Here is a 56,171-nt window from a genome sequence, read left to right on the forward strand (position 1 = left end):
ACCGCGACGTGCTCTACGTCGACGAGGGCACCGTGCTCACTTCGGCCGGTGTGTGCTGCGGCATCGACCTGTGCCTGCACCTCGTCCGCCGCGACCTCGGCGCGGTGGTGGCCAACCAGATCGCCCGGGGCCTGGTCGCCGCCCCGCATCGGGACGGCGGGCAGGCCCAGTTCGTACCGGCCCCCGTCGCGGTGGCCGGGGGCTCGGCACTCTCCGAAACCCGGGAATGGGCTCTGCAGCGGCTCGGCGAACCGCTCACGCTGCGGGTGCTCGCCCGGCACGCGGGCTCGTCGCAGCGTACGTTCATGCGCCGGTTCACCGAGGAGACGGGCACGACCCCGTTGCAGTGGTTGCTGGGTGCCCGTCTCGGCAGAGCGCGGGAACTACTGGAAACCACGGACTACTCGGTGGACCGGGTGGCGCAGGACTGCGGGCTCGGCACCGCGGGCAATCTGCGGCTGCACTTCCGGCGTGCGCTGGACACCACGCCCACCGCCTACCGCCGCGCTTTCGAGCGCACGACGCCTCCTGGCGCGTGACTCGGCGGTTACCGAAGTGCCGGCCGCCAGAAGATCGCCCGCGGCCTGACCGGAATGCGGGCCAGGCAAGCAGCCCGGCTTCCCGCACTGTCTCGACCGCCACCGCCTGTACCTCCGGTACGGCACCTCTGGACGGCCACTCACCCCGTGGTGCGCCCGAATACGCCTGTCGACCGCGCTCGTTGAAACGACCATGAGTGAAGATCCCGAGGTGGACGGTCTCATCCCGGGCCGGAGCCGGGCAGCGTGCCGCTTGGAGAATTTCACGAGACTGTCCGATGGCGCAGGGCAAGTCGTAGTCCGGCCAGCCACCTGCACCGACCACTGCGGAGTCGGTGATCAGGGACGTCGCACTCGGCGTAGCAGCCGGAGAGTCGAGCAGCCCGAAATCCTGGAGCTCAGAGACGTGTGCATCGTCCGTGACGGCCCCGCAACCCTTTGACGGTGGCGCCGTGTTAACCGGCTGGGCGTCCGCGTAACGCCGCGGGAACAAATGATCAAAGCCGCAGAAACAGGTGCTGCCTAGCGTCGCCGGCATGGACGCACCCGTGCATACACAGATGTCGACACAGCCGCAGGCGGTCAAGACCGCGGTGCCGAGCCGCACCGCTCGCAACCGGCGCGAGGAGACCTACGCCGCGCTGCGCGACCTGCTGCTGCGGGGCGAGTTCGGGATGCGCACGCGGCTGATCGAACTGCATCTGGCGCAGCGCCTCGGGGTGTCCCGCACACCCGTGCGTGAGGCCCTGGTCCGGCTGGTCGCCGACGGGCTGGTACAGCGCCTGCCGGACGGCTTCTACACCGCCCGCCTCAACCTCGCCGAGCTCCGCGATCTGTACGAGCTCAGGATCACCGTGGAACTGCGGGGCATCGCCCGCGCCCTGGAGTCCGACACCGTGCTGCACGACGCCGCACTGCTGGAGCCGCTGCGCGACCACTGGCGCGAACTGCGCTCCGACATGCCGGTACCCGACCCCGGGTTCGTGCTGCAGGACGAGGAGTTCCACCGCACGCTGCTACGCGCATCGGGCAACCGGCAGCTCTCCGAGACACTGGAATCCGTCATCACCCGGATCCGCCCGGTGCGCATGTACGACTACCTCACCGAGGACCGCATCCGGCTGACCGTCACCGAGCACCTCGACATCGTCGAGCACGTCCTGGCCCGCCGGTTGCCCGAAGCGCTGACTGCCTTGCGCCGCCATGTCGGCGAATCCCTCGATGTGGTGGAGAAGCGGGCCGCTCACGCCATCGCGCAGATGGCCCTCCATCAGAGCTGACCGCCTGCCACGCCCCGCGCTCTCCTCTTTCCCTCAGGAGCTCCGTATGCCCTCCTCGCCAGAGTCCGTCCCGATACCTCAGGCCGGCACTTCCGTGACAGAACTGACCGATACGCCTTCCGCCCCGCGGACGACACGACTCGATGACGAGTTCGAGAACCGCCCCGTCCCGCCCGGGAACCGCCGCTCGCTGCTGTCGGTCTCCTCCGTGTGGTTCGGCTTTCCCATGGTGCTGACCAACGCCGTCTTCGGCGGTGTCATCGTCTTCAACCTGGGCTTCGCCCGCGGCATCCTCGCGATCCTCGTCGGCTGTCTCGTCCTGGGCGGTTACGTCGGGGCGCTGAGCTACCTCGCCGGCCGCACCGGGAACACCTTCGTGCGGATCGCCGCCGTCACCTTCGGGCCCCGCGGCGCCACCGTCGTGTGCGGGTTTTTGGCCACCGTGGTCATCGGCTGGTTCGCCTTCCAGGTCGGCCTCACCGGCTCCACGCTGCACGCGGCGCTGGGCTGGCCGACCCGGGCCACGGTGCTGCTCGCCGGCCTGCTCTACGTCGCCCTCGCCTACGCCGGCATCCGCGCGCTGGCGGCCATCGGCTGGATCGCGGCGCCGATGTACGTGGTGCTCGGTGGCGTGGCCATCTGGCTGGCCCTGCGCGAAACCAGCATGTCGCAGGTGCTCTCCTACGACGGGCAGGCGCCGGGCGGCGGGGCGCTGGCGTTCGGCGCCTGCGTCACGATGGTCATCGCCGGGTTCATCGACTCGGGCACCATGACCGCGGACTTCACCCGCTGGTCGAAGAACGGCCGCGAGGCCGTCCTCGCGTCGCTCACCGCCTTCCCGCTGGCCAACCTCGTAGCCCTGGTGGTCGGCGCCGTGGTGGTCGGCGCGGGCGCGGCGGCGGCGCCCGGCACAGCCGGCGGTGACTTCCTGGCCCTGCTGAGCGGCCACGGCGGTGTACTCACGGCCGCGGCCGTCGTCTTCGTCTTCGTGAACCTCGGCTCCGTCTCCGCGCACTGCCTCTACAACGCGGCCGTCGGCTGGGGCCAGTTGACCGGCGTCCCCATGCGGCGTCTGGTCCTGGTCATCGGCACGCTCGGCCTGGCCGTGGCCCTCGCCGGCGTCTGGGAGCACTTCGAGACCTGGCTCACCCTGCTGGGTGTCCTCGTACCGCCCATCGGCGCAGTGATCATCACCGACCAGCTGCTGCGGCGGCGCCGAGACCCGCTCCCCGGCCCGGCCCGGGCCCTGCGGACGGCCCCCTTGAGCGCATGGGCGGGCGGCGCCGCTCTGGCCCTGCTCGTCCACTACCAGGGGCCCCAGTACTGCTCCGCCCTCACCGGCCTGGTCGCCGCCGCTCTCCTGTACCGCGCCCTGGACCGTGCGCCCCGACGCGCGGCCGCCGTCGCGTCCCGCGCGTCCGTCTCCGCATCCGAACCCGCCCCTGAGAGGACCTGACATGGCATCCGTCGACGCGAACCCCTACACCTGGCCCTACGACGGCGACCTGGTCGTCGCCCGCACCGCCCTGGTCTGCATCGACTGGCAGAACGACTTCTGCGGACCCGGCGGCTACGTCGACACGATGGGGTACGACCTCTCCCTCACCCGCGCCGGACTCGAACCCACCGCACGAGTGCTGGCAGCCGCCCGGGAGAGCGGCATGACCGTGATCCACACCCGTGAAGGACACCGCCCCGACCTGTCGGACCTGCCGGCCAACAAGCGCTGGCGCTCGCAGCGCATGCGTGCAGAGATCGGCTCCGACGGCCCCTGCGGCCGGATCCTGGTGCGCGGGGAGGAGGGCTGGCAGATCGTGCCCGAAGTAGCCCCCGAACCCGGCGAGTTGATCATCGACAAGCCGGGCAAGGGCTCCTTCTACGCAACCGACCTCGACCTCCTGCTGCGTACCCGTGGCATCACCCACCTGGTACTGACCGGGATCACCACGGACGTCTGCGTCCACACCACCATGCGCGAAGCCAACGACCGCGGCTATGAATGCCTGCTGCTGTCCGACTGCACGGGCGCCACCGACCGCGGAAACTACGAGGCCGCGCTGAACATGATCAGCATGCAGGGCGGCATCTTCGGCGCCGTCGCCACCAGCGACCAGTGGCTCGCGGCCCTGAAGGAGACCCCCTGATGGCCACGGCCACCGCACGGATGAACAAGGCTCTGGCGCGGCTCGCCGAAGACGAGCGGCCCGAGGCGTGGATCACGCTGCGGCCCGCGGCGGAACTGCTGGCCGAGGCAGCGCTTGTGGACGCCCGGATCACCGCCGGTGCACACCTGCCACTGGCCGGACAGGTCTTCGCCGTCAAGGACAACATCGATGTCGCGGGCCTGCCGACGACCGCCGGCTGTCCCGGCTACGCCTACCGGCCCGACTCCTCGGCCCCCGCCGTCGAGCGGCTGACCCAAGCGGGGGCCATCGCCCTGGGCAAGACCAACCTCGACCAGTTCGCCACCGGCCTTGTCGGCACCCGCAGCCCCTACGGAGCGGTACGTGCGGCGCACGACCCCAAGCGGATCAGCGGCGGCTCCAGCTCCGGTTCCGCAGTCGTCGTCGCGCTGGGCATCGTCGACTTCGCGCTGGGCACCGACACCGCGGGATCCGGACGGATACCGGCCGCGTTCCAAGGAATCGTCGGACTCAAGCCCACCCTCGGGCTCGTCCCGACCGAGGGCGTGGTCCCCGCGGCCCGGCCCTTCGACTGTGTCACTGTCTTCGCCCCCGATCTGCCGACTGCGGAGAGCGCCGCCGCCGTTATGGCCGGACACGGGCCCTCCACCCCTTCCACCCGCGACTGGCCCGCCGACGCGCCGCTGGCCGCCCCGCCGTGCCCCCGCGTCGCCGTCCCCGACCCCAGGGCCCTGACCGGCATGAGCCCCGCCTGGCGGGCCGCGTTCGCCGCCACCACCGAACGGCTGCGCTCCGCCGGCGCGACGCTGCGCACCATCGACATCACCCCCTTCCTCCAGGCCGCCGAGCTGCTGTACGGGGGAGGACTGGCCGCCGAACGACACGCCGCCGTCGGCGAGTTCATCACCCGCTGCCCGGAGGGCCTCGACCCCAGTGTGCGCCGCATCGTCGAGGACGCAGGCCGGATACCCGCCCACCGCTATGCCGCCGACCTCGCCCGGCTCCAGCAGCTCACGCACCAGGCGATGGCGTTGCTCGACGGGTGCGAGGCGCTGCTGCTGCCCACCGCCCCGCACCACCCGACACTCGCCGAAGTGGCGGCCGACCCGATCGGCGTGAACAGCAGACTCGGCACCTTCACCAACTTCGTCAACCTGATGGACCTTTCGGCGGTCGCGGTGCCTGCGGGCACGGCAGACGGCGGGCCGTTCGGTGTCACCGTCGTCGCGCGGGCGTTCGCCGACCGGGTCGCCGCGGACATCGCGACGCTGATCGCTCCCGCCGGCGACGTCAGTGACGTCGGTGAACTGCCCGGCTCGAAGGCGGCGCCCACCTCGCCATGGGGCCCGACCGGACTGCCCTTGGCCGTCTTCGGCGCCCACCTGACCGGCCAGCCCCTCAATCCTCAACTAGCCGACGTTGGAGGCAAGTTGCTCGGCGCGGTGCGCACCGCACCGTGCTACCGCATGCTCGCCCTGCCGGGCAGCCCGGCGCGCCCCGGACTCCTGCGGGTCACCGAGCGCGAGGCCGGCCGGGCCGTGACCGGCGAACTGTGGGCGCTCCCCGCGGCCGCGCTCGGCCGCTTTCTCGCCGCCCTGCCGGAGCCCATGGTCCTGGGCCGTATCCGGCTCGACGACGGTTGTAGCGTCACCGGCTTCCTGTGCGAGCCCCACGCCGCACGAAACGCCCCGGACATCACCGCCCACGGAGACTGGCGCACCTATCTCAGACGGGCCGGCCTCGACATCCGCCCCACCGAGTCCGTGGCCGGGGCATCGGCGATGAGCGACGCGGCGACCGCCGGGCAGACAGGCGGAGCCGTATGAGCACCGGCACCACTGACACCCACGATGCGAACAGTGCTGCCGACAGCGCGCACGGCGAGACCCGGACCGCGGCTCCGCACCCCGTTGACGCGCGCCCCACGGCACTGCGGCTGGGGGCGTTCGGCGCCCAGCACGTAGCCGTCATGTACACCGGATGTGTCGCCGTCCCCCTCGTGTTCGGGGCCGCCGCCCACCTCGACACCGCCACCATCGGCCTGCTCATCGCCGCCGACCTGCTGGTCGCCGGGCTGATCACCATGGTGCAGAGCCTCGGCGCGGGCCGATTCCTCGGTGCCCGACTGCCGGTCGTGGCCGGGGCTTCCTTCACCGCCGTCACCCCGATGATCGCCATCCAGGGCCAGTACGGACTGCCCGCCGTCTACGGTGCGATGCTGGCCGCCGGCCTGTTCGGACTGCTCGTCGCCCGGCCGTTCGCCCGCCTCGTGCGCTACTTCCCGCCCCTCGTGCGCGGCACCGCAGTCACCATCATCGGGCTGTCTCTCGTCGGCAACGCCATCGGCCTCATCGCCGGTGACGACCCGAGCGCACCCGGATACGCCTCCATGGACAAACTGGCGCTGGCCGCCGGGATCATCGCCCTCATCGTCATCCTGACCCGCTTCGCCCGCGGCCTGCTTGCCCAGATCGTCGTACTCGTGGGAGTCCTGGCCGGGACCGGCGCAGCGGCACTGATGGGCCTGACCGACTTCGGATCCGTCTCCGGCGCCGACTGGTTCGGGCTGCCCCATCCCTTCCGCTTCGGCCCGCCCACCTTCCCTTTGGCAGCCGTCCTCTCGATGTGCGTGGTCATGCTGGTGATCTTCGCCGAGTCCACCGCGTACCTCATGGCCGTGGGCGACATGACCGGCCGTCCGGTGCGGCGCGCGGAGTTGGCACGAGGGCTCGCCGCGGACGGCCTGGCCGCAGCGGTCGGCGCGGCAGCCACCTCGTTCCCCGACACCGTGTTCGCCCAGAACGTCAGCCTGGTCCGGATGACCGGCGTACGCAGCCGCTTCACCACGGCGGCGGCCGGTGCGCTGCTCGTCGCCCTGGGGCTGACACCCAAGCTCGGCGAGATCGTCGCCTCGCTGCCGGGCCCGGTGATCGGAGCGGTGAGCCTGGTGATGTTCACGATGGTCACCGTCACCGGCATCCGCACCCTCGGCGACGTCGTCTACGACGGCACACACAACGCCATGATCGTGGCGCTCGCTCTGGGCACCGGCATGATCCCGGTCGTTGCCCCCACCTTGTACGACGGCTTCCCGGCGTGGTTCCGCATCATCGCCGGCGGAGCCATCTCCAGCGCGGTCATCGTCGCGTTCGTGCTCAACCTCTTCTTCAACCACCTCGCCGGCCCCCGAACGAAGGAGCGCGCGTGACCCCCTCCACCCCCGCGACCATTGACCTGCTGCGCCTGCCGACTGCCGACCCGGGCGACCTCACCCCGGCCCGCGCACTGGCCGCAGCCGGGCGCACGCTCGACGACGTACTCGCCGTCGTCGGCAAGACGGAGGGCAACGGCTGCGTCAACGACTTCTCGCGGACCCTCGCCGCCACCCGGTGGGAATCGCTCGTGCCCGATGAGACCGTCACCGTCTTCTCCGGCGGCACCGAAGGAGTCCTGAGCCCGCACGTGAACCTCCTCGTCGCCGACCCGGGCCCCCATCCGGGTCACGACCGGGGCCTGGTCGCCGCGGCCGGGCGCACCCGCGACCTGCAACCGGCCGAAGTCGGCAGGGGCTCCCAGCTCAGCGCGGTGCGCGAGACGGTCGACGCGCTCGTCAAGCAACTCGGCCTCACCCCCGACGAGGTCGACATGGTGCTGGTCAAGTGCCCGCTTCTGACCTCTGATCGCATCGCCGCCTGCCGGGCTACCGGAGTGGAACCGGTCACCGAGGACACCTACGAGTCGATGGCGCGTTCCCGCGCCGCCGCGGCCCTGGGGATCGCGCTGGCCCTGGGGGAGTGCACCGAGGACGCCGCCTTTGAAGCCCTCGAGGCGAAGGGCGCGGCCGGGGTGTGGTCCTCGCGGGCCTCCGCAAGCGCCGGCGCCGAGCTGACGGACTGCCACATCCTGGTCCTGGGCACCAGCGGCGCGGCAAGCAGCCCCTTGCGGGCCCTCCACGGCGTCATGCGGGACGCCATCGATCTGGAATCCCTGCAGCAGCTGTTCGCCCAAGTCGCCGCCGAGGGCGGCACGGTGGTGCAGGTGTTCGCCAAAGCGGAGGCCGACCCGTCCGGCACGGTGCGGGGTGAGCGGCACACCATGCTCACCGACTCCGACCTGAACTCCACCCGGCATGCCCGGGCCGCCGTCGGCGGCCTGCTCTCCGCCCTTGCCGGTACGACAGCGGTCTACGTATCCGGCGGCGCCGAGCACCAGGGGCCGCCCGGTGGCGGCAGCGTCACCGTCGTCTACCGGATGCCCGTCGCATGACCACGCCCCGGCTGGTCCTGATCCACGGCGCAGCCACCACGTCGCGCATCTGGGAGAGGGTGCTGCCGTATCTCGACGGGGCGGGCTTCGAGGTGCACTGCCCCGACCGGCTCTGCTCCGGCGACCTGGACACCGAGATCGCCGCGCTCTCCGACGTGTGCTCCGGTGCCGTAGTGGCAGGCGTGAGCGGAGGCGCCACCCTGGGCCTGGAACTGGCGGCACGGGGCGTCGCGCTGAAGGCGGCCGTCCTGCACGAACCGGCAGCCGGAACCCTGGCCCCGGGCCTGCTGGCCCATGTGGCCGCGGGCCTGGCCGCCGACGGCGTCACCGGATTCGGGCGCGCGCTGTACGGACCGGAGTGGAAGTCTGCCGACGCCCCGATGCAACGTGAGGTCGTCGAGCGCGAGTTCGCGATGTTCGCATCCTTCCAGCCGCGTCCTCCGGCAGCGGAGTGCGGGCCGCTCCTGCTGACCACCGGTGCGCAGTCACCGCCCGCACGACACGCCTCCGTACGAGCCGTCGGCGACCACTGCCGCGTCCCGTGGCGGCGGGTCCCCGGTGCCCGTCATGCCGCACACCTCGAAGCGCCGAGCACCTTGGCCGCCATCATCATCGCCCACGCCCGGAGGGCGGCCGCCGTGCGGTGAACGCTCCGGCAGCGCTGTGCGAGCAGCGGCGAGACCGGGCGGACAGAAAATGCCCTGCCGCTCGCGTCAGCTCCGCGCCTCAAGGGCCCCGCCGTGGCAGACCGTTGACGCGCGGAGCGGCGTCGGTGCCGCTACTGACACTGCCCTTGAGGGTGCTGCGGAGAAGGCGCGACACGGAATCGGCCTTCGCCGCGCTCCCGGCCGGCGGTCCCTCCTGGTTCAAGGCCGGTCGGCTCCGGCCGCAGCAGTCTGCGGATACAGCACCGCGAAGATCCGCTCGAAGCGTGCGGTCATCTCCTGGGCGCTCTGCTCGGGGTGGTGCCGCCACCAGACGACCGCCGCGCTCACCGTCCCGTACCACAAGTGGGTGGCGAGGTCGGTGTCGAGCGGTTCCGGGGCCGGGGAGGAGCCGAAGAACTCGCTCACGCCGACCGCGCCGGTGCGGTTGAGCTCGCCCGTCGACGCCGTGGACCGTGGACGCGGGCGACTCACTGTCGGCGCAGGAGTACACGCCGTTGCAGGGGCTCGAGATCGGCGCACGCGTGGAATCGACGTTCCTGCGCGGCACGCAGGTCTTCGGCGACGGCAAGGTCATGGGCGCTCCCCAGGGCCACTACCTGTCGCGTCCCACCACGCGCTGAGGCCCGGCGCGGCGGCGTGTGTGTCGGCGGGGGACGAGGGCGTCGGGTTCGGCGGCGGCGTGCGCCAGAGACGTGACGATGGAGTGGTCGGGAGCCAGCCGGCATGCCGGGTCGGTGCGGGAGGCGTCGCCGGTCAGGGCGTAGGCCTGGCAGCGGCAGCCGCCGAAGTCCTCGTTCTTGCGGTCGCAGGTGCGGCAGGGGGCCGGCATCCAGTCGGTGCCCCGGTAGCGGTTGAAGGCGGGGGACCGTTCCCAGATCCAGCGCAACGGGTGCTCGCGCACGGTGGGTGGGTCGAGGTCGGGGATGGAGGACGCGGCGGGGCACGGCAGCACGGTGCCGTCCGGTGTGACCGTGAGGGAGACCGCGCCCCAGCCGCCCATGCACGGCTTCGGGGTCCCGGTGAAGTGGTCGGGTTCCACCCACGTGATGTCGAGCGTGGTGTCTCGTCGGTCGCGCCAGCGCGTGACCGTGGCGGAGGCGTGGGCCAGCTGGGCATGCGTCGGCATGAGTGCGGAGCGGTTGAGGAGGCCCCAGCCGTAGAACTGGGTGTTGGCGAGTTCGATCCTGTCCGCTTCCCAGTCCAGGGCGAGTCGCAGGATGTCGTCCAGGGCGTCGAGGTTGTGGCGGTGGAGGACGACGTTGAGGCCCAGGGGGAGCCCCCGCCGTTTCACTAGGTGGGCGGCCTCTCGCTTGTTCCGGAACGAAGTGCGGCCGGCGATGGTGTCGGACAGGACCGGGTCCGCGTGCTGGACGGACAGCTGCACACTGTGCAGGCCCGCCGCGGTCAAGGCGTCCAAACGGTCGGCCGAAAGACCCTCGCCGCTCGTGACCAGCTGCGTGTACAGGCCGGCGGTCACGGCCTCCCGCGTCAGGTCCACGATGTCGTCGCGCAGGAGCGGCTCACCGCCGGAGAGGTGGGTGTGCAGGACGCCCATGTCCGCTGCCTGGCCGAAGACGTCCGCCCAGTGTTCGGTGGTGAGCTCCGTTGAACGGCGTTGCAGCTCAAGGGGGTTGGAGCAGTAACCGCAGTGCAGGGGGCAGGCGTGAGTGAGTTCGGCGAGCAGGGCCCAGGGCGGGGGAGGGGTGGTGATGGTCATTGCAGGCATCCCTGTGCGTGGAGGCGACGGAGGAACTGTGAGATGTCCGCGATGCGGGCCTGCTCGGGGTGTCGCTGGACGAGGAGTTGGGCGATGTCGTCGACGGAGCGCTGCCCGTCGCACAGGTCCAGCACGGATCGGGCCGAGCCGTGCAGCACGACCACACGCTCGGGCAGGAGCAGCACGTCCGTGCCCCGTGCCCGGTCGTGCCGTAGCAGCGCGCCCGGTGGCAGGGACGGGTGCCAGGTGCCGCCGGTCATGAACGGGCCGCGCGGGCCGCGTGTTGGACGCTGTCGAGCAGGCTCCACAGCACGTCGCACTTGAACGCCAGCGCCGCCATGGCTTGGTCCTGCTGATCGCGGGTGCGCGCCCAGTCCTTCACCCACGCCAGTGCCTCGCTTCCGTCTCTGCGCCCTTGCGGGACACGGCTCTTGAAGTACGACAGCCCTTCGGCGGCGATCCACGGGTAGTGCTGGGGGAAGGTGTCCAGGCGGGTCAGCATGATCGACGGGGCGCACAGCTCGGTGAGCGAGGAGGCCACGGCCTCGAGGGCGCTTTTGTTGCGGCAGAAGTTGACGTAACCGTCGACAGCCAGGCGTACCCCCGGCAACAGGTGTCGGTGGTCGGACAGTTCGCGGCGGCCGAGGCCGACCGCCTCGCCGAGCCGGAGCCAGCGCTCGATGCCGCCCTCCGCGTCCGAGGCGCCGTCGTGGTCCTGGATGCGCCGGATCCAGGAGCGGCGATGGGCGGCCGACTCCAGCTTGCTGAGGATGAGGGCGTCCTTGATGGGGATGTTGACCTGGTAGTAGAAGCGGTTGGCCACCCATGTGCGCAACTCGTCGCGGCTCAACTCTCCTTGATGCATGCGCTGGTTGAAGGGGTGGCGGTCGTGGTAGCGGCTGGTGGCGAGGTGTCGCAGTCGCTGCTCCAGCTCCTCGGGAGGCCAGAGGGTGCGTGCCGGTTGGAGATCGGTGGTTGTCACAGCTCCCTCACCATCCTGTCGTGGGCCACGTTCAGCTCGGCTTCGGCCAGCCGCGTGTGCTCCGGGGCGTCCGGGTCCACCAGGGGGTTGGTGTTGTTCAGGTGTGTGTAGTAGATGTGCGCGCCCGTCCCGCGCAGCCGGTGTGCGGTGCCGGCCGGTCCCAGGATGGGCAGATGGCCCATGCCCGTGGCTGTGCGCGAGGAGATGCCCGTGCGGCGGGGCTCGTCCTCGTCGAGGAACGTGCCGTCGAGCAGGGCGCAGTCGGTGCCGGCCAGTGCCTGCTCGAGCGCATCGCTCCACGTGGCCACGGCGGGCGCGTACAGGAGACGGCGTCCGCTCCTCGTGTCGTGCACGCGCAGCCCCACGCTCCATGCGGGGTGCGCGTCGTCGTCCGCGGCGTAGCGCGGTCGCTTGGCGGACAACTCGACGCCGCTGACGTCGAGCCCGGCGATTCGGGCCGGCTGTCGCGCGTCGCCGGAGGGCAGCTCGTTCCAGACCAGGCCGGTGTAGGGGGCGAGTACGTCGGTGAGGTTCAGGCGGTGTTCCAGTGCGGCGCGGACCGGCCGGGTGCACCACACTTCGATGCGGGCGGCCTCGCGCAGCCGCAGCAGGCCGAGTGTGTGGTCGAGTTCGGCGTCGGTGAGGACGGCCCGGACGACGGGTGTGCGCGCGTGCTCGTCGGCCGGGCGCAGGTCGGAGTGGGACTCCAGTTGTTCGGCGATGTCCGGGGTGGCGTTGACGAGGAACCATTCGTCGGGGCGGGCGCCGTGGAGGGCGAGCCCGTCGTGCAGGCGTCGGCGGGAGGGGAAGCGGCGTGCCCCGCTGCAGCCGGGGCACGCGCAGTTCCACTGCGGGACACCGCCGCCTGCTGCTGTTCCGAGGATCCGCAGCAGCACGGCGGGTGCCTACTTGGTGCTGAGGGCGTAGGCGGTGATTTCCATCGCGGTGTCGACGACGGTGAAGTCGGGCGTCTGCCAGCCGGTGCTTTCCTGCGCCCTGACCTGCGACTCGGGCGTGGCGTGGGTGACTGTCTGGTCCTGCATGATTGACCGCCTTTCACGGTGGTGTCTGCGGCACGGCTCTCACCATGCTGCCTGTGCCGGGCTACTTGCAGAAGGGGGCCTTGCCCATGGCGGACTCGATGCCCCCCAGGATGAGCTTCTGGAACTCGGCGGCGCCGGGGAAGGATCCGTCGGTGCTGAAGTCCTTGGCGTCGTGGCCGAGCGTGGTGAGCCACGCGCGCCCGCCGTCGTAGTACTGGCACCAGGCGACCGGGTGGTTGTCGCCGTGGCCGGGGTGGTTGTAGTTCCCGGTCACCCCCTTGGTCAGGGTGCTCTCGTCGACCTTGGCCAGGACGCGCACCTTCGTCGGGGCGGGCACCAGGTTGTACCACTCGTCGGAGAAGTCCCACCGGGGTGGCAGCTTCTTGGTGGAGACGTCGGTGTGGTTGACCGTGCGGACCGTGCCGGGCTGCTCGGGGCCGTGGTCGTAGAAGTTGGCGTTGCCCAACAGGCCTTCGTACCAGGGCCAGTTGTACTCGGTGCCGAACGCGTTGTGGATGCCGACGAAACCGCCGCCGCCGCGAATGTACTGGCGCAGGGAGGTCTGCGCGGAGTCGTCGAGGGTGTCCCGGCTGGTGGAGTAGAAAATCACCGCGTTGTACTTGAAGAGGGTTGCGGGGGAAGAGAGTTGGGACACGTCCTCGGTGTAGTCGACCTGGAATCCGTTGTCGGAGCCCATCTTCAGCAGGGACTTCTGGACCACGTTGGCGTCGGTGACGGGCGGGTTCATACCCGAGCCCAGTGCGGGGCCGAGGTTGGCGTGGCGCGGTCCCGCGGTGCGGGTGTAGAGCAGGACCTTGTAGCCCTTGGAGGCGTCGAAGTTGCCCCAGTCGTGGTAGCAGCGGGCGTCGGTGCCGCGGCACACTCCGTAGTCGGGGTCGCCGAGTTCTCTGGCCCCTTGTCCGACGCGGCCCTGGGCCACGCTGAGGGTGCCGGTGGCGAGCAGCGCGACGGTCAGCGCGAGGGTGCCGGTGGCGCCGGCCAGGGCGGTGGTCAGTGGGCGGACGCGGCGTCTTGGGCGTGCGGATGTCGTCATGAGGGTGTCCTTGCCGTCGGGTGGGAGGCGCTGGTGGTTACTTGACGACGACCTTGCCGGTGCTCTGCGGGGCGACCGGGTCGTTGTAGAAGTACTCGCCCGGGGTGTCGAACGTGTACGTGGCGGACTGGCCCGGCATGAGCAGGCCGGTGTCGAACTCGGCCTCGAAGAACGACACGGCGCCGTGCGCGGACTTGTTGTCGGAGGGGTTCGCGAAGGTGACCTTCGTTCCCTTCGCGATGCTCAGGTGCTGGGGCGACATGGCGTTCTGGGCGACGAGGTTCTCGGTCGCGCCGGGGGCGTTCTTGGCGCTGTCCCAGATACGGCCCAGCGTGATGGTGTTCTTCGCGGTGTCACCGCCGACGGCGGCGGCGCGGATCTGATTGCGCTTGGAGGGCGGGGTCGGTGCGGCGGCGGGGCCGACCTTCCCTCCGAGCTTGAAGGCCCACAGGTGGTCGCCCTTGGGGATGTCGGGGTAGGGCAGCCCGTTGCCGCCGGCGAGCACGGCGATGTACTGCTCGCCGTCCACTTCGTACGTGAGTGGGCTGGTGTTGACTCCGGCGCCGCACTGCCAACTCCACAGCTGGCTGCCGTCCTTGTCGTCGAGCGCGGTGAGTACCCCGTCGGGCCGGCCCTGGAAGAGGACGCCGCCGGCGGTGCTGAGGATGCCGTTGCCGTGGGCCAGGGACCAGTCGCCTTCCTGGCGCCAGGCGACGGTGTTGGTGCGCGGGTCGACGGCGGCGAGGCCTCCCGCGAAGTACTCGCCCAGCGGTCTGGCGGTGTTGACGCGGCCGCCGTGCGTGTTGGAGTACGCGGAGTTGATCAGCCCGTATCCGACGTAGACGAGTCCGGTGCGGTGGCTGAAGGAGGGGAAGGACCAGTCGGCGCCGCCGCCCGCGCCGGGGAAGAGGATGGTGGCGCGGTCCCAGTGCACCTCGAAAAGGCCGCCGGTGGGATAGAAGGGCACTGGCCGGGTGGCCTTGTCCAGGCGCGGTTCGGTCTCGACGAAGGGCTCGCCGCCGGGGAAGGGCTGGGTCGGGGAGGTCTTCTGCGCGGCGTGCTGGGGGACCTTGCGCTCCTCCATGCCGTGGATCGGTTTCCCGTCGGCGCGGTCCAGGATGTAGTACATGCCGGTCTTGCTGCCGTAGACGACGACGCGCTTCTTCTTCCCTTTGACCAGCAGGTCGGCGAGGACCGGTGACATGACACCGTCGTAGTCCCAGATGTCGTGGTGGACGGACTGGAAGTGCCAGCGCCGCTTACCGGTCTTGGCGTCGATGGCGACGAGGCAGTTGGCGAACAGGTTGTCGCCGCCGCGGGTGGAACCGTCGGTGCGCGGATACGGGTTGCCGAACGTCCAGTAGACCAGGCCGAGTTCGGGGTCCACGGCCGGGTGGATCCAGCACACGGCGCCACCGGTCTTCCAGGTGTCGCCCTCCCAGGTGTCATGGCCGTACTCGCCCGGGCCAGGGGTTCCCCAGAACGTCCAGGCGACCTCGCCGGTGGCGGCCTTGAGGGCGTAGGCGCGCCCGCGGGCACCGGCGGTGCTGCCCTGCGTGCCGATGTAGACGAGGCCGTCCCAGTAGACGGCGGCGCCGGCGAGGCCGCCCTTGCTGCCGCCGCACTGGCCACTGGCCGGATCGCAGCCCGGGTCGCCCTGGTCCTCGACGAGCAGCTCCCGGGTCCAGGCGATCTTCCCGGTCCTCTGGTCGAGGGCGACGACCGTGTTGTCGCCGGAAATGGTGAAGGCGAGACCCTGGCCGAGGGCGAGCCCACGCATGTTGGTGGTGTCGTCGGCGATGTTCGTCTTCCACTTCACCTCGCCGGTGCGGCCGTCGACGGCGAAGACGTTCTGCTGGGTGGTGGCCAGGTAGAGGACACCGTCCTGGGCGATGACGGCGCACTGCTGATGGGTCGAGGTGGAGCCGTTCTCCAGGTTGATGTGCCAGGCGCCGCCCAGCTTGCCGACGTTGCCGGTGTCGATGCGCCGGAGCGAGGAGTGGTTCTGGTTGCCCAGGTTCCCGCCGGCCTTGGGGAAGTCCTTGCCGGTGGCCGCGTGCGCCTGGGCGGGAACGGGGCGGGCGAGCGCGTCGGGTGCCGAATCAGCCTGCGCCTGCTGGGAGTTGAGCAGGGTGACGGTGCCCGCGGTCGTGGCCGCGGTCGAGGTGAGGAAGCTGCGTCTGTCCATGGTCCCTCTTTCAGGAAGGTGCCTGACGGGCCATCAAGGTGGCCGGTGGTGTCAGGTGGAGGGAGGCGAAGCAAAAACGGATCTTGGTCCACTGTGTGGTTCGGTTGACCCGTGGGGTGGTTGCCATGTGGCGGAAAGCTACGTTAGGGATGTGGCGAGGGCGTGGCAAGGGCTGTGGTGCGACTTGTTCATGGCTGGTGTCGCGTCGCTCATGCCTCGTGTCGTGGCGCGAGTCGGGCGGGGAGCACGGAGCGCGGGATGGGGCCCTTGTTGCGGCGCCCTTGACCTGTCTCTTCCCAGGCGTGGGCCAGGACGCCCACGGAGCGGCTGAGCACGAACAGGCCGCGGGCCAGCGGGGCGGCAAAGCCGAGTTCGGCGTAGATGACGGCGGTGGCGCCGTCGATGTTCATCGGCACCGGCCGTGCGCCCGCGCGGCGGCGCTTGAGGGCGGCCTCGACGGCGTGCGCGGCGTGCAGGAAGTCCCCGCCGACGACGCCGTCGCGGACGGCCTGCTCCACGAGGGTGAGCAGTGGGTCGCGGCGCGGGTCGACGGGGTGGAAGCGGTGCCCGAAGCCGGGAAGGTAGCGGGAACGGCGCTGCCAGTCGGTCATGGCGTCCTCGGCCGCCTCGTCCCAACTGCGGCCCGCCGCATGATGGTTGCGGATATCGGTGAGCAGTTCCACGCACTGTTGGCCGGCTCCGCCGTGCGAGTCCCCGAGCATGTTGATGCCGGTCGCGATGGCGTTGTTGAGGCCGATCCCGCAGGTTGCGGCCATCCGGGCGGCGGCTATGGACGGCGCCTGCGGGCCGTGGTCGACGCCCGCCACGAGGGCCGCTTCGAGCAGTGCCGACTGCCGGGGCGAGGGCAGGTCCCCGCGCAGCAGCAGCCAGATGACATCGACGAAGCCTGCCTCGCCGATGAGCTCCTGTATCGGCCGGTCGCGCAGCTCGATGCTGCCCGGCTCGATGTGGCTCACGGCCGTGGCCCACCACTGGGCCGCCTCCTCCAGGGGATCGCTCACGACGCGGTCGCCTCCTCCGCCATGGAGCTCGCCCAGGTGCGGGCGAGGTGCTCGCGCTCGGCGTTGTGCTCGCCGAGCAGTGGCGGGGGAGCGGGCGGAGCGTACGCCTCCCCGTCGAACAGCACGCCGTTGCCGACCACGTGCAGTGGTTGGTCGGTGTGGCCGGGATGGGGCAGGCTGCTGACGAACCCCCGGTGGGCCAGCTGCGGTTGGTCGAGGGCCTGCGGCACGGTCAGGACACGTGCCGCGGGCACTCCGGCCGCGTTGAACTCCCGCTCCCACTCGGCGGCGGTCCGCCCGGACAGGGCGGCGTTGAGCTCCGTATTGAGTTCATCGCGGTGGACCTTGCGCTGCTCGCGTTCGGCGAAGCGCGGGTCGTGGACGAGGTGGGGTACGCCGGCCAGGCGGCACACGGTCTCGAACTGCCGCTGCTGGTTGGCCGCGAGGTTGAGCGGTCCGTCGAGGGCCTGGAAGGTGCCGGACGGCGCGGCGGTCGGGTTCTGGTCGCCGAGCGGCTCGGGCGGGACCCCGCTCACGAGGTAATTGGACACCGCCCACCCCATGGTGGACATCGAGGCCTCCAGCATGGAGACGTCCAGTCTGGCTCCCTTGCCGGTCCGTTCGCGGCGCAGCAGGGCCGCGTTGATGGCGAGCGCGGCCATCAGGCCACCCGTGGTGTCGCACACCGGGAAGCCGACGCGCTGGGGCGCGGTCTCCGCGGTGCCGGTGACACTCATCATGCCGGTCAGGCCCTGGACGATCTGGTCGTAGGCGGGGGCGTCGCTCATCGGTCCGCTGTGGCCGAAGCCGGAGATGGAGCAGTACACAAGCCGTTCGTTGATCCTGGCGAGCTGCTCGGGGCCGAAGCCCATCCGGGCCAGCACTCCGGCCCGGAAGTTCTCGAGGAGCACGTCGGCTCCCGTGACGAGTTCCTCGAACAGGGTGCGGTCGGCGGTGTCCTTGAGGTCGAGTTCGATCGATTTCTTGCCCGCGTTCTGGGCGAGGAACGAGGCCCCGACGCCGGCCCGGTTCAGGGCGGGGTCCGGGCCCAGGTTCCGGGCGAGATCGCCCTGGCCAGGGCGTTCGATCTTGACGACTTCGGCGCCGAGAAGCATGAGTTGATAGCTGCAGTAGGGCCCGGCCAGCACGTTCGTGAGGTCGAGAACGCGTATGCCGTCCAGAGGTCGGCCATCCATGTACGTCTCCTTCCGGGCGCCGCCCGCGGCGCGTGATGGTTAAGGGCGCGGCCCCAGGGGATGTGAGAAGCCCTGGGACGTGATCCGCGCGGCGACCTCCAGGAGGTCCTGGGCGAACTCGTCGATCGCCGCGTCGGAGATCCGTGCGCTGGGCCCGCTGAGGGAGAGCGAGGCGACGACCATCCCCGACTGGGAGCGGATGGGGACGGCGACGGCGGTCAGGCCGACATCGCGCTCGCCGTGGCTGGACGCGTAGCCGAGCCGAGTGGCGTCCCGTTCCCACAGGCGCAGCTGCTCCGCGTGGGCCGTGCCGTGCGGTGAGGCCGCCGCTACCCGTTGCAGCAGGCCGTCGGTGGCGCCGATGAGCAGCACCTTCGACGAGGCACCCGCCCACAACGGCAGTTCGTCGCCCACCCGCACCACATGCCGCAGCGGTTGCGGGCTCTCCTGCTGGGCGACGCACACCCGGTGGATGTCACGGCGGATCATCAGGTTCGCCGTCTCACCGCGACGGTCCGACAGCTCCCGCAGCATCTTCTGGGTGTCCGGGGGCAACTCCCAGCTGGTGTGGGCCAGATGGGCCCAGCGCCAGAGGCCGGGACCCGCCGCGTAACCGCCGGGTGTCGCCCACAGCAGCCCGTACTGCTCCAGGGTCTGCACGAGGCGCACCACAGTCGTCTTGGGCAGACCGGTGGCCTCGACCATGTCCCTCAGCGGGACAGTGGGCCGATCCTCAGTCAGCAGCGACAGGATGTCCAGAGCGCGACGCACACTGCGTACACCGCCGCCCTGACCTTGCTCCGCATCCATCTTCTCTCCTCCGGAAACTCCGGCCGGCCGCTCGCCCGGTCGGCCACGGCACTGATGCGACAGCTTCCACCAGCGTTGCGCTGCGGGGAAATCACGGTTCTGAACTTCCTGGCGCCGAGCTATTGCCACGGCCTGTTGGCGCCCGTACGTTACACGCCAGTCCACAGAGCAGTCCACGGAAACCGCTAGATGGTTTTTTCTGGAGACGTGATGCTGCAAGACATCCTCAAGTCAGCGGACGCGGCCGACGTCATCGATGCCCTGTCCTTCGTATCCGGCACCTGGGGCGGCGAAGGCCCGCCCATGGAACGCATCGGCCCGTACCTCAGACGCACCGTCAGCCGCGCACCCACCGCCACCGCGTCCGACATCGCCACCGCCCTGCGCTACGCGGGTGACCGTGCCGGACAGGTCGCCCAACTCGCCCCCGCGGCCCGCGCGGAGATCCTTGAGACCGCCTCACGCACGGCCACCGCCCACCGTGACCGGCTCGCCCGCCTGCTCGCCCTGGAACTCGGCAAGCCCCTCAAGGACAGCCGCACCGAGATCGACCGCGTCGCCTCCACCTTCGCCGTCTGCGCCGCCGAGGCCCGCCGCATCGACGGCGAGAACCTGCCGGTCGCCGGGTGGGACATCGGCGTGAACAACACCGCACTCACCTACCGCGCCCCCGCGGGCGTCGCGCTTGCCATCACCCCGTTCAACGCGCCCGCGAACCTGCTCGCCCACAAGCTGGGCGCCTCCTTCGCCGCGGGCAACACCACCCTCGTCAAGTCACCGCCGCAGGCACCCGCCACCTCCGCCGCCGTCGTTTCCGTCCTGTTGGAGAGCGGCATGCCCCACCAGGCGGTCCAACTCCTGCACGGCGGCGGCGAAGTGGGCGCAACCCTGTGCGGAGCCGACGAGGTGAGTGTCATCAGCTTCACCGGCAGCGCGGCCACCGGCAACGCCGTGGCCAGGGCGGCCGGCGCCAAACGCCTCGCACTCGAACTCGGCGGCAACGCCGCCACCGTCGTCTGCGACGACGCCGACATCGAGGCCGCCGCGGCCCTGTGCGCCAAGAACGGCTACAGCAACAGCGGCCAGAGCTGCATCTCCGTCCAGCGCGTCTACGTACACCGCAGCCATTTCGACACGTTCCTCGACGCCTTCACCGCCGCCGTCGACGCCCTCGTCGTCGGCGACCCCCTGGAGGACACCACCGACATCGGCGCCATGGTCGACGAGGACGCCGCCGAACGCGTCGTGCGCTGGGCGAAGGAGGCCGAGACACTCGGCGCCCGAGTCATCAGGGGCGGCACCCGGGACGGCGCCACCGCCGCGCCCACCATCGTCGCCGACCCGCCCGCCCACGCCTCCGTCGTCGTCCACGAAGTGTTCGGCGCCCTGGTCGCCGTCATCCCCTACGACGACTTCGACACCGTCATCGACGCCTGCAACGCCAGCCGCTACGGACTCCAGGCCGGCCTGTTCACCCACGACATCACCCGCATCATCACCGCCTGGCGGCGCCTCCAGGTCGGCGGACTGATCGTCAACGGCTCCTCCAACTACCGCCTCGACCACATCCCGTTCGGCGGGGTCAAGGACTCCGGCTTCGGCCGTGAGGCACCCCGCTGGCTCATCGACGACTACACCGTCGTCAAGACCCTCATGCTGCGCGGCCTGTCCGTCTGGGGTGCCGAGCGCACGCTGCCCAAGGAGAACTCGTGACACCCGTGACCACCGTCACCGCCGCCGAGGCCCTCGTCGCCCAACTCCAGTCGTATGGCGTCGAGTACGTCTTCGGCACCTGCGGACACACCAACATCGCCCTCCTGGACGCGCTCGGCCCCAGCCCGATCCGGTTCGTCATCGCCCGCCACGAGCAGGCCGCCGCCCACGCCGCGGACGGCTACGCCCGTGCCACAGGGCGTCCGGGCGTCCTGCTCACCCACGTGGGGCCCGGCATGATGAACGCCGTCACCGGGGTCGCCACCGCAGCCCTCGACTCCATGCCCCTCATCGTCATCACCGGTGACGTCCCCACGTACTACAGCGGACGGCACCCGCACCAAGAGGTCAACCTCCACGCCGATGCCGACCAGAGCGCGATCTATCAGCCCTTCTCCAAGCGGACCTGGCGGGTGCAGCGTGCCCAGGACCTGCCCCGCGTCACGGAGCGCGCGTTCTGGACGGCGACCAGCGGCCGGCCCGGCACGGTCCTGGTCAACATCCCCATGGACCTGCTCAACCGGCCGGTCGCCCCGTGCGACAACAGCCACCCGCTCCCCGGCCACCTGGGAGCGACCGGCCTGGACGAGACGACCGCCGACCGCATCGCCGAGGAACTCCTGGGCGCCGAGCGGCCCCTCGTCTACTTCGGCGGCGGACTGCGCGCCCCGCGGGCCCGCACCGCCCTCCTCGACCTCGCCGAACACCTCGACATCCCCCTTGCACACTCCCTGATGGCCAAGGGTGTCATCGCCGACCAGCACCCGCTGCTCCTCGGCATGCCCGGCTTCTGGGGCCTGGAGACCACCCACGAACACACCAAGGGCGCCGACGTGGTGCTCGCCCTGGCCACGCGCTTCGCCGAGACCGACGCCAGCTCCTGGGACTCCGTGCACACCTGGAACTTCCCGCCCAGCAAGCTGATCCAGATCGATATCGACCCCGCCGAGATCGGCCGTAACTACCCCGTGCACATCGGCGCCGTCGCCGACGTGACCCTCGCCCTCGAAGCCATCGCCGCCGCCGTCCGCGCACGCCAGGACAAGCCCGTCACCCGCCCGGGACTGCGCGCGGCCATCGCCGCCGCCCGCAGCCACGTCTTCGACACCGCCAAGGCCGCGGGACGCAGCGACAACTTCCCACTGCGTCCCCAGCGCATCCTCACCGACCTGCGCGAGACACTGCCCGACGACGCGATCCTCGTCACCGACGTCGGCTGGAACAAGAACGGCGTAGCCCAGTGCTACGAACTCCCGGCAGCGGGCCGCTTCATCACGCCCGGCGGCGCCTCCACCATGGGCTTCGGACCGGCCGCCGCCGTCGGCGTACAGATCGCCGAGCCGGACAAGGTCGTCGTCGCGCTCATCGGCGACGGCGGCATGAGCGCCCAACTACCCGCCGTACCCATGGCAGTTGAACAGGGTGCACCCGTCGTCTTCGTCGTCATGAACAACCGCGCCCACGGCACCATCGCCGACCTCCAGGCATCGGCCTTCGGACGCTCCTACGGATGCGAGTTCACCGACGCCCAAGGACAGCCCTACAGCCCCGACTTCGCCCAGTACGGACAGTCGTGCGGCGCCGACGGCTACGCCGTGACCACCCCCTCGGACCTGCGCAAGGCACTCGAGGACGCCATCGAGCGCCGCCGCCCCGCCGTGCTCGACGTGCCCATGGTCAACGAACCGGTCCCCACGCCGGGTCACTGGAACATCAAGGACATCTACGCCGGCCGCTTCCCGACCGACACGCTCTGACCGGAGCCCACCCCCTCCTGCTCCTCCCCATCGTCCGTCACGAGGTGACCACGCATGAATCGCTCGACCCGGCCAACAGCCTCCCGCCCGCTGCTCGTCGGGGCCCTCGCCCTGACGGCCGCGGTGACCGCCTGCAGCGCCCCCGGCGAATCGGACGACAAGGCGGGATCCGCATCGGGACCCATCAAGATCGCCGTCGTGGACGCCCGCAGCGGACAGCTCTCGTCGCTGGGGGAGTGGGAGTACAAGGGCGCCAAGCTCGCCATCGACGAGTGGAACAAGAAGGGCGGCGTCAACGGCCGCAAGATCCAGATGAAGTCCTTCGACTCACAGGGCGACCCCACCACCGGCACCAACCTCGCCCGCAAGATAGCCGACGGCAAGTACATCGCCATGATCGGGACCGCGGAGAGCGCCGTGACGATCGCCATGGCGCCGGTCCTCAAGCAGTCGAAGATCCCCAACATCACATCGGGCCAGGCCGACGCCCTCGTCGGCCAGAAGAGTCCCTTCCTGTTCCTGAACGGCCCCACCAGCACGACCTACGACAGCACGCTCGCGAAGTATCTGGTCAAGGACAAGGGCCTCAAGAAGATCGCGATGATCTCCAACAACGGCTCGTTCGGCAAGGGCGAGCACGACGCGTTCGCCAAGGCCATCAAGGACCTGGGCGTCAGCCCCGTCTCCGACCAGGTGGTGACCACCGACCAGAAGGACTTCAGCGCGGCCCTCACCAAGATTCGCGCCGCGAAGCCACAGGTGGTCTTCATCGGATCGGAGGAGGTGGAGGCGGGACTCATCGTCAAGCAGGCCCGCGACCTGGGCATCGACGCCCCGTTCGCCGGCGCGGCCCCGCAGGGCACACCGGTCTTCATCGACACGGCCGGAAAGAAGGCCGCCGAGGGGACCTTCGTCAGCTCGCCGTACCTCAGCAACGACAAGAGCGCCGCGTCCAAGAAGTTCGCCGCCGCATACAAGACCGCCTACGGCGAGACGGCCGAACTCCACGGGGCCAAGGCCTACGACGGCACCAACATCGTCCTGACCGCCCTGAAGAACAGCGACGAGGCCACCGGCGCGAAGCTCGCCGAGGCCATCAGGTCCACCGAGCACGACGGCCTCCTCGGCCAGTTCCGCTTCGGCGAGGACGGCGTCGGCATCACCCGGACCGACATCGGCGTCATCCGCGACGGCAAGCTCGTCGCCCAGAAGTGAGGCCACCGTGCAGGACACCTTCCAGACCCTCGTCAGCGGCCTGAGCCTGGGCGCGGTCTACGCCCTGGTGGCCATGGGCTTCTCGCTCGTCTACCGGACCATGGGCCTGGTCAACTTCGCCCACGCCGACATCGCCATGATCGGGGCGTACACCGCCTCCACCTTCTACCTGAGCTACCGGCTCCCCTTCGGTGTCGCCATGGTGGTCTCCATCGTGATCACCGGTGCCATCGGCCTGGTCATCGAGCGGGTGCTGCGCCCGCTGGAGAACAAGGACTTCGACCTGATGCTGATCGGCACCATCGGCTTCGGCATCGTCCTCCAGGCCGTGGCCATCATCATCTGGGGCACCACGGGACGCGCCGTCCCCTCGCCCCTGCGCTCCGCGCCGCTGGACATCCTCGGCATCCGGGTGCGCACCTACGACCTCCTGGTCATGGCCGTGGCCGCGCTCGCCGTCGTCGCCCTGGGCTTCTTCCTCGCGCGCACCAAGCGCGGCGCCGCCATGCAGGCCGCCGCCATGGACCACGAGGCCGCCACCGCGGTCGGCATCGACGTCGGCCGCAGCAACGCGCTCGCCTTCTCCATCGGCGCGGGGCTCGCCGCCCTGGCCGGCGGCCTCGTCGGCCCCATGCTCTACGTCGACGCCTCGCTGGGCGGCGCCCTCGGCATCAAGGGCTTCGCCGCCGCCATGCTCGGCGGATTCGGCTCCATCAACGGCGCCGTCGTCGGCGGCGTCGCCATCGGAGTCCTCGACTCCTACGCCTCCGGCCACTTCCAGGGCTACTCGGTCCTCGTGACCTTCCTCGTGTTCACCGTGGCCATCATGATCCGGCCCACCGGAGTCTTCGGCGAAAGGACGGTCAGCCGCGCATGAAGACCCGCATGAAGACGCACGTGAAGTCAGGCATGAAGACCCGCATGAGGACACGAATCCCCGTGATCGGCGCGATCGCCGTCGCGGCCTGGGCCCTGCCGTACGGCCTGGGCGGATACACCATCCACGTCGTCAACATCGCCCTGATCTACGCCCTGTTGGCCATCGGCATGGGTCTGGCCATGGGCATCTCCGGCCAGATCAACCTCGCCCAGGTCGCCTTCTTCGGCGTCGGCGCCTACGGCGTCGCCATCCTCACCACCCACTCCGGGTACGGCTTCTGGGCAGCCGCCGTCCTCGCGCTCCTGGCCACCGTCGCCATCGGCCTGTTCGTCGGCATCCCCGCCCTGCGCATGCAGTCCCACTACCTCGGGATCGTCACCCTCGGCCTCGCCCTGGGCTTCATCAACTGGATCACCAACGCGCACATCACGGGCGGCGCCGACGGCATCTCGGGCATCCCCGTGCCCACCCTGCCGGGCATCGACCTGTCCAGCGAGTACCTCTACTACTACCTGGAGGCCTTCGTCTTCGCCGTCGGCCTCGCCTTCGGCCTCTTCGTCGTGCATACGTCTCTGGGCCGCCGGTTGCGTGCCATGCGCGACGACTCCCTCGCCGCGGGCGCGATGGGCGCCGAGATCCCGCTGCTGCGGATGACGGCGTTCCTGCTCGCCAGCTTCTACGGCGGCCTGGCCGGCATCCTCTACGGCGGCCTGATCCGCTACGTGGCACCCGAGACGTTCTCCATCAGCAACATGTTCATCCTGCTCGCCATGGTCGTCATCGGCGGCCGCCGCTCCCTGGTCGGCTGCGTCATCGGTGCCATCGGCCTCACCCTCGTACGGGAATGGCTCTCCGACTTCTCCACCTACGCCCAGCTGGGATACGGCGTCGTGGTCGTACTCATGGTCGTCTTCGCCCCCACAGGACTCGCGGGCATCCCGGCACGGCTGCGCGCCCTCCACCGGCGCCGCCGAGGCGGCGATGCCACCCGCGCGGAACTGCGCCCCTTCACCCCCTACGAACCGGTGGAGGACTCCGCACAGCAACCCGGCCTGCTCCGCGTGGAGGCCGTCACGAAACAGTTCCGCGGCCTGCGCGCCCTCGACGAGGTCTCGCTCACGGTGGACGCCGGCGAGATCCGGGGCATCGTCGGTCCCAACGGGTCAGGAAAAACAACCCTGTTCAACGTCATCAGCGGCTTCTACCGCGCCACCTCCGGCACCGTCCGATTCGCCGGAGGTGACACCACCACCGCCCGCCCCTACGCCCTGTCGCTGAGCGGCATGGCCCGCACCTTCCAGAACCTGCGCCTGTTCGGACAGCTCACCGTCCGGGAGAACATCCTGGTCGCGCTCGACCGCTCCCGCACCCGCGCCATCTGGCGCTACGCACTGTGGCAGCCGGGCGTCATCGCCCAGGAACGGCGGCTGCGCACCGAGGCCGACGAGATCCTCGAACGCTACGGCCTGGGGGACTTCGCCGAATCGCCGCCCGCGTCCCTGCCGTACGGCATCCAACGCCGCATCGAGATCGCCCGTGCCATGGCCGCCCGCCCCCGCCTGCTCCTCCTGGACGAGCCCGCGGCGGGCCTCAACGGCGAGGAGGTCCAGCAACTCGTCGGGATCGTGCGCTCCATCCGGTCCGGCGGCACCACCGTCGTCCTCATCGAACACAACATGGGCCTGGTCATGTCGCTGTGCGAGAAGGTCACCGTGCTGTCCAGCGGCAGGACCATCGCGGAGGGAACACCCAGGGAGGTCGTCGCCGCACCCGAGGTCATCGAGGCCTACCTCGGCGATTCCGAACTCAGTGAACTCCGGCTGGACCAGGAGAGCATCCCTCAGCAGGACAGCACGCAGGACCGCCCGAAGGAAGCCACCTCGTGAACCTCACCGACACCCCGCGGGCTCCCCGCCTCACCGTGGAAGACCTCAGCGTGCACTACGGAGGTGTGTGCGCGGTGAGCAACATCGGCTTCACCGTCGAGCCCGGCCAGTCCGTCGGCATCATCGGAGCCAACGGAGCCGGCAAGACCTCCACCCTGAAGGCGCTGATGGGACTCGTTCCGCGCAGCAGCGGCCGCATCAGCCTGGGGGACGAGGACCTCTCCAAGGCCAAGGCGCGCGACATGGTCCGCCACGGCATCGGCTACGTACCCGAGGGCCGGCATGTCTTCCCCGGACTTCCGGTGGACAAGAATCTCCTGCTGGGTGCCTACGCACGGGCCTGGAACAAGGAGACACACCGACAACTCGACGAGATCTACGAGCTGTTCCCCGTCCTGGGGGAGATGCGCCACCGGCTCGCCGGAGCCCTCTCCGGCGGCCAGCAGCAGATGCTCGCCATGGGCCGCGCCCTGATGAGCAAGCCGCGCCTGCTCGTCCTCGACGAGCCCTCGATGGGACTGTCGCCGATCCTCGTCGGCAGCATCCTGGACGTCCTGCTCAAGCTCCGTGAGGACGGACTGAGTCTGCTGCTGGTGGAGCAGAACGCCAAGCTGACGTTCGGTGTCACCAGTCACTGCATCGTCATGGAGAACGGTGAGGCGGCCATGGACGGCAGTTCCGCCGCCCTCAGCCACGATCCCCGAGTACGGGAGGTCTACCTCGGCCTGTGAGGCGGCGGTCGGCGAATTGACGTCCGAGTACTTCTGGCGACGCCCTGCGAACTGGTAAAGATAACGAACTGGTTCGTACATTGGTTGGGGGAGTCGCCATGGTCGCGGAAGCACAGCCACAGCTCCTGGCCCTCGTCGGCGCGGGCATCGCACGCTCGCTCAGCCCCGCGCTGCACGAAGGCGAAGCCCACCGCCACGGCATGCGCTGCCTCTACCGGCTCCTGGACATCGGCCCGGTCGATCACGCCGCCGACGCGCGACTGGAGGACGTCCTGCGCTCCGCGTCCCGACTCGGCTTCTCCGGCCTGAACATCACCCACCCGTACAAACAACTGGCGATACCCCACATGAACCGGCTGGCCCCGTCGGCCCGGCGCATCGGGGCCGTCAACACCGTGGTCTTCACCGAGACGGGAGCCGTGGGCCACAACACCGATGTCCACGGATTCGGGGCAGCGCTCGCGCGGGGCCTTCCTGGAGCAGCCATGGGCGAAGTGGTCCAACTCGGCGCCGGCGGAGCCGGATCCGCGGTCGCCTACGCCTTGCTCGACCTCGGTGCACAGCGGCTGTGGCTCACGGACCCGAACCTCGAACGCGCCCGCGGCCTCGCCAAGAACCTCAACGAGGCGGCGGGCGCCGACCGGGCCCAGACCGTCACGGCGCAGGAGGCCGACGCGCGCACAGCGGGTGCCGACGGCCTCGTCAACGCCTCACCAGTCGGCACCGAGCACGACCTCCGCCTCCCGCTGCCCAAGAGCTCCCTGCACCCCCAGCTGTGGGTCGCCGACGTCAACTACCACCCGCTGTGGACCCCGCTGCTGACCACCGCCCATGCCATGGGGTGCCGGGTGCTCCACGGCGGCGGCATGCTGGTGCACCAAGCAGCGGAGTCCTTCCGGCTGTTCACCGGATGCGAACCGCACACTCCGCGCATGCTGGGTGACTTCGCCGACCTGACGGCGGAAGTCGGAGCGCACTCGTGATCCATGCCGCAGCCCCCGGGAGACCTTCCGTGTCGACCGAGCCGTATCAGGAAAGGCAGACCGCATCATGGCCGACCACACCTACCCCTGGGACCACGAAGTCGATCTCCTCGTCCTCGGCTCCGGAGCGGCTGGGCTCGGCGCGGCGGCCGTCGGCGCCCAGGAAGGCCTCGACGCCCTCGTCCTGGAGAAGACGGAGTGGCTCGGCGGCACCACCGCCTACTCGGCCGGCACCGCCTGGATCCCCGGCCACCGCCACCAGCCGGACCCCGCGGCCGACACCGAGGCGGCCCGCGGCTACCTCGACACCCTGATCGGCGACCGCGCACCACGCGCCCTGCGCGAGAGCTACCTCGCCCACGGCCCCGAGATGCTCGACTACCTGGAGCGCCGCCTCGGCGTCGGCTTCTGGCACTCCGCGAGCGTCGTCGACTACCACCCCGAGATCCCCGGCTACGGCATCGGCCGCGCCCTGGAACCCCGTACCTTCGACGGCCGCAGGCTCGGCCGGACCCGCTTCGGCCGCGTCCGCCGCCCGGTGCGCGAATTCGCGCTGTTCCGCGGCACGTTGATGGTGCGCCGCGCCGAGGTCAATCAACTGCTCACCCTCTTCCACGGGGCGCCGCGGGGCCTGGCGGTCGCCCTGCGGCTCGGCGTCCGCTGGGCTCGCGACCGTCTCTTCGGCTGGCCGCGCGGCACCCGCCTGGCCATGGGCAACGCCCTCGTCGCCCACCTCTACCACCAACTCCTGCGCCGCGACGGCGACGTCTGGTTCACCGCGCACACCACGGAACTCGTCACCGACGACACGGGGCGTGTCACCGGCGCGGTCGTCTCGCATCGGGGCCGCACCGTCCGCGTCGCGGCGCGCAGGGGAGTGGTGCTCGCCGCGGGCGGCTTCTCCGCCAGCCCCGAACTGCGCGCCGCCCATCTCCCCACACCCACAGCCCAGTTCACCCGCGCCGCCGAGGGCGCCACCGGCGACTCGATCGCCCTCGCCCGCGCGGTCGGCGGCACACTCAGCGCGTCCCGCGACGACAACGCCCTGTGGTTCCCCAGCTCCGTCGGCCGTCGCGGGGACGGCTCCACCGCCGTCTTCCCGCACATCTGGGACCGCGCCAAACCCGGCATCGTGGCGGTCGACGAGGCGGGCCGCCGGTTCGTCGACGAGTCCGTCTCGTACCACCGCTTCGTGCGCGCGATGTACGACGCGCACAAGTCGGCGCCGGCCATCCCCGCCTGGCTGATCACCGACGCCCGCGCCCTCGCCACGTACGGCCTGGGCATGATCCACCCGCACACGCAGCGCTTCCGGCTCAAGCGCCACATCATCTCCGGCTACCTGCACACGGGTCGCACGCTTCGTGACCTCGCCGCGTCCATCGGCGTCGACGCGGACGGCCTGGAGCGCACGGCCGCCGACGCCAACCGCGCGGCCCGCACCGGCGTCGACGAGGAGTTCGGCAAGGGCACCCACCCCTTCGGCCATCAGTACGGCGACCCGTCCCACACCCCGAACGTCAACCTCGGCCCCATCGAGAAGGGCCCCTTCTACGCTCTGGCCGTCGTCCCCACGCCGCTCGCCACCTCACTCGGCCTGCGCACCGACGTCAAGGCCCGAGTCCTCGGCCCGCACGACGAACCGATCCCCGGCCTCTACGCCTGCGGCAACGACGCGGGCTCCATGGCGGCCTCGGAGTACCCGGGAGCGGGCTGCCAGGTCGGCTCCGGCCTGACGTTCGGCTACCTGGCGGCACGGCATGCCTCGTCGTCCGTCTAGTGCTCGAAGGGTGCGCTGTCGTGCTCGGCTTCCAGCGCGCGCTTGAGGTTGTGAAGCGTCGTCTCGATGTTGCGCCTTTGGAAATGGGCGAACGTCTTCCCTGACGTGGCCACACGGTCGAAGGCGTTGGCGACGAACGTCGGCCAGCCGCGCCGGTCGTCGGTCCAGGTCTCCGTCACGCGGGTGCCGTCACCGGCCGGCTCGAACCGGTACTCCCAGGTGGCGATCGGGCCACGCAGGAACGGCCGTTTGAGGCCGATCGCGTGGACGCGGAAGGTGAAGCGCTTCCCCGGCTCGGCCGCGGTGACCGTGCACCGCGTGGTCCACCGGAACGCGCCGCGCTTGTTGCGGCCGACGAACGTGGTGCCGAGACCGGCCGGCTCCGCGGGTGACTCGTCCGTCGTGCCGAGGTTCTCCGGACTCCAGCGGCCCATGTCCGCGGGGCGGCTGACGGCCGCGTAGGCGGCGTCCGCCGGCACGGCGATGGTGATGCTGTCGCTCACGGTGAAGACGCGGGCCACGGGGTTCCTCCAACTGACGACGTGTGGCTGACACTTTCGACTTCCGGCTCCTGGCTTCCGGCTCCTGCTTTCAGGCTCACGGCGTGAAGCTACCGCCCAGTAGGATCATGGCATGCGGATACCGTGACATCTGGACGGTCCGTCGTCCAGGCGACGGACGGGGCGTCTTCGGGCAAGGTGCTCAACCTGACGAAGTGGTTCGGTGCGGTGGAGGAGGAGAGAAGTGAAGGCATTGCGTTATCACCGCTTCGGTGGGCCTGTCGCCGTCGAGACGGTTGCCGATCCGCGGGTGCCGGACGACGGCGCGGTGATTCGCGTCGCGGTTTCCGGGCTGTGCCGCAGCGACTGGCACGCGTGGGCCGGGCATGACGACACGGTGACTCTGCCGCAGGTCCCTGGGCACGAGTTCGTCGGCCGGGTCGACGCGGTCGGCGCGCGGGTGCGGAACTGGTCCGTGGGCGACCGTGTGACCGCTCCCTTCGTCAACGGGTGCGGGACCTGCGAGTGGTGCCAGGGCGGGAACGCGCAAGTGTGTCCCGACCAGACGCAGCCCGGCTTCACCCACTGGGGTTCGCATGCCGAGTTGGTGGCCGTGCGGGCGGCCGACGTGAACCTGGTGGCGGTTCCCCCGTCCGTCTCGGACGCCGCGGCCGCCGGCCTCGGTTGCCGGTTCGCCACGGCCTACCGTGCCGTGTCCGCGCGTGGGCGGGTTCGGGCCGGCGAGTGGGTGGCGGTCTTCGGGGCCGGGGGAGTCGGACTGAGCGCCATCATGATCGCCGCCGCGCTCGGCGCGCGGCCGATCGCGATCGACCGCTCCGCCGATGCGCTGGCGCTCGCGGCCAAGGCCGGTGCGGTCCACGTACTGAACGTCTCGGACGGCACAGTCCCCGAGATCGTGGAACTCACCGGCGGGGGAGCCCACGTCGCCGTGGACGCGGTCGGGGCGGCCGAGGTGATCGACACGGGTATCCGGTCGCTGCGCAGGCGCGGACGCCATGTGCAGATCGGGCTCCTGTCGGGGCCGCCTCCTGCGGTTCCGTTGGACCGCGTGCTGGCCTGGGAGCTCGATGTCCTCGGCAGCCATGGCATGGCGGCACGCCACTACCCGGAACTCCTCGACCTGGTCGAGCGTGGCGTGCTGCGGCCGGCCGATCTCGTGACGCACACGGTCGGGATGGACGAAGCCGTACCCCTGCTGTTCGCCGAGGACGCGGCCCGCCGCTCGGGAATCACCGTGTTGTGTCCACAGGGGTAGGTGTCTTCAGTCGACCGGGTGGCCCGGGGTGATTCCCTCGGCGTCGGAGAGCCTGAACGGCTGCCGTTCGGGCGCGCTGCCGGTGCCCGCGGCCTCCGGGGCGAGGACGAACCCCACGTGGTCGCCGCCGTCGAGGTGTGTCACCACGCGGCCCACGAGCCAGGCCCGGGCCGCTGTGAGTACCACGGTGCCGTGCGGGCCGCGGGTCCGGTCGACCGTCGCGAACTTGTCCACGTCGTCGCCGCTCTCGCCGCCGAACAGCCGGGCCAGGGCGTGCTGTTCACGTCCCAGCAGGTGTACGGCGAGGTGGTCGGCGTTCTTGGCGATGCCGTACGTCCGGTTGGCCTTTGAGAGCCACACGACGTAGCGGACGGGGCGGATCGAGCACTGCGAGGCGAAGCCGACGAGGCAGCCGGCTCGCTCGCCGTCGGCCTCGGCGGTGACGACGCACAGTTCCGGGTCCAGGTGGTCCACGAACGCGTCCGCGAGGGGCATGGCGAGAACATCTCCCTGGAGTCGGCAGGCAACTGTCGGTCTCCCGCTGACCATAGTGAGGGAGGGGGCGGCCGCGCGCGAGTCACTCCTCGGCGGGTCGGCCCGGCGGGCCCCGCCGCCCTCGCTCCACGCGGCTACGCGGCTACGGGCTCACCCGCCCGCGCGGCAGCAGCCCGGCCGGTTCCCACGAACAGCTCCTCCTCGCGGATCCGGGACGTCGCCCACACGCTGCCCACCGCGGAGAGGACGAGGTACCCGCACGCCAGCCACGGGGTGCCGCCTCCGATGGCGAGGAAGGCGGTGACCAGCAGCGGTGTGATGCCGGACGCGAAGATGCCGGAGACCTGGTAGACGGCAGACATCCCCGTATAGCGCACGTGCACCGGGAACAGCGCCGCGAACAGCGTGCCCTGCGCCCCGTAGAAGCAGGCGTGCACGATACCCAGCGCGAGCACGAGCGCCACGGCGAAGCCCAGGAGGCCGCCGGTCCGGAACAGCAGGAAGGCGGGGAAGACGCACACACCGAACGCGGCCATGCCCGTCAGATAGGTGCGCCGAGCGCCGAACCGGTCCACAAGGCGTCCCGACACCGGGACGAGCGCCGCCATCACCAGCGACGCGCCGGTCACCGTCAACAACACTGGCGTACGCGGCAGTTCCAGCGTCCCTGTCGCGTACGTCAGCGCGAAGACGCCCCAGGTGTTGAAGGCCACGCCCTCGCCCCAGCGGGCCACCATGCCGAGCAGCAGGTGACGGCGCGTCAGTCGATCGCGCACCACCTCCACCAGGGGTACGGCCCGTGGCTCCGTCGTCCGGTCGAGCACGGCGCGGAAGGCCGGTGTCTCGTCGATCTTCAGCCGTACGGTCAGGCCGACGGCCACCAGGACCAGGCTGGCCAGGAACGCGACCCGCCACCCGTAGCCGAGGAACGCCTCGTCGCTCAGTACGTTGCTCAGGAGCGCGAACACGCCTGTGCCCAGGGCGAGTCCGAGCGCCAGGCCGATCTGCGGATAGCTGCCGAACCGGCCCTTGCGGCCCTCCGGCCCGTGCTCCACGGCCAGCAGAACGGCCCCGGCCCACTCGCCACCGAGCGCCACGCCCTGTGCGACGCGCAGGACCAGCAGCAGTATCGGGGCGAGCGCGCCCACCTGTTCGTAGGTGGGCAGGAGGCCGATCAGCGCGGTCGAGACGCCCATCAATCCCATGGTGAACGCGAGGGTGCGCTTGCGGCCCACGCGGTCGCCGATGTGTCCGAAGAGCAGGCCGCCCAGCGGACGGGCGACGAAGCCCACCGCGAAGGTGGCGAAGGCGAGCATGGTGCCGACCGTGCCGTTCGTCTCCGGGAAGAACAGTTTCCCGAAGACGAGGCTCGCTGCCGTGCTGTAGAGGAAGAAGTCGTACCACTCGACGGTGGTGCCCAGCAGGCTGGACAGGACGACGGTCCGCAGCTTGCGTCCGGCCCTCGCGCCGCCGTCCGTGGCCGTGCCCGTCTGCGTATCCGTGCCCGTCTGCGTATCCGTGTCCTGGGTGTCCGTGAGTTGGGTGTTCATGTCCGTACTCACACACCCGCGAACGCGACGGTGCCGGGCTCGACGGGCGTCGGTGCGGCCGGGTGGCTCCACAGCCCGCGGCGCTCAAGGAGCGGAAGGACGCCCTCGCCGAACCAGTACGCCTCCTCCAGGTGCGGCACACCCGAGAGGACGAACTCGTCGATTCCCAGCCGGTGGTACTCCTCGATGCGGTCGGCGACCTCCTCGTGGCTGCCGACCAGAGCAGTGCCGGCGCCGCCGCGCACCAGGCCGACACCGGCCCACAGGTTGGGGTAGATCTCCAGGTCGGAGCTGGTGCCGCTGGAGTGCAGCGCGCGCATCCGCTTCTGGCCCTCGGACTCGGAGGTCGCGAGGCCGCGCTGAACGGCGGCGACGCGCTCCGGGTCCATGCCCTGCAGCAGCCGCTCGGCCTCCGCCCAGGCCTGCGCGGCGGTGTCGCGGGCGATGACGTGCAGCCGGATGCCGAACCGGACGGTGCGGCCGAGGAGTTCGGCCCGCCTGCGGACCTCGGCGATCTTCTCGGCGACGGCCTGCGGCGGCTCGCCCCAGGTCAGGTACGTGTCGGTGTGCCGGGCTGCGACGTCGAGGGCCGCGGGGGAGGAACCGCCGAAGTAGACGCTGGGCACCGGGTCGGGCAGCCGGCTCAGGCGGGCGCCCTCCACGCGCAGGTGCTCGCCGTGATGGTCGACCGTCTGCCCGTCCCACAGGCGGCGCACGATGTCGAGGAACTCACCGGTCCGTGCGTACCGCTGGTCCTTGTCGAGGAAGTCTCCGTAGGCGCGCTGTTCGGCGCTCTCGCCGCCGGTCACCACGTTCAGCAACAGGCGTCCGTGGGACTGCCGTTGATACGTGGCGGCCATCTGGGCGGAGAGCGTGGGGGAGATCTGGCCGGGCCGGAAGGCGACGAGGAACTTCAGCCGCTCGGTGACCTGCGTCAGCATCGCCGTGGTCAGCCACGCGTCCTCGCACCAGGCGCCGGTGGGCGTCAACGCCCCCTCGAAACCCAGCTGTTCGGCCGTGCGGGCGATCTGGCCCAGGTACTCCACGGACGCCGGGCGGTCGCCTCCGGCGGTACCGGGAGTCGAGCCGTGACCGCCGCCGACGACATGGCGGCTGTCGCCGGTGGTGGGCAGGAACCAGTGGAAGGTGAGTGTGGACATGGCGGAGTGAAGACCTCACGGAGTACGAGAGCGTGCGACGGTCGGACCGTCCGGGTGTGCCAACGCCACGGCGAGGAGCCGGGTGCGGAGGGGCGGACCGGACGGTCGGCGCGGGCGCGCGGGCGGGGAGGGGGGAGCGCCGGGATACGGCGCGCAAGGAGCGGCGTCAGCGCCGACAGCAGGAGCTGGCGTACCGGCAGAGGTCGACGTGTCGACGGGCGACGAGCAGTGTGCCGAATCCGAATCCGGATCCGCCGTTCGCGGGGAGGGCGGCGAGTGCTTGCACGGGTCGTCTCCCTCCTTGCCTACAATTCCTACTGGATTACTAGGAAAATCTCTCGCGTCGACGCCCGCTGGTCAAGTTCCGTCTCGGTGGGTGGACGGGGAGGGGGGCGTCGCCGCCTCCGGAGCAACCGGCGGCATCTCTTCGGCGTAGCGTCACCAGTACGCTCGGCGGTTGCCGGAGTGATGCCCGTGGCTGCCAAGGCGGGCAGTCTGCGGGTGTCAGTACCAAGTTCGACACGCCAAGTGAGGCGACATGAGGATCGGCGAGCTGTCCGAGAGGACGCAGGTTCCCGCTCGGATGCTGCGGTACTACGAGGAGCAGGGGCTGATCACCCCGCGTCGGCTCGACAACGGCTACCGGGTCTACGACGAGCGCCTCGTCGATCGGGTCCTCAAGATTCGAGGGCTTCTCGATGCGGGGATCCCGACGAGGATCATCGGCGACATGCTGCCCTGTCTCAACCAGCCGCAAGAGATCGTGGTGGCCGATCCAGACCCTCAGTTGCGGGCCATGCTCGAGCGCGAGCGCGACCGGATGACGGAGAGGGTCGGATGCCTCACGGACACCCGCGACCGGCTCTCGCGCTACATCGAGGCGCTGGAGCGTGCGGAAGCGGGCCCGGGCACGGCTCCCGACGAGGCGGCTTCGTAGGGGCGCCTTCGGGTGTGGCGAGAGACGGTCGACACATCCGTTTGACCTTCACATATATGTCAAGGTTCGACGATGGGGAGCAGGGTCGGGTCATCACTCCGCACCCCTCTCCTTCGGGGGAGACGCAGTTTCAGTAGGGACAAATCATGCGAATTGGCATTATCGGCACAGGCGCGATCGGGGCGGAGCTGGCGCGCGTCTTCAGTAAGGGCGGGCACGAGGTCTCCGTGGCGAATTCCCGGGGCCCGAAGACGATCGATGCGGACGTGCTGCAGTTCGGGGCGAAGGCGGTGACGGCTGCCGAGGCGGTCCAGGGTAGGGACGTCGTGATCCTGTCGGTTCCCTTCGCCAAGATTCCGGAGGTGGCGGGCCTCTTCGCCTCCGTGCCCGACGAGACCGTCGTCATCGACACCGGCAACTACGTTCCCCAGCGCGACGGCTCCGTGGCGGCGGTGGACCAGGGCCAGGTCGAGAGCGTGTGGGTTGTCGAGCAGCTGGGGCGGCCCGTGGCCAAGGCGTGGAACGCCGTCCTGGAAGGAACCCTGAAGACCAAGGGTGTTCCCGCGGGAACACCGGACCGGGTCGCGATTCCGGTCGCCGCCGACTCCGATGCGGCGCGGCGCGTGGCCATGCAATTGGTGGACGAGACCGGCTTCGACCCCTTCGACGCCGGGAGGCTGGCCGACTCCTGGCGCCAGCATCCGGCGACGCCCGCCTACTGCACCGAGTTGACCCTCGACGAGTTGGGGCCGGCCCTGCGGGCGGCCGACTGGGAGCGGACCCCGCACGATCGGGACCGCGTGATGGAGCGCGTGGCGGCCTTCACCTCGCCGCCCACGCTGGAGGACCTCCTGGAGCTCAACCGCTCCCTCCACCGCTGAAGCCACCCGCACGTACCGGACCATCTTGAAAGGAAGCGTTTTGCCCACGCCGGCCATACCCTTCACCGACCTCGCGCGCTCCCGGCACTCCGTACGGAAGTTCCTGACCGACCCGGTGGCGCCCGGCGACATCCGCGGCGTACTGGAGGACGCGCAGGCGGCGCCCTCGAACTGCAACACGCAGCCGTGGACGGTGCATGTCGTCTCCGGCGCGGCACGGGAGACGCTGAGCAAGGAGCTGCTCAAGGCCGATGAGGAGGAGCGGGTCTCCTCCGACTTCACCTTCGACTACGCCGACTTCGGCGAGGGCACCTACCTCGACCGGGCACACCACCACGCCGCGACCTTGTACGAGTCCATGGGTATCGCGCGTTCGGACAAGGCGGCCAGGAAGGCGGCGGCGCTCGAGAACCTCAGCTTCTTCGACGCGCCCCATGCCGCTTTCCTCTTCATGCCGGCCTTCGGCGACGGAGTGCGGGCGGCGGGAGACATCGGCATGTATGCCCAGAACTTCCTGCTGTCGCTGACGGCCCGGGGGCTCGGCGGCATTCCGCAGACCATGCTCGGGTTCTACGCCGACACGGTCCGCGAGTTCCTGGACGTTCCCGAGGACCTCAAGCTGCTGTTCGGCATCTCCTTCGGCTACGCCGACGAGAGCGCACCGGCCAACGGCTTCCGCATGGAACGCGCCGCGCTGGAGCAGAGCGTCGTCCTGCACGACACCCCCGGAGTCCTCGACCAACGATGACGTTGCCGCGCCCGTACGGACTCTCAGGAGGGCCGGGGGTCCTGCGGGGATTCCGTGGGCTTCGTCAGGCTGACGGTGGCCCGCGGGGAGTCGGTGGCCTCGGTCGGTTCGCGGTGTGGGTCGAGCGCTTCCCGGATCTCGCTCAACTCCCGGCCGAGGTCGGCATCGCCGCTCAGTACGTGCTTGCGCACGAACGTCTTCGGGTGCAGGTCTCGCACGTCGAAGTCCTGGAATTCCGGGCCGAGATCGGAGCGGATCTCCTGCTGGGCGCTCTCGGAGAACTCCCGGATCTTCCGTACGGTGCGGGCCACGTTCTGCAGGAACTCCGGCAGCTTGTCCGGCCCGAACAGGAGCACACCGATCACGGCGATCGTGAGCAGCTCCAGCGGGCCCACATCCGAGAGCATCCGGCACTCCTTGCCTGGCGGCGGCGCGGCGCATGGCTGCGTCACGCTTGAAGGTTTCGATATTGCGCAATCAATGAAACCATTCGTGCCGCGGCAGCGTCGGCCGGGGTGGCGGCCCGCGTGTCTCGGACCGGGCCGCCCCGCTCAGGCCGTCGTCGGCACCTCCGCCGCCACCCGCACCGCGAGATCCAGCAGCTGCCGGTCGCTGCCCCTCGGGCCCACGAGGCACAGGCCCACCGGGGCGGTGCGGCTGCGGACGGGGATGCTGACGGCGCAGCGGCCCGTCAGGCCTGCCAGGCAGGTGAGTTGGAAGGTCTTGGCCCTGGTCTCTTCGATGGCGGGGCCGCCGAGGGAGGCCTCCTCCCGAGTGGGGGCAACGGAGGACGACGAAGGCAGGAGGAGGATCCGGTCGCCGAGCAGGTCGTCGACGCGCTCCCGCGCCTCGCGCAGCACGCGTTCCGCGGCGGCCAGGTCGGTGGACGTGTAGGCGGACGCGGTTTCGAAGCGCGCCCGGACGTCGGGGTTGAGCGAGTCCCAGTGGCGGGACACCCAGGGGCCCCACTGACGCCAGGCCTCCACGCCCTGCTTGGTCTGGAAGGCGCGCACCCACCCGGGCAGCACGCCCGCGTCGAAGCGTACGGTGCGCGGCCGCGGCAGATCGGAGGCGCCGCGCCAGCCGGCCACCGCCCGCCGCACCGAGGCGGCGACCTCCGGCGAGGCCACGTCGATGATCTCCTGCGCGAGCACCGCGCCCGAAGGCGTGGGCCCGGCGGCGCGGGGGAGCAGGACCCGGCCCGCGGCGCGCAGCGTGTCCGCGTCGCGGGCGATCCAGCCGACCGTGTCGAAGGACGGCGCGAGCGGCAGCAGGCCGGCGGTGGACACCGCGCCGTGGCTCGGACGGATGCCGTACAGGCCCTGGTAGGAGGAGGGGATCCGGATCGAGCCGCCGGTGTCGGTGCCGAGACCGATGTCGGCCTGTCCGAGCGCGACGGCGCTGGCGGGCCCGGAGGTCGAGCCGCCCGAAATGCGGTCGGGGGCCGCGGGGTTGGGCGGCGTACCGTAGTGGCCGTTGGTGCCGGCCAGGCTGTACGCGAACTCGTCGGTGCGGGCGATGCCGGCGACGTCGGCGCCCGCCGCGAGCAGGGCGGCGACCGCTTCGGCATGCGCTGCTTCCGGGCGGCTCCCGGCGAGCCATGCGGGATTGCCCGCGCCCACCCGGTGCCCCTCGACGGCGAACAGGTCCTTGACGGCGACACTGAGCCCGGACAGCGGGCCGTGCCCGGTCCGGGACACCAGCGGGACACCGAACTCCCGCCACACGGTGGGGTCGGGGGCGCCGGGTGCCGCGGATGCCGGGTGTGCGCCGAGCGGCAGCACCGCACCGGCGCCTGCCGCGGCCGCGAGGGCAAGGAAGCCCCGTCGATTCACTGCCTGCATGCGTACAGAACTCCTCAACTGGTGGGACGTCGGGCGGTGGTGGCAGGACTACTGGCCGAAGTCCCGCTTCCTGATCACCGCGTGCACGCCCGTGGTCCGGTCGACGACCTGGGACACCTCGAAGTCGGCCGCCGCCGACAGATACGCGTACGCGACCGGGCGGCTCATGCCGAGGTCGGACTGGAGGAAGTCGAGGGCGTTGACGACCGCGCGGCGCATCGCGACGTCCAGGTCGGAGAGTTGGCCCCCGGCCCCGGCCGCGCCGTCCGGATCGGAGAGTCCGATCGGCAGCCACGCCTCGTCGGTCTCGCCGAACGGGTAGCGGTACGCGACCGAAGGCGCGTCGCCGGATCCCGGCTTGCAGACGGTGAGCCGGAACGTCGTGCGCAGCGACCCCTCGAGCGCGGTCAGCGCCACCTCGCCGTTGCCCATCGCGAAGTGCGGGTCGCCGGTGTGGAAGAGGGCGCCCTCGGCGTGCACGGGGAGGTAGAAGGCGGAGCCGGATCCGAGGTGGCGGATGTCGATGTTGCCGCCGCCGAGGGTGGGCGGGATCGAGTTCAGGAGCGGGTCGGTGAGCGAGTCCGCGTCGGCGTACGCGGTGCCCATCAGGCCCATGTGCGGATTGAGCGGGAAGGTGACCTCGCCGGGCCCGTCGAGGGGCAGCACCCCGTGCCCGTCCCCGCTGCCGCCGCCGCTGCGGATCGGGGTGAACACCGAGACGTTTCCGTACTGTTCGGGGCCCTCGGCGGACGCCCGGCCGTCCGTGGCGACGGGCGGCATGACCTCGTCGAGTGTGATGCCGTCGGGTGCGCCGCCGTCCCGGGTACGCGCCAGGGCGCCCTTGCCGTGCCGGCTCGACACGACGCCGTAGGGCACGCGCGGCAGCAACGACAGTGTCTCCACCTTCAGTACGTCACCGGGCTCGGCGCCGGCCACATACACCGGTCCCAGGACGACGTGCGGGCCGTCGGTGTCGAAGGAGCGGGGTGTACGTGTGTAGTCGCGGGCGAGATCGACGGCGTCCCGCAGCACCTGTTCCCTGCCGACGCCGTGCTCCCCGAACCAGGCGATGGGGTCGCGCCCCTGGTCCTCCAGCAGCCCTTCGTGCGAGACGGTGTCCACGGTCAGGGTCTCGCCGGACCGTATGCGCAGCGCGGGTTCGGCGTCGCGGGCGGGCACGTAGCCCCAGCGGACGGTGTCGGGCGTGGCCCGCAGGTAGTGCTGACCGTGGACGGGCCCCTTGCCGGGCTGCAGCACGCGTCCGGGGCGGGAGACGGCTGCGGGACGGGAGGGTGCCGCCACCGCGGACTGCGTGCCCGCTGCCACCATCCCGCCGGCCGCGCCGAGCCCCGCCGCGATGCGCAACAGGCCGCGCCGCCCGAGCCGGGACGCCAACGCCTCGTACACCGGGGCCAGTTCGGCGGTCCGGGCGGTGGGTGTGCCGGGAAGGTGGTCCGGCACGCGCGGCTCGTGTGACATCAAGGCCCCTCGTCGTATCGCGGTATACACATGCCACGTGGTGACACGTGGTGTGCGCGGGTGAGGGGACCTTCCTATGCAGCGCCTGTTACCGGGAGGAGCCGCCTCCGGTTTCCCGCGCGTAACGAGGGCTCCCGGTTCACGACCGCGTCGCGGTCCCGCACTTGCCGTCCCCGGCGCCGCCCATCCGCTCGTCCATCGCGGGGCTCCGGTCGTACGGGTCCACCGCGGGTCCTTCGCCGGTGTCGCGGTCGGCGGTGAAGGACGGGGTGAGATAGCCGGTGTAGGTCTCGCAGCCGCCGTTGGTGGTGTTCACGCGGTTCGAGATGACCGAGAAGGTGCCCGGTTCCGTGATCACCTTCGCCGGGTCGGGCCAGTTCATCACCACTTCGCGGCGGACCACGACACGTGTGACGCGGTCGCTGCCCGCCTCCGCGGACACGACCGGATACACGTACGTGACGTCCGTGGTGACTTCGAGCGCGTCCATCTCGCCCGTGCGGTACGTGATGCGGCCGCGGGTCTTGACCACGTCGCCGACCAGCTCCACCTTCGATGTGTCGAAGCGGCTGAACAGCACCAGCGGGTTGTACTTCTCGCTCGGTGTGGTCAGCGACCTGTCCAGGAAGGCGCGTTCCTTCGGCTGGCGGGGGTTGATGAGGGCGATGGCCTCGGCGGGGTGATCGCCGCGCAGCACCTCGGGGTCCAGGCTGGACGCGGTGAGGAAGTCCCGGGAGCGTTCGAGGGACCGGGCGACCTGTGCCTTGCTCATCCAGCCGGTGGCCCGGGGCGCGGGCACAGTGATACCGGCCGTGCCAGAGGCCCAGCGCGCGGCGGGCGAGCCCCTGAACGGCTCGTCCAGCGTGGGGAGTTCTGCTGATGTGTCCGGTGGCGGTGCCGTGGGGCGGGCGCTCTCCGGGGCCAGTGGTGTCGCCGCGTCCGAGCCGCCACCGAACCAGTCCGTCACCCGCCCCGGAGCGAGCGCCACGACCGCCACGGCCAGCGTCGCCACCAGGCCGAGCGCGTACCAGCCCGTGCGGCGGCGCGGCCGGGCCGGCTGGTGTGTGCGCCACGGTTCGGGCCGGGCATCCTGCTCCTGCAAGCGGCGCGTCACCATGCGGGCGCGCGCCGACGGTTCCTTCGGTGCGTCCCGTACGCCGTCCTCCGACTCCTGGAGGAAGCGCTCCCACTCGTCGTCGGACAGCGACGATCCGCTGTGATCCCCACCCGAATTCACTTCTGAACTCTCCTAGTGCCATGTCGTTTCCGTGGCGGCCGGTCCCTCCCCAGGGCCGGCCACCGTCGACGGATCATGGCACACGCGCGAACGCCGGGTGACGTCGCAGGGGAGGGACCGTTCCCGAACGGTCCCTCCCCGGTGGTCAGCGGACGGTCAGACGCGGTCCGCCGCGATCAGCAGGTACTGGAACGAGCCGTCCCTGTACGAGTTGATGAACGCGTCCTCGATGCCCGTGACCAGTGACGACGTGGCCCGCAGCTCCCAGTACGGGAGGGTGTCCGGGGTGAGGTCGATGACGGTCTGTGGCACCAGGCGGTTGTCGGCCATCGCGCGCAGGTACTCCCGGCGCGAGTGGATGTTGCACTCGAAGTGTGCGTTGATCTGCGACACCCACTTCGAGGGCTGGCCGTACCGCGGGTTCCAGCAGCCGGTGATGGTCACATAGCGGCCGCCGACCTCCAGGATGCGGGAGTGCTCGGCGAACAGGTCGTGCAGGTCGACGTACATGGTCGACTCGTTGTTCCACGACCCCGAGATCTGCCCGGTCTCGAACGGGGTGTCCAGCATGTTGCAGACACGCGCCCTGACGTGGTCCTGGATGCCGAGTTCCTCGGCCCGCCCGTTGGCGAAGTCGGCCTGCTTGGCCGAGAGCGTGACCCCCTCGACCTTGCTCCCGAAACGCTGGTGGGCCATCACCATCGAGCCGCCGCGGCCGCAGCCGGCGTCCACCAGGGTGTCGTCCCGACCGATGTCGCCGAGGTTCCCCAGCAGATACGAGGCCTGCGCCGACTCCAGCCGGTGCAGCTCGGCGATCAGCTTCTGCTCGTTCGCGTCACCCGCTCCGTCACCGAGCGCGGAGTGGTCGACCGCGCCGATGCCGTAGTGGTGGTGGTACAGACCGTCGACATCGCCGAGCCGCAGATTGACCGGCCGGGCCTCGCCGTCCCAGTAGCGGGCGATGTCCCCCTGGTAGGGGGTGGCCGGCGAAGGGATGTACGGGGAGGTGCTCTGGGCCGTGGCGGTGAGTTCGGTGCTGGTCACTGATGAGTCCTATCTCTTACCAGAAGTCGGGCAGGCTGTAGCGGTAGGTGTTGTTCTGGTGCCATTGGTGGTTGCCGTCGACCCACGCCGCGACGCCCCGCAGGAAACGCTGGACGTTCGGGAGCGGGCAGGCGGCGGCCAGGGCCGCGGCCTCTGTCTCGAAGGTGTGCATGAGTTCGTTGTGGACCTCGACCGACTTGAGGTAGGCATCCTTGTCGGACAGGTCCTCGCGTTCCGCGATCACGACCGGCAGGTTCAAGTGCCGCCCGGGAGCGTCGAGTTCCTTCGTGTACGAGTACAGGTCGTTGACGATGGTCGTCGCGTTGCCCGCGAGCGCGATGACCTTCTGCAGGTCCGGCAGGGCGTGCAGGTCCGCCGGCAGTTCGTAGCCGCCGACGGTGTCGGTGATGGTCGGGCAGGGGCGGAAGTTGTTGAACTGGCGCATCGCCAGGTACTCCCACACCTCCGGTACGTGGTCGTGCTCGGACCAGGCGGCTTCGGCGAGGTAGCCCATGTGAAGGCGGGCCATGTCGTGCCGGTAGCGGTCGGCCTGGGATGCGCTGCTCGCCTGGACGAAGTACTCCATGGCGGAGCGGTAGGCGCGCCGGGGCGCGTCCGCGTACAGGGATTCCGCCCACTGCGGCTGGTACTCCCGCGTGGTGTACAGCGGGTCGAGGGTGGTGTGCGCGAGCAGCAGCCGTGAGCCGAGGCCGACGGGTGAGCCGCCGTGGTCCTCGCAGTAGCAGTCGTCCAGCGCGTTCTCCGCCACCATCAGGCGGGTGGCGATCATGACGTGGTCGACGGTGGGTGCGTCGGGGTGGCAGCCGACCATGTAGCTGCCCACGGAGAATCCGTCGAACTCCTCCTCCCAGTCGTCGGGGTACAGGTCGACCTCGTCCAGCGCCCAGTCCTTGATCCGGCGGCTGACCTCCGCGACCCGTACGGGATCGGGGTCGGGCGCCGGGTGGTGGTACAGGCCGGGAACGGGCCGCCCCTTAGGGGCACTTGGCGTCGGATCCGGAGCCGGAGCCGGAGCCGAGTCCGGCGCCGGATCCGACGATGCCGGTTCCTGGTTCGACGATGCCGGTTCCTCGCGCGGGGTCAGCCGCAGCCCCGCCGTGCCGAGACCGCTGGGCCCGCGCAGCAGCCGCTCCAAGTCCGGGCGCTCAGCCGGGACGTCGACCGCCGGCGCGTCGACCGCCGGCGCATCGGCCACCGGTGCCTCGACTGCCGGAGCCTCGGCGACCGGCGAGGCGACCGCGCGCGGTGCGCCGCCCGTGACGGCTCCGATGTCGCGGGCGCGGGCCGCGGCGTCGGCCAGGACCTGCGCCCCGAAGCGGGAGACCGCTTCCGGCAGGCCCGACTGCGGAGGTGTCGGCTCAGGCGGGGGCATCCATGACTCCTTGAGGGCTCCTTGGTGGGATGGGTGGCCGTGGTCCTGCTCCGTTACCTGCTGGGCCAGCGGCCGATCTGCACGTTCTCCAGCACACCGACCGCGTCCGGCACGAGGATCGCGGCGGAGTAGTAGGTGCTGACGAGGTACTTGGTGATGGCCTGCTCGTCGACGCCCATGAACCGGACCGACAGCCCCGGCTCGTACTCGTCCGGCAGACCGGTCTGGTGCAGGCCGATGACACCCTGGTTGTCCTCGCCGGTACGCATGCAGAGGATCGAGCTGGTGCGTTCCTTGGTGACGGGGATCTTGTTGCACGGCAGGATCGGCACCCCGCGCCAGGCCGGGACCTGCTGACCGCCGAGGTCGACGTGGTCGGGGTACAGACCGCGCGCGTTGAACTCGCGCCCCATCGCCGCGATCGTGCGGGGGTGCGCCAGGAAGAACTTCGAGCCGCGGCGGCGGCAGAGCAGCTCGTCCAGGTCGTCCGGCGTGGGCGGTCCCGAGTGCGGCTGGAGGCGCTGCTTGAAGTCGGCGTTGTGGAGCAGGCCGAACTCCCGGTTGTTGACCAGCTCGTGCTCCTGGCGTTCGCGCAACGCCTCGACGGTGAGCCTCAGTTGCTCCTTGGTCTGGTTCATCGGTTCGTTGTAGAGGTCGGCGACCCTGGTGTGGACCCGCAGGATCGTCTGGGCGGCCGAGAGCTCGTACTCGCGCGGCCTCGCTTCGTAGTCGACGAACGCGCCGGGCAGTTCGTGCTCGCCCACGTGCCCCGCCGACATCGGGATCTCGGCCTCGCCGCGGTGGTTCTGGCCCCGGCCCGCGAGCGACTTGAACGCGTCGACGTGTGCCTGCAGGGGTGGCGCCGCGGACAGCACGGCCGCGAAGTCGGCGCGCGAGAGGGTGAGCAGGGTGCCGGAGGTCTCGGCGACCACGGTCTGATCCCAGCGGGCGTCCTCGTTGAGCAGCGCGTTGTCACCGAAGCGGTCGCCGTCGGCCAGCACGTCGAGCGCGACCTCGTCGCCGTACTCTCCCTCGGAGAACTGGTTGATGCGGCCGTGGGCGATCAGGTGGAGCTTGTCCGCCGGTGCCCCGCGCTCGACCAGTGTCTCGCCGGCCCGGAAGTCGCGCTGCTCGCACCGGTCGGCGATGGCGGTGAGCACCTCGACGTCGTCGAAGCCGCGCAGCAGCGCCAGTTCACCGAGTTCGCGGGGGATCACGCGGACGTCGCCGCCGTCCTGGATGAACTCGATGGTCCCGTCGCCGACCGTGTAGGTCAGGCGGCGGTTCACCCGGTAGACGCCACCCTTGGTCTCCACCCAGGGCAGCATCCGCAGCAGCCACCGCGAGGTGATCTCCTGCATCTGCGGGGCGGACTTGGTGGTGGTGGCGAGATTGCGGGCGGCCGCCGTGCCGAGGCTGGTCTGCCGTGGCGGGGCCGCCGCGGTGTCCGGGGTGGTCGAGTCAACGGTCATCGGGTGAGCTCTCCTTGGTCGGGCGAAAGCGCGCATGCCAGCAATAACGGGACAGAAGAAAGAGAGTTGATCAATTCGTCGGGAATGCGTCCAGATCCAGCAGCACCGTACGGTCCGCCTCGCCTGCCGGACCACGGGAAGTCGGCGACATTCGCTCGATGCGATGATCAAGCTCCCGCGGTGTTTGCGGAGGAACCGATGGATCTCGGCCCGATTTCTCGTTGTCGCCGGACGGGCGTAGGCCCCGGCTCACGCGGTGCGCACACGTCACGGCGGCGCCAAACCGATAGAAGTCGGCCAGCCGCCGCCGAGATCGACATTGCCGACTCCGCACCCCACGGGGTAGGCGAAAGGCCACCGCGTTAGGCTGGCAGCCGTAACCGGACACGGGGTGCCCCCACCAGAGGGCTGAGAACACACCCGTCGAACCTGAACCAGTTCGCACTGGCGGAGGGATGTCTCATGCCTGTCGCGCATGTTTCCAGTGGCCTGCCTGCCGACCGCGAGAGCGGCGCCTTCGACGGGCGGATGCCCGCGGCACCCGGCGACCTCGGCATCGAGGGGCACGGCATCGAGCCGGTGCCCGAGAGCAACCGCTACGGCGGGGCCGGGCGCCTGTTCACCGTGTGGTTCGCGCCGAACCTGACCATGACCGGCGTCTTCACCGGCACCGTCGGCATCGCCCTCGGACTCGACTTCGCCACGGCGCTTGCCGCCGTCGTGCTCGGCACCCTGGTCGGAGCGGTACCGACCGCGTACCTCGGGACGTGGGGGAGCCGGACCGGGGCGGGGCAACTGCCGCTGGCCGGGCTCGCGTTCGGGCGGGGCGTCGTGCTGCCGGGCGTGTTGCAGTGGTTGTCGTCCATCGCGTGGGACGCGCTGATCGGCCTGTTCGGCGGTGACGCGCTGGCCCGGCTGTTCGGCTGGCCGTTCTGGGCCGGCGTGCTCGTCATGCTGCTCGCCCAGGGGCTGCTCGGTGTCTTCGGCTACGAGGCCATCCACCGGCTGCAGATCGTCATGACCTTCGTGCTCGGTGCCGCGTTCGCACTGATCGCCTGGAGGCTGCTGGACGGTGTGCACCCGGCCGCCCACGGCTCCGTGCACGGAGCCGACCGCGCCGGAGCCTTCATCCTGACCAGCACCATCGCGCTGAGCCTCAGCCTGTCCTGGGCCCCGTACGCCAGCGACTTCAGCCGCTATCTGCCCGCCGCCACCTCCCGCACCCGCATGTTCTGGTACACGCTGCTCGGCCTGCTGGTGTCGTTCGTGGCCGTCCAGGCACTCGGCCTGTGGGGCGCCTCCGTGCTCACCGACCAGACGGCGGCCGGGGTCGACAAGATCCTCGGCGGCGGAGCGGTCGGCGCGTTCGGGCTTCTCGCCGTGGCACTGGCCGCGCTGTGCAGCAACGCGATGAACGACTACAGCGGCTCGCTCGCCCTGCAGACCATCGGCGTGCGCATCCCGCGCCCGGTGGCCGCCGCCCTCGCCGCCGCGCTCGGCTTCCCTCTCGTGCTGTGGATGCACGCGGCAGACACCACCGCCCGGTTCCAGAATGTGCTGCTGTTCGTCGGGTACTGGATCCCCGGCTTCGTGGCGATCGTCCTCGTCGACTGGCGCGCGCGGGCCAGGGCACGCGCCGGCGCACCGCTCGACCTCGCCGCCGAGCGCGAGCGGCGACAGCCCGCCTGGCCCGCCGTGCTGGCCTTCGCGGCGGCCTTCGCCGCGGCGGTCCCGTTCATGGACACCAGCCTGTACGTGGGCCCGGTGGCGGACGCGCTGCACGGCGCGGACGTGTCGTACTACGTGGCGTTCCTCGTGGCCGGCGCCGTGTACGCGCCGCTGCGGCTGCGGCGACGCGGCTGACCTGCCCCTTGACGAACGTACGAACCACGGCACGCGAACCACGGCACGCGAACCACGGCACCTCCCGTACTTGGAGTCACCCCATGCCCCAGACGTCCCCCGGCCGCCCCGACGACCTCGTCGCCTTCGCGGCGCAGGCACTCGGGCGCGTACAGCACACATCACCCCTGGTGCAGTGCCTGACCAACGCGGTGGTCACCGGGTTCACCGCCAACGTCCTGCTCGCCGTGGGTGCCGCGCCCGCCATGGTCGACATCCCGGACGAGGCCGGGCCCTTCGCCCGCGTCGCCTCGGGCGTGCTGGTCAACCTCGGCACCCCGCGCGCCGAGCAGCGCGCCGCGATGCCCGAGGCGGCGCGGGCCGCGGCCGACGCGGGCACGCCCTGGGTCCTCGACCCGGTGGCCATCGGCGCGCTGCCGGTGCGCACCGCGCTCGCCGCCGACCTGCTCGCGCTGCGGCCGACCGTGATCAGGGGCAACGCCTCCGAGATCATCGCGCTCGCGGGCGCGGGTGGCGGCGGCCGCGGCGTGGACGCCTCCCACGGTGTCGACGACGCCGAGGGCGCGGCAGCGGAGCTCGCGCGCACGGCGGGCAGCGTGGTCGCCGTGTCCGGGCCCGTCGACTACGTCACCGACGGCACGCGCAGCGCCCGGATCGCCAACGGGGACGCCCTGCTGACCCGCGTGACCGGCGGCGGCTGCGCGCTGGGCGCGGTGCTGGCCGCGTTCGCCGCGGTGGACGAGGACCGGTTCGCGACGACGGTGGCCGCCGCCACCGCGTACACCGTCGCCGCCGAGTCCGCGGCGCGGACGGCGGCCGGTCCCGGCAGCTTCGCCGTCGGATTCCTGGACGCGCTCGCCGCGCTCACCCCGGAAGATCTCGCGAAGCGGGCGGACGTGTCATGACGGCACGTCCTCAACCGATAAGTGCCGGCGTCGATTTGTCGGTCTACCTGGTCACCGACCCGGACCAGTGTGCGGCCCGCGGCCGGACCGTGGCCGAGACCGTCGCGCAGGCCGTGGCCGGGGGAGTCACCGCCGTGCAGATCCGGGAGAAGCACGCGGGCGGCCGGGAGTTCCTGCGCACCGTCCTTGACGTCGCCGAGGTGCTCCCCGAGCATGTCGCGCTGATCGTCAACGACCGGGTCGATGTGTTCCTGGCCGCGCGCGCGAGCGGCGCACGCGTCACCGGCGTCCACGTGGGCCAGTCGGATCTGCCCGCGGCCTCCGTACGCCAACTCATCGGCAAGGAGGCCGTGTTGGGACTGAGCGCCGCCACCGTGTCCGAGCTGCACGACGCGGCGACGTCCACCGCACGTGTCGACCACGTCGGCATCGGCGCCCTGCACGCCACCCGCACCAAGGCCGACGCCCCCGAACCGCTCGGCCGCGACGGTTTCGCCGCGCTGGTCCGGCTCAGCGGGCTGCCCGCCGTGGCCATCGGTGGTGTCACCCCTGACGACCTGCCGCACCTGCGGGCCGCGGGCGCCGCAGGGGCCGCGATCGTGTCCGGCATCTGCGCCGCCGAAGACCCCCGCGCCGCCGCCCGGTCCTACGCCGACGCGTGGGCCGGCGGCCCGCACCCCCGCACCCGTCCCCGTATCCGAAAGGATGTCTCCGCATGACCGAGACACCACTCGCGGTCGCGCCGCCCCGCGTGCTGACCATCGCCGGTTCCGACTCCGGCGGAGGCGCCGGGATCCAGGCCGACCTCAAGACCATGCTCGCGCTCGGCGCACACGGCATGAGCGTGCTCACCGCCGTGACGGCCCAGAACTCCCTTGGCGTACAAGGTGCTTGGAGCCTCCCGCCGGAGGCCGTGCGCGCCCAGTACCGCAGCGTCGTCGACGACATCGGTGTGCAGGCGCTCAAGACCGGCATGCTCGCCGAACCCGACATGGTCGTCACGGTCGCCGAGCTGCTCGCCGAGGCGCACGCCCCCGTCGTCGTCGACCCCGTCAGCGTCTCCAAGCACGGCGACCGGCTGCTCGCCGACGACGCGATCGATGCCGTACGGGACCGGTTGCTGCCGGTGGCGACGGTGGTGACACCTAACCTCGACGAAGTCGCCGAACTCACCGGCGTGACGGTGAAGGCGGACACGGCCGAGGCCGACATGCGGCACGCCGCCGAGCGGCTGCTCGCCTACGGGCCCCGCTGGGTGCTCATCAAGGGCGGGCACCTGCCCGGCGAGGCCGTCGACCTGCTCACCGACGGCGCGAGCGAGCACTGGCTGCGCTCACTGCGCCACAACAACGCGCACACCCACGGCACCGGTTGCACTCTGGCCTCGGCCGTCGCGGTCGGCCTGGCCCAGGGGCATGGTGTGCCGGAGGCGGTGCGCCGGGCGAAGGAGTACGTCACCGGGGCCATCGCGGCGGGGTTCGCGCTGGGGGCCGGGATCGGCCCTGTCGACCATGGGTGGCGGTTCCGCGCGGTGTGATCACTTCCCTTCGGGGGCGTGCGCGGCATCGGTCGCCGCGGAGCGGGAGCCGACCAGCAGCAGGCAGAGCACGGCGAACCCGGCGACGACCCCGGCCAGGACGAGCAGCGGATCGAGCGGTCGGGCGGCGCCGACGGCCTCGGTCGCGGGGGTCTGCTCCGCCTGCGCCTCCGGTGTGGGGGACGCGGGGGCCGATGGCGCGGCGGCGGCCGCACTGCTGTGGTGGTCGGAGGGCGTGGGCGTCGAGCTCGCGGTGGTCGGGATCGTACTCGGCGTCTTGGTGGGCGCCGGACTGTGCTGCTCATGGGTGTGGGCGGCCGCGGGAGGCGGGGTGCTGGGAGCCGGGGCGCGGCTCGTCGGGGCGGCCTTGACGACGATTCCGCCGGTCATCCCGGGGTGCACGGTGCAGACATAGCCGTACGAGCCCGCCTTGGTGAACGTATGGGTCCAGCTGCCGCCCTTGTCGAGCATCGGCGAGTGGATCGAGGCCGGGCCCGAGGTGGTCTTGACGTCGTGCGGAGCGGTGTCCTGGTTGACCCAGGTGACACTGTCCCCGACGGGGATCGTGAGCGTGCCGGGCCCGAACTTGTAGCCCGACATGAGGACTTGGTGGCCTGCGGCCTGTGCGGCGGGTGCGGGAAGGAACACGACGGCGCCGGAGCTGAGCACGGTGGCGAGCGCGAGGTGTGCGGCGCGGTGGGTCAGGCGGGGCATGCGAACTCCGCGGCGACGAGCAGACGCAGCTGGTCTGCGGGGCGGATGCGGGACAGGGCGAAGCCCGTGGTGCGGCGCAGGTCTCCGTAGGGGACGCGGGCGGTGCCGATGACGAGGAGGCGGTCGTCGGTGCGGGTCACGACACGCAGGGGCAGCGTCGCGGGGACGCCGGGAACGGTCGGGTCGGCCGTGGCCAGTTCACCGTGCGCGAGCAGCCGGGCGCCGTTCGCCAGCGGTTCGAGGACGGTACTGACGAAGGAGAGTTCGTCACCGCCGAGCGCGTCACCGGTGAGCTTGATGCTCAGCACGCAGTCGTCGGGCAAGGGGGCGACGGTGAGGGTCGCCTCGTCGGCGGTGACGCGGCGCCGCAGTGTGGTCAACGGGCCGAGGTGGGTGGAGAGTTCGACGATGCAGCGGTCGCCGGCCGCGGCGTACGCCCCGGGGTGCGGCAACCAGGCCGGGTGGTCCGGGTCGGGCGGTGCGGCGGACGGTGCGTCGGGCGGGGTGGGAAGGGTCTGCGTGGTCATGTGTGCGCTCATGGCGGGCACCTCGGTTCACGAGGGAGGGGCATGGCATTGGCTGTGACATTGGCTGTGGCATTGGATTCGGAGGGGTCGGGCGGTGACAATGGCGGCGGTGGCGGGCCGGCCGACTGCGATTCGGCCGGCCCGCCATCACACGCCTCGTCGGCGACCCCGGTTCAGCAGGAGGTCGTGACGTAGTTGATCGACGGCGCCAGGAGGTGCTCGGCCCAGACCGTGTGCATCTTGACGTACGCGTCGGGGTTGAGGATGTCCGCCACCTGCTGGCCCGGGGACTCCTCCAGGTGGGCGGAGTTGACGTGCTGGAGCAGGACGCTCAGCGTGTCGTCGAGGACGGCGCCGCCGCCTTCCACGGTGGGTGCCAGGATCGATTCGACCCAGACGGTGTGCATCTTGATGTAGCTGTCGAGCTTCAGCGCGTCCTGGACCTGCTGGCCGGGGGACTCCTCCAGGTGGGCCTTGTTGAGGTGCTGGAGGATGGGCAGGAGGACCTGCTGAACGTTGTGGCACTGCTCGGCGTCGCCGCTGTCACCGTCGCCGCCGCCGCTCGAACCACCGCTCGAACCGCCGCTCGACCCTCCGCTGGCGCCACCCATGGAGCCGCCGGACCCGTGGCCGCCGGTCGAACCGCCGGTCGAGCCACCGGAGCCACCGGTCGAACCCCCGCCGGAGCCGCCGGTCGACCCACCGGAGCCCGAGCCACCCGTGCTGCCCGAACCACCTGTGCTGCCCGAACCACCCGTGTCGGATCCGCCCGTTGAGCCTCCGGAGTCGTCCGCCACCACCGTGATCGACGCGACCATGTCGGGGTGCACGGCGCAGTAGTACTTGTACGTGCCCGGCTTCGTGAAGGTGTAGGACCAGCTGTCTCCCTTCTCCATCGTGCCCGAGTCGAACTTCGCGGGGCCGCTCGTCGCGGTCACCGTGTGCGGAGCGGTGTCCTCGTTGACCCACTTCACGGTCTCGCCGACCTTGACGGTCATCTTGGGCTGCGCGAACTTCATGTCCGCGATCTTCATGGTGTGGTCGGCCGCCGCTTTCGCCGCGGCGGGCCGCTGCTCCTGCGTCTGGGCCATCGAGTGTGCGTCGGCGGCCGGTTGGGCGGCGGCGGTGGCGGGAGCCGATGTTCCGTCGGCCGCCTGAAGGAGGCCGAGGCAGCCCACGGACGCGAGGGCGGCGCCGAGCCCGGCCGCGAGCAGGACGCGATTACCGCGCCGGGACGTCGGGCGCTGCCGCGCCTGTGTGTCGCGATCGGATACGTCAGTAGTCATGGACGAACTTCTCCTCAAGGATCCTTGCGGATCGGGTTCTGGACGGGTTGATCGTGGTGCGCGCTGGTCAGCGGCCTGGAGCGGCGGTGACCAGCAAACTCGTCGCGGCGAGTACGACGAGGACGAGCCCCGTCTCGGCCGCGACCGAGTAGACGAAGGGCCGTACGGTCGCGCGGTCACCACGCAACAGGACGGCGATGTCGAGCCGGGTGCGCACCCAGCCGCGACTGCGCTGGGCGATGAGCAACACCCCGGCCAGCAGGGCGAGTTTGACGAGCAGCAACTGCCCGTAGCCGGTGGAGAAGAGGGCGTCGAACGAGCCGACGACCTGCCAGGTGAGTACGGTGCCGGCCGCCGCGATCGCGGCGACGGACACCCCGGCGAGCACCGAGTAGCCGGAGACGGCGGTCTTCATCTCGTCCGGGCGGCGGCGCGGCAGCACGCCCGCCAGCAACAGCGTGAGCCCGCCCAGCCACAGCGAGATGCCGAGCAGGTGGACCAGATCGGCGACGGCGCCCCAACCCGGGTGACTGCCCTCGGAGTTGTGCCCCGCCATGCCGGTGGTGCGCAGCAGCCCCAGACAGACGACCGCCGCGCCGACCCGCCAGCCCGGCGACCGTGCGGCCCGCTCACCGTTCTGCAGCAGCGCGGCGAGCACCACTGCCGCGAGCACCCACAGCAGGGCCCGGCAGGCCAGGGCGACGCCGACCTCGGTGCCCAGCAGGTCGACGTATGTGGAGGCCTTGAACGCGTCGCGGATCGAGCCCATCGCGCCGTAGGCGCCCTGTAGTCCGGCCGCCGCTACCGTGGCGAGGAGACCGGCGACCCAGGACGCGGCGAGGATGTGCCGGGTCCTGCGCTCCCGTGTGCCCTGGGGCCACAGCATCGCCAGGAAGGCGAGCCCGCCGACGTACAGCGCCAGCGCGAGGTATCCGACCCAGCGGGCGACCGCCCAGGCGGTGCGGACCGCGGCGGACGGGGCGACGGCGGGCGCCGTGTTGCCGTCCGCCGCTGAGGCATGGGCGTCGGTCGAGCCGGCGTGCGCGGGGAGGGCGAAGGACAGGGACCCGGAGGTCGGATGCCCGTCCCCCTTGCTGCGTACATGCCAATCCAGGGTGAGGCGGCTGCCGGCCTTCTCGGTCTTGCGCTTGGGGACGGCGACGGCCACGGTGTCGCGGCTCTTCTCCTGGGCGAGCGCCAACTCATCGCCACCCAGCGTGACATGGAGATCGGCCGGGTCGACGGGCTCGCTGAAGGTGAGCGTGACCTCCTTGGGGGGATGGCGGAGGTGCGCGCCGCTCTTGGGGGAGGACGACTCCAGTTCGGTGTGTGCGGAGGCGGCGGGGGCCGTGAACAGGAGTGCCACGAGGGCGAGAACGATGACGTACAGGGAGCGGGTTCTCACGGCGTCAACTCCGTGAGCAGCGCGGGATCGGAGGCCAGACCGACACAGGGGGCAGTCTCCTCGCGGGAGTCGGACTCGGGCTTGGCTTCCGAGCCGGACGCCGCCGACGCGGAATCCCCGTCACTCCCCTTGGCCAGGCCGTCCAGAAGCCCGGTCACAGGGGCGAGTGCGCCCTTCAAGAGCGGCTGTACGAGGCGGACTTCACCGTCCGCGCACGACGGTGACGTCGAGGGGGAGGAAGGCGAGGGCGACGGAGTGGAGGACGGCGGCGACGAGGGGGTCGGTGACGTGTGCCCGGAATGGCCGGAGTCACCGGGAAGGCCGCTGGAATTGTCGTGCTCGTGGCCGTCCGCGACCTCCCCCGATCCTCCCGCACCGCCGACGGGAATTCCGCCCACGGGCAGCGCGCCGGCGTTCCCCGTTCCGTCACCCCCGGAATCCGAGGGGGGTGCTCCGGTCGGTGCCGGGTCGGAGCCGGCGGGGGCGGACGGGGAGGCGGGGGCCTCAACGGTCGGCGGAGCGGAGCCGGTTGTGGTCTGTTCGGCCTGGGCGCCGATGCCCGACGCGTAGCCGAGAACGATGATCACGGCGGCGGCGAGCGCGCCGGCGACGAACTCGTCACGGTGGTCTCCCGGCCAGGAAGCCCTGGCGAAGAAGGACATGGATTTCCTCCTGGTGGCGGACCTGCAATGCCAAGGAGTGCATCGATGCCAGGAGTCCCGGTGGATACGCGTCCGTTAATGCGCGGTTTCATTACCTCATTTCTGCGGCCAGGGCCGCTGTGAGAAAGGTCTTCACCGGTGGAATGCGCGCATTGCCGTACAGGGAGAAACGGCGAATGGGGGGCAGGATTCCCATCAATTCTTCACGGGATGCCCCCTCTTGCATATGCCCGCGTTTTTCGTTGCCGCTACCGGAGAACACCGGATCGGCCCTAGCCCTAGCCCTAGCGCCGGCCGGGTGCGCACGCGTAGCGGTGCTCGGGGCGGCCGGCATCTCCGTAGCGCAACGACAGTTGGAGCACTCCCTTCTCCTGGAGGTAGCGCAGATAGCGCTGTGCTGTCGAGCGGCTGATGCCCGTGCGGGACGCTACGTCGTGGGCGGACAGCGGGGCCTCGGCGGCCTCGACGACCTCGCAGATCAGGTCCACCGTGGGGCCGGACCAGCCCTTGGGCGGCGCAGGTGTGGAGCCGCTCGACGGGGCGCGCACCGCTCCGAAGATGCGGTCGATCTGCTGCTGGCCCGGTGTCGCCGCCCCGCCGGCGTCCCGCAGGGTGCGGCGCAGCTCCGCGTAGCCGGCGAGGCGGGAGCGGAGCCCCTCGAACGTGAACGGTTTGACGAGGTAGTTCAGCACGCCGTAGCGCAGCGCCGCTTCGACGACGTCGACGTCCTGCGCGGCCGTGACCATGATGACGTCGCTGCGCACGCCGCGCTGCCGCAGGCCGTGGACGAGGTCGAGGCCGGTGCGGTCGGGCAGGTAGTGGTCGAGCAGCAGCAGGTCGACGTGCCGGTTCTCCAGCGTCTGCAAGGCTTGCAGGGCGGTGTGGGCCGTTCCCACGACATGGAAGCCCGCCACCTTCTCCACGTAGGCTGCGTTGATCTCCGCGACATGGAAGTCGTCGTCGACCACCAGGACGTCAATCACGGGGTGTCTCCTGGACGTTGGGGTGCTGGGAGGGAGGTGACCGGAACGGGCCGGGGCGGCGCTGCCCCGGAGACGATGTCGGGGAAGACGACCGTGAACACGGCGCCGCCGCCGGCCCGCGCGGCGATGCGGGCGGTACCGCCGTAGCGCTCGGCGAGGCTGCGGACCATGGCGAGGCCAAGGCCGCGACCGCGGTGGGCGGGGGACTCCTTCGTGCTCCAGCCCTCCTGGAAGATGGTGTTGCGCAACTCCACGGGCACACCGGGCCCGTTGTCGCTGACACGGAGCACCACCGTGTCGGCCTCGACGAAGGCCTCGACCTCGATGGCGGGGCGGGCCGCGTGCCCGCCGCCGACCACGTCCAGCGCGTTGTCGATGAGATTGCCGAGGACGGTCACGATGTCCCGAGCCTCGATCAG

Annotated in this window: 55 protein-coding genes and 1 riboswitch (2 of these 56 running past the window's edge); of the genes, 25 read left to right on the forward strand and 30 right to left on the reverse strand. The window is 70.9% G+C overall.

Translation table 11 applies throughout. The annotated features are described in order from the left end of the window. The 8 genes from ACIRHA_RS05420 to ACIRHA_RS05455 all read left to right on the forward strand — a co-directional run. Positions 1–539: the 3' portion of a GlxA family transcriptional regulator gene (locus tag ACIRHA_RS05420; RefSeq protein WP_403840107.1), read on the forward strand. 412 nt of this gene lie to the left of the window's left edge; 539 of the gene's 951 nt are visible here — the last part of the coding sequence; the start codon falls outside the window, past its left edge; its stop codon occupies positions 537–539. Positions 540–1,075: 536 nt separating this feature from the next. Then, positions 1,076–1,819, forward strand: coding sequence for a GntR family transcriptional regulator (locus tag ACIRHA_RS05425; RefSeq protein WP_403840109.1), 744 nt, complete (start codon positions 1,076–1,078; stop codon positions 1,817–1,819). Positions 1,820–1,865: 46 nt separating this feature from the next. Then, on the forward strand, positions 1,866–3,275 hold the full coding sequence (locus ACIRHA_RS05430) for a cytosine permease (protein ID WP_403840111.1): 1,410 nt from the start codon (positions 1,866–1,868) through the stop codon (positions 3,273–3,275). A 1-nt stretch (position 3,276) separates the two neighbouring features. Next, positions 3,277–3,963 carry a cysteine hydrolase family protein gene (locus tag ACIRHA_RS05435; RefSeq protein WP_403840114.1) on the forward strand — a complete coding sequence of 229 codons (687 nt, stop codon included), beginning with the start codon at positions 3,277–3,279 and terminating at the stop codon, positions 3,961–3,963. Beyond that, the gene (atzF, locus tag ACIRHA_RS05440; RefSeq protein ID WP_403840117.1) at positions 3,963–5,789 is read left to right on the forward strand and encodes an allophanate hydrolase; all 1,827 of its coding nucleotides are present in this window, start codon (positions 3,963–3,965) and stop codon (positions 5,787–5,789) included. Before ACIRHA_RS05435 ends, atzF begins: the two co-directional genes overlap by 1 nt. Then, positions 5,786–7,171 carry a nucleobase:cation symporter-2 family protein gene (locus ACIRHA_RS05445; RefSeq protein WP_403840119.1) on the forward strand — a complete coding sequence of 462 codons (1,386 nt, stop codon included), beginning with the start codon at positions 5,786–5,788 and terminating at the stop codon, positions 7,169–7,171. Before atzF ends, ACIRHA_RS05445 begins: the two co-directional genes overlap by 4 nt. Beyond that, a complete protein-coding gene (locus tag ACIRHA_RS05450) occupies positions 7,168–8,229 on the forward strand; it encodes a ring-opening amidohydrolase (RefSeq protein WP_403840121.1) in 1,062 nt (353 codons plus the stop codon). The genes ACIRHA_RS05445 and ACIRHA_RS05450 overlap by 4 nt, the downstream gene beginning before the upstream one ends. After that, on the forward strand, positions 8,226–8,876 hold the full coding sequence (locus tag ACIRHA_RS05455; protein ID WP_403840123.1) for an alpha/beta fold hydrolase: 651 nt from the start codon (positions 8,226–8,228) through the stop codon (positions 8,874–8,876). The genes ACIRHA_RS05450 and ACIRHA_RS05455 overlap by 4 nt, the downstream gene beginning before the upstream one ends. Positions 8,877–9,095: 219 nt before the next feature. Here the strand turns inward: ACIRHA_RS05455 and ACIRHA_RS05460 are convergent, their stop codons facing one another. Then, the gene (locus ACIRHA_RS05460) at positions 9,096–9,368 is read right to left on the reverse strand and encodes a hypothetical protein (protein ID WP_403840126.1); all 273 of its coding nucleotides are present in this window, start codon (positions 9,366–9,368) and stop codon (positions 9,096–9,098) included. 23 nt (positions 9,369–9,391) lie between these two features. Between ACIRHA_RS05460 and ACIRHA_RS05465 the strand changes: the two genes are divergently transcribed. Beyond that, entirely contained in the window at positions 9,392–9,517 is a 126-nt protein-coding gene (locus tag ACIRHA_RS05465) for a hypothetical protein (RefSeq protein WP_403840129.1), read from the forward strand. Here the strand turns inward: ACIRHA_RS05465 and pqqE are convergent. The 10 genes from pqqE to ACIRHA_RS05515 form a co-directional block, all read right to left on the reverse strand. Then, complete coding sequence (gene pqqE, locus ACIRHA_RS05470) at positions 9,490–10,614, reverse strand: pyrroloquinoline quinone biosynthesis protein PqqE (protein WP_403840132.1); 1,125 nt, start codon at positions 10,612–10,614, stop codon at positions 9,490–9,492. The genes ACIRHA_RS05465 and pqqE overlap by 28 nt on opposite strands. Beyond that, positions 10,611–10,874: a pyrroloquinoline quinone biosynthesis peptide chaperone PqqD gene (gene pqqD, locus ACIRHA_RS05475; RefSeq protein WP_403840134.1), complete on the reverse strand. Its 264-nt coding sequence runs from the start codon at positions 10,872–10,874 to the stop codon at positions 10,611–10,613. Before pqqD ends, pqqE begins: the two co-directional genes overlap by 4 nt. Next, positions 10,871–11,596, reverse strand: coding sequence for a pyrroloquinoline-quinone synthase PqqC (pqqC, locus tag ACIRHA_RS05480; RefSeq protein WP_403840136.1), 726 nt, complete (start codon positions 11,594–11,596; stop codon positions 10,871–10,873). Before pqqC ends, pqqD begins: the two co-directional genes overlap by 4 nt. Further along, a complete protein-coding gene (gene pqqB / locus ACIRHA_RS05485) occupies positions 11,593–12,492 on the reverse strand; it encodes a pyrroloquinoline quinone biosynthesis protein PqqB (protein WP_403840138.1) in 900 nt (299 codons plus the stop codon). The genes pqqC and pqqB overlap by 4 nt, the downstream gene beginning before the upstream one ends. 9 nt (positions 12,493–12,501) lie before the next feature. Further along, a complete protein-coding gene (pqqA, locus tag ACIRHA_RS05490) occupies positions 12,502–12,639 on the reverse strand; it encodes a pyrroloquinoline quinone precursor peptide PqqA (RefSeq protein WP_403840140.1) in 138 nt (45 codons plus the stop codon). A gap of 61 nt (positions 12,640–12,700) precedes the next feature. After that, positions 12,701–13,693 (reverse strand): ThuA domain-containing protein, encoded by a 993-nt coding sequence (locus ACIRHA_RS05495; protein WP_403840143.1) that lies wholly within the window; start codon positions 13,691–13,693, stop codon positions 12,701–12,703. Positions 13,694–13,730: 37 nt separating this feature from the next. Continuing rightward, entirely contained in the window at positions 13,731–15,881 is a 2,151-nt protein-coding gene (locus ACIRHA_RS05500; RefSeq protein ID WP_403840145.1) for a PQQ-binding-like beta-propeller repeat protein, read from the reverse strand. A 209-nt stretch (positions 15,882–16,090) separates the two neighbouring features. Then, positions 16,091–16,903, reverse strand: coding sequence for a citryl-CoA lyase (locus tag ACIRHA_RS05505; protein ID WP_403840147.1), 813 nt, complete (start codon positions 16,901–16,903; stop codon positions 16,091–16,093). Further along, positions 16,900–18,099: a CaiB/BaiF CoA transferase family protein gene (locus ACIRHA_RS05510; RefSeq protein ID WP_403840149.1), complete on the reverse strand. Its 1,200-nt coding sequence runs from the start codon at positions 18,097–18,099 to the stop codon at positions 16,900–16,902. The genes ACIRHA_RS05505 and ACIRHA_RS05510 overlap by 4 nt, the downstream gene beginning before the upstream one ends. A 39-nt stretch (positions 18,100–18,138) precedes the next feature. Beyond that, the gene (locus ACIRHA_RS05515; protein ID WP_403840152.1) at positions 18,139–18,909 is read right to left on the reverse strand and encodes an IclR family transcriptional regulator; all 771 of its coding nucleotides are present in this window, start codon (positions 18,907–18,909) and stop codon (positions 18,139–18,141) included. 210 nt (positions 18,910–19,119) lie between these two features. Between ACIRHA_RS05515 and ACIRHA_RS05520 the strand changes: the two genes are divergently transcribed. The 8 genes from ACIRHA_RS05520 (at position 19,120) to ACIRHA_RS05555 (ending at position 29,854) form a co-directional block, all read left to right on the forward strand. Continuing rightward, on the forward strand, positions 19,120–20,622 hold the full coding sequence (locus ACIRHA_RS05520) for an aldehyde dehydrogenase family protein (RefSeq protein WP_403840155.1): 1,503 nt from the start codon (positions 19,120–19,122) through the stop codon (positions 20,620–20,622). Beyond that, a complete protein-coding gene (locus ACIRHA_RS05525; protein WP_403840157.1) occupies positions 20,619–22,379 on the forward strand; it encodes a thiamine pyrophosphate-binding protein in 1,761 nt (586 codons plus the stop codon). Before ACIRHA_RS05520 ends, ACIRHA_RS05525 begins: the two co-directional genes overlap by 4 nt. Positions 22,380–22,433: 54 nt before the next feature. Further along, positions 22,434–23,594 (forward strand): ABC transporter substrate-binding protein, encoded by a 1,161-nt coding sequence (locus ACIRHA_RS05530; protein ID WP_403840159.1) that lies wholly within the window; start codon positions 22,434–22,436, stop codon positions 23,592–23,594. Positions 23,595–23,601: 7 nt separating this feature from the next. Next, positions 23,602–24,471, forward strand: a complete 870-nt coding sequence (locus tag ACIRHA_RS05535; protein WP_403840162.1) for a branched-chain amino acid ABC transporter permease — start codon at positions 23,602–23,604, stop codon at positions 24,469–24,471. Between the two features lie 44 nt (positions 24,472–24,515). Further along, complete coding sequence (locus ACIRHA_RS05540; RefSeq protein WP_403840164.1) at positions 24,516–26,360, forward strand: ATP-binding cassette domain-containing protein; 1,845 nt, start codon at positions 24,516–24,518, stop codon at positions 26,358–26,360. Next, positions 26,357–27,091, forward strand: coding sequence for an ABC transporter ATP-binding protein (locus tag ACIRHA_RS05545; RefSeq protein WP_403840167.1), 735 nt, complete (start codon positions 26,357–26,359; stop codon positions 27,089–27,091). The genes ACIRHA_RS05540 and ACIRHA_RS05545 overlap by 4 nt, the downstream gene beginning before the upstream one ends. A 98-nt stretch (positions 27,092–27,189) precedes the next feature. After that, the gene (locus ACIRHA_RS05550) at positions 27,190–28,074 is read left to right on the forward strand and encodes a shikimate dehydrogenase (RefSeq protein WP_403840169.1); all 885 of its coding nucleotides are present in this window, start codon (positions 27,190–27,192) and stop codon (positions 28,072–28,074) included. Between the two features lie 67 nt (positions 28,075–28,141). Next, the gene (locus ACIRHA_RS05555; protein WP_403840172.1) at positions 28,142–29,854 is read left to right on the forward strand and encodes an FAD-binding protein; all 1,713 of its coding nucleotides are present in this window, start codon (positions 28,142–28,144) and stop codon (positions 29,852–29,854) included. Here ACIRHA_RS05555 and ACIRHA_RS05560 read toward each other — a convergent pair. Then, complete coding sequence (locus ACIRHA_RS05560) at positions 29,851–30,375, reverse strand: SRPBCC family protein (protein WP_403840175.1); 525 nt, start codon at positions 30,373–30,375, stop codon at positions 29,851–29,853. The genes ACIRHA_RS05555 and ACIRHA_RS05560 overlap by 4 nt on opposite strands. Before the next feature lie 223 nt (positions 30,376–30,598). On the opposite strand from ACIRHA_RS05560, the gene ACIRHA_RS05565 reads away from it, so the two are divergent. Beyond that, a complete protein-coding gene (locus ACIRHA_RS05565) occupies positions 30,599–31,630 on the forward strand; it encodes a zinc-binding dehydrogenase (protein WP_403840177.1) in 1,032 nt (343 codons plus the stop codon). 6 nt (positions 31,631–31,636) lie between these two features. On the opposite strand, the gene ACIRHA_RS05570 is transcribed toward ACIRHA_RS05565, so the two are convergent. From ACIRHA_RS05570 to ACIRHA_RS05585, 4 genes are all read right to left on the reverse strand, one after another. Further along, the gene (locus ACIRHA_RS05570) at positions 31,637–32,125 is read right to left on the reverse strand and encodes a flavin reductase family protein (protein ID WP_403840180.1); all 489 of its coding nucleotides are present in this window, start codon (positions 32,123–32,125) and stop codon (positions 31,637–31,639) included. Positions 32,126–32,259: 134 nt separating this feature from the next. Next, the gene (locus ACIRHA_RS05575; RefSeq protein ID WP_403840182.1) at positions 32,260–33,675 is read right to left on the reverse strand and encodes an MFS transporter; all 1,416 of its coding nucleotides are present in this window, start codon (positions 33,673–33,675) and stop codon (positions 32,260–32,262) included. 8 nt (positions 33,676–33,683) lie between these two features. Beyond that, a complete protein-coding gene (locus ACIRHA_RS05580) occupies positions 33,684–34,835 on the reverse strand; it encodes an LLM class flavin-dependent oxidoreductase (RefSeq protein ID WP_403840184.1) in 1,152 nt (383 codons plus the stop codon). 166 nt (positions 34,836–35,001) lie between these two features. Continuing rightward, positions 35,002–35,121: a putative leader peptide gene (locus ACIRHA_RS05585; protein ID WP_403840186.1), complete on the reverse strand. Its 120-nt coding sequence runs from the start codon at positions 35,119–35,121 to the stop codon at positions 35,002–35,004. A gap of 252 nt (positions 35,122–35,373) precedes the next feature. On the opposite strand from ACIRHA_RS05585, the gene ACIRHA_RS05590 reads away from it, so the two are divergent. From ACIRHA_RS05590 to ACIRHA_RS05600, 3 genes are all read left to right on the forward strand, one after another. Next, positions 35,374–35,772, forward strand: coding sequence for a MerR family transcriptional regulator (locus ACIRHA_RS05590; protein WP_403840189.1), 399 nt, complete (start codon positions 35,374–35,376; stop codon positions 35,770–35,772). Between the two features lie 146 nt (positions 35,773–35,918). After that, positions 35,919–36,653, forward strand: coding sequence for an NADPH-dependent F420 reductase (locus ACIRHA_RS05595; protein ID WP_403840191.1), 735 nt, complete (start codon positions 35,919–35,921; stop codon positions 36,651–36,653). Between the two features lie 40 nt (positions 36,654–36,693). Next, positions 36,694–37,401, forward strand: coding sequence for a nitroreductase (locus ACIRHA_RS05600; RefSeq protein WP_403840193.1), 708 nt, complete (start codon positions 36,694–36,696; stop codon positions 37,399–37,401). Positions 37,402–37,424: 23 nt separating this feature from the next. On the opposite strand, the gene ACIRHA_RS05605 is transcribed toward ACIRHA_RS05600, so the two are convergent. From ACIRHA_RS05605 to ACIRHA_RS05635, 7 genes are all read right to left on the reverse strand, one after another. Next, complete coding sequence (locus tag ACIRHA_RS05605) at positions 37,425–37,808, reverse strand: sec-independent translocase (RefSeq protein ID WP_403840195.1); 384 nt, start codon at positions 37,806–37,808, stop codon at positions 37,425–37,427. 144 nt (positions 37,809–37,952) lie between these two features. Then, a complete protein-coding gene (locus ACIRHA_RS05610) occupies positions 37,953–39,245 on the reverse strand; it encodes an amidase family protein (protein ID WP_403840197.1) in 1,293 nt (430 codons plus the stop codon). Positions 39,246–39,293: 48 nt separating this feature from the next. Continuing rightward, entirely contained in the window at positions 39,294–40,724 is a 1,431-nt protein-coding gene (locus ACIRHA_RS05615; protein WP_403840199.1) for an acetamidase/formamidase family protein, read from the reverse strand. A 139-nt stretch (positions 40,725–40,863) separates the two neighbouring features. Further along, a complete protein-coding gene (locus ACIRHA_RS05620) occupies positions 40,864–41,961 on the reverse strand; it encodes a hypothetical protein (protein WP_403840200.1) in 1,098 nt (365 codons plus the stop codon). A 156-nt stretch (positions 41,962–42,117) separates the two neighbouring features. After that, positions 42,118–43,005 (reverse strand): geranyl diphosphate 2-C-methyltransferase, encoded by an 888-nt coding sequence (locus ACIRHA_RS05625; RefSeq protein WP_403840201.1) that lies wholly within the window; start codon positions 43,003–43,005, stop codon positions 42,118–42,120. 16 nt (positions 43,006–43,021) lie between these two features. Then, the gene (locus ACIRHA_RS05630; protein ID WP_403840204.1) at positions 43,022–44,398 is read right to left on the reverse strand and encodes a family 2 encapsulin nanocompartment cargo protein terpene cyclase; all 1,377 of its coding nucleotides are present in this window, start codon (positions 44,396–44,398) and stop codon (positions 43,022–43,024) included. A 53-nt stretch (positions 44,399–44,451) separates the two neighbouring features. Continuing rightward, on the reverse strand, positions 44,452–45,870 hold the full coding sequence (locus ACIRHA_RS05635; protein ID WP_403840206.1) for a family 2B encapsulin nanocompartment shell protein: 1,419 nt from the start codon (positions 45,868–45,870) through the stop codon (positions 44,452–44,454). A gap of 377 nt (positions 45,871–46,247) precedes the next feature. Further along, a riboswitch (TPP riboswitch) is annotated at positions 46,248–46,343 on the forward strand. On the opposite strand from ACIRHA_RS05635, the gene ACIRHA_RS05640 reads away from it, so the two are divergent. The 4 genes from ACIRHA_RS05640 to thiD all read left to right on the forward strand — a co-directional run bounded on the left by ACIRHA_RS05640 (position 46,333) and on the right by thiD (position 50,175). Next, positions 46,333–47,733, forward strand: coding sequence for a purine-cytosine permease family protein (locus ACIRHA_RS05640; protein ID WP_403840208.1), 1,401 nt, complete (start codon positions 46,333–46,335; stop codon positions 47,731–47,733). It overlaps the preceding riboswitch by 11 nt. A gap of 83 nt (positions 47,734–47,816) precedes the next feature. After that, positions 47,817–48,638, forward strand: a complete 822-nt coding sequence (gene thiM / locus ACIRHA_RS05645) for a hydroxyethylthiazole kinase (RefSeq protein ID WP_403840211.1) — start codon at positions 47,817–47,819, stop codon at positions 48,636–48,638. Further along, on the forward strand, positions 48,635–49,357 hold the full coding sequence (gene thiE, locus ACIRHA_RS05650; protein WP_403840214.1) for a thiamine phosphate synthase: 723 nt from the start codon (positions 48,635–48,637) through the stop codon (positions 49,355–49,357). The genes thiM and thiE overlap by 4 nt, the downstream gene beginning before the upstream one ends. Then, positions 49,354–50,175, forward strand: coding sequence for a bifunctional hydroxymethylpyrimidine kinase/phosphomethylpyrimidine kinase (gene thiD / locus ACIRHA_RS05655; RefSeq protein ID WP_403840216.1), 822 nt, complete (start codon positions 49,354–49,356; stop codon positions 50,173–50,175). The genes thiE and thiD overlap by 4 nt, the downstream gene beginning before the upstream one ends. On the opposite strand, the gene ACIRHA_RS05660 is transcribed toward thiD, so the two are convergent. From ACIRHA_RS05660 to ACIRHA_RS05690, 7 genes are all read right to left on the reverse strand, one after another. Next, on the reverse strand, positions 50,176–50,889 hold the full coding sequence (locus ACIRHA_RS05660) for a cupredoxin family copper-binding protein (protein ID WP_403840219.1): 714 nt from the start codon (positions 50,887–50,889) through the stop codon (positions 50,176–50,178). Continuing rightward, entirely contained in the window at positions 50,877–51,428 is a 552-nt protein-coding gene (locus tag ACIRHA_RS05665) for a hypothetical protein (RefSeq protein ID WP_403840221.1), read from the reverse strand. Before ACIRHA_RS05665 ends, ACIRHA_RS05660 begins: the two co-directional genes overlap by 13 nt. A 161-nt stretch (positions 51,429–51,589) precedes the next feature. Beyond that, positions 51,590–52,702 carry a plastocyanin/azurin family copper-binding protein gene (locus ACIRHA_RS05670; RefSeq protein ID WP_403840223.1) on the reverse strand — a complete coding sequence of 371 codons (1,113 nt, stop codon included), beginning with the start codon at positions 52,700–52,702 and terminating at the stop codon, positions 51,590–51,592. Positions 52,703–52,769: 67 nt separating this feature from the next. Further along, a complete protein-coding gene (locus tag ACIRHA_RS05675) occupies positions 52,770–54,107 on the reverse strand; it encodes a copper resistance CopC/CopD family protein (RefSeq protein ID WP_403840226.1) in 1,338 nt (445 codons plus the stop codon). Beyond that, positions 54,104–54,769, reverse strand: coding sequence for a hypothetical protein (locus tag ACIRHA_RS05680; protein WP_403840229.1), 666 nt, complete (start codon positions 54,767–54,769; stop codon positions 54,104–54,106). The genes ACIRHA_RS05675 and ACIRHA_RS05680 overlap by 4 nt, the downstream gene beginning before the upstream one ends. Before the next feature lie 284 nt (positions 54,770–55,053). After that, the gene (locus ACIRHA_RS05685; protein WP_403840231.1) at positions 55,054–55,752 is read right to left on the reverse strand and encodes a response regulator; all 699 of its coding nucleotides are present in this window, start codon (positions 55,750–55,752) and stop codon (positions 55,054–55,056) included. Then, on the reverse strand, positions 55,749–56,171 hold the final stretch of the coding sequence (locus tag ACIRHA_RS05690) for an ATP-binding protein (protein WP_403842113.1). Its footprint extends 1,233 nt past the window's final position; the window shows 423 of its 1,656 coding nt (coding positions 1,234–1,656); its start codon lies beyond the right edge, outside the window; the stop codon is at positions 55,749–55,751. The genes ACIRHA_RS05685 and ACIRHA_RS05690 overlap by 4 nt, the downstream gene beginning before the upstream one ends.

The organism is Streptomyces sp. NPDC102360 (genome assembly GCF_044766085.1).
Classification (GTDB): Bacteria; Actinomycetota; Actinomycetes; order Streptomycetales; family Streptomycetaceae; genus Streptomyces.

What these genes read in the sequence shown, in the direction of transcription:
- ACIRHA_RS05425 (WP_403840109.1), top strand. Translation starts at nt 1,076, where the DNA reads ATGGACGCACCCGTGCATACACAGATGTCGACACAGCCGCAGGCGGTC.
- thiE (WP_403840214.1), top strand. Translation starts at nt 48,635, where the DNA reads ATGACGGCACGTCCTCAACCGATAAGTGCCGGCGTCGATTTGTCGGTC.
- ACIRHA_RS05580 (WP_403840184.1), bottom strand. Translation starts at nt 34,835, where the DNA reads ATGTCCACACTCACCTTCCACTGGTTCCTGCCCACCACCGGCGACAGC.
- ACIRHA_RS05495 (WP_403840143.1), bottom strand. Translation starts at nt 13,693, where the DNA reads ATGACGACATCCGCACGCCCAAGACGCCGCGTCCGCCCACTGACCACC.
- ACIRHA_RS05605 (WP_403840195.1), bottom strand. Translation starts at nt 37,808, where the DNA reads ATGCTCTCGGATGTGGGCCCGCTGGAGCTGCTCACGATCGCCGTGATC.
- ACIRHA_RS05630 (WP_403840204.1), bottom strand. Translation starts at nt 44,398, where the DNA reads ATGCCCCCGCCTGAGCCGACACCTCCGCAGTCGGGCCTGCCGGAAGCG.
- ACIRHA_RS05530 (WP_403840159.1), top strand. Translation starts at nt 22,434, where the DNA reads ATGAATCGCTCGACCCGGCCAACAGCCTCCCGCCCGCTGCTCGTCGGG.
- ACIRHA_RS05540 (WP_403840164.1), top strand. Translation starts at nt 24,516, where the DNA reads ATGAGGACACGAATCCCCGTGATCGGCGCGATCGCCGTCGCGGCCTGG.
- ACIRHA_RS05435 (WP_403840114.1), top strand. Translation starts at nt 3,277, where the DNA reads ATGGCATCCGTCGACGCGAACCCCTACACCTGGCCCTACGACGGCGAC.
- ACIRHA_RS05615 (WP_403840199.1), bottom strand. Translation starts at nt 40,724, where the DNA reads ATGTCACACGAGCCGCGCGTGCCGGACCACCTTCCCGGCACACCCACC.
- pqqE (WP_403840132.1), bottom strand. Translation starts at nt 10,614, where the DNA reads ATGACCATCACCACCCCTCCCCCGCCCTGGGCCCTGCTCGCCGAACTC.
- ACIRHA_RS05570 (WP_403840180.1), bottom strand. Translation starts at nt 32,125, where the DNA reads ATGCCCCTCGCGGACGCGTTCGTGGACCACCTGGACCCGGAACTGTGC.
- ACIRHA_RS05555 (WP_403840172.1), top strand. Translation starts at nt 28,142, where the DNA reads ATGGCCGACCACACCTACCCCTGGGACCACGAAGTCGATCTCCTCGTC.
- ACIRHA_RS05500 (WP_403840145.1), bottom strand. Translation starts at nt 15,881, where the DNA reads ATGGACAGACGCAGCTTCCTCACCTCGACCGCGGCCACGACCGCGGGC.
- ACIRHA_RS05640 (WP_403840208.1), top strand. Translation starts at nt 46,333, where the DNA reads ATGCCTGTCGCGCATGTTTCCAGTGGCCTGCCTGCCGACCGCGAGAGC.
- ACIRHA_RS05520 (WP_403840155.1), top strand. Translation starts at nt 19,120, where the DNA reads ATGCTGCAAGACATCCTCAAGTCAGCGGACGCGGCCGACGTCATCGAT.
- ACIRHA_RS05550 (WP_403840169.1), top strand. Translation starts at nt 27,190, where the DNA reads ATGGTCGCGGAAGCACAGCCACAGCTCCTGGCCCTCGTCGGCGCGGGC.
- ACIRHA_RS05660 (WP_403840219.1), bottom strand. Translation starts at nt 50,889, where the DNA reads ATGCCCCGCCTGACCCACCGCGCCGCACACCTCGCGCTCGCCACCGTG.
- ACIRHA_RS05610 (WP_403840197.1), bottom strand. Translation starts at nt 39,245, where the DNA reads ATGCAGGCAGTGAATCGACGGGGCTTCCTTGCCCTCGCGGCCGCGGCA.
- ACIRHA_RS05635 (WP_403840206.1), bottom strand. Translation starts at nt 45,870, where the DNA reads ATGACCGTTGACTCGACCACCCCGGACACCGCGGCGGCCCCGCCACGG.
- atzF (WP_403840117.1), top strand. Translation starts at nt 3,963, where the DNA reads ATGGCCACGGCCACCGCACGGATGAACAAGGCTCTGGCGCGGCTCGCC.
- pqqA (WP_403840140.1), bottom strand. Translation starts at nt 12,639, where the DNA reads ATGCAGGACCAGACAGTCACCCACGCCACGCCCGAGTCGCAGGTCAGG.
- thiD (WP_403840216.1), top strand. Translation starts at nt 49,354, where the DNA reads ATGACCGAGACACCACTCGCGGTCGCGCCGCCCCGCGTGCTGACCATC.
- ACIRHA_RS05670 (WP_403840223.1), bottom strand. Translation starts at nt 52,702, where the DNA reads ATGACTACTGACGTATCCGATCGCGACACACAGGCGCGGCAGCGCCCG.
- ACIRHA_RS05680 (WP_403840229.1), bottom strand. Translation starts at nt 54,769, where the DNA reads ATGTCCTTCTTCGCCAGGGCTTCCTGGCCGGGAGACCACCGTGACGAG.
- ACIRHA_RS05665 (WP_403840221.1), bottom strand. Translation starts at nt 51,428, where the DNA reads ATGAGCGCACACATGACCACGCAGACCCTTCCCACCCCGCCCGACGCA.
- ACIRHA_RS05515 (WP_403840152.1), bottom strand. Translation starts at nt 18,909, where the DNA reads ATGGATGCGGAGCAAGGTCAGGGCGGCGGTGTACGCAGTGTGCGTCGC.
- ACIRHA_RS05590 (WP_403840189.1), top strand. Translation starts at nt 35,374, where the DNA reads ATGAGGATCGGCGAGCTGTCCGAGAGGACGCAGGTTCCCGCTCGGATG.
- ACIRHA_RS05445 (WP_403840119.1), top strand. Translation starts at nt 5,786, where the DNA reads ATGAGCACCGGCACCACTGACACCCACGATGCGAACAGTGCTGCCGAC.
- ACIRHA_RS05455 (WP_403840123.1), top strand. Translation starts at nt 8,226, where the DNA reads ATGACCACGCCCCGGCTGGTCCTGATCCACGGCGCAGCCACCACGTCG.
- ACIRHA_RS05595 (WP_403840191.1), top strand. Translation starts at nt 35,919, where the DNA reads ATGCGAATTGGCATTATCGGCACAGGCGCGATCGGGGCGGAGCTGGCG.
- thiM (WP_403840211.1), top strand. Translation starts at nt 47,817, where the DNA reads ATGCCCCAGACGTCCCCCGGCCGCCCCGACGACCTCGTCGCCTTCGCG.
- pqqD (WP_403840134.1), bottom strand. Translation starts at nt 10,874, where the DNA reads ATGACCGGCGGCACCTGGCACCCGTCCCTGCCACCGGGCGCGCTGCTA.
- ACIRHA_RS05575 (WP_403840182.1), bottom strand. Translation starts at nt 33,675, where the DNA reads ATGAACACCCAACTCACGGACACCCAGGACACGGATACGCAGACGGGC.
- ACIRHA_RS05510 (WP_403840149.1), bottom strand. Translation starts at nt 18,099, where the DNA reads ATGGATGGCCGACCTCTGGACGGCATACGCGTTCTCGACCTCACGAAC.
- ACIRHA_RS05430 (WP_403840111.1), top strand. Translation starts at nt 1,866, where the DNA reads ATGCCCTCCTCGCCAGAGTCCGTCCCGATACCTCAGGCCGGCACTTCC.